We start from the raw sequence: 47,292 nt of genomic DNA, 5'->3' as shown, positions 1-47,292 counted from the left end.
GCCAGTCAGTCCGGCCTTCCACCTCGTGCCCCTCCCAGCCGGCCTAGATTCACGCTTTAATGCAGTTTTGCGCGGTGTTGCGGCGCATTAGCGCGTGAGTCTGCATTAGCGCGCAAATCTGGCGTCGCCTGGCTGCCGGCAGCCCCCCCCCCGGCAGCCGGCCCAGAGTTGCCAGTTAGTCCGGCTTTCCACCTCGTGCCCTGTCTCCGGCTTAGATTCACGCTTTAATGCAGTTTTGCGCTGTGTTGCAGCGCATTTGCGCGCAAGTTTGCATTACCGCGCAAATCTGGCGTCGCCTGGCTGCCGGCCTCGGCTTCCCGCAGCAACGTTGCGTCACTTGCTGACGAGGTGGAGCTCCGGTGTTCGCGTCTGTTTAGTTTGGTTGGGGTTGTGTTGGGTAGGGCTGCGGTGGCCAGCATCTTTTCGCCCTGCCACCGGCGCAGATTCACGCTTTAATGCAGAGTCACGCGTTGTTGCGGCGCATTAGCGCGTGAGTTTGCATTAAAGCGTAAGTCTGGAGTGGCCTGAGTACGGCGCATTTGCGCGTGAAACTGCATTAGCGCGCAAGTCTGCGCCGGCGACCTCAATCTTCGTGGGCGAGGATGGCGCAGCGCTGCGTACCGGCTCGGGTGAAGATGACAACAGCAGACTTGGCCGGCTGACCTTTCTTAGCCGGCCTCAGCTTCAGCTGGCGGCGGACCTGAGCAGGGTCGATGTCCATGCCGCGCTTCTTGATGACCACCTGATTGATCCCGCGATCCGCCAGCGCGCCCCGCACGGCTTTGATCCCGGCGGGCAGAACATCCTCCACCCGGTACTGTGAAACCGCCTGGGCAACAGGTCCTTCAGCAGGACGATCGCCGGACAGATACGCAATCGACTCATGAATTCTGTGCGCACCCAGTGGCCCGCACAGAGCCTGCACCAGGCCGGACCTAATGACAGCCCCGTCTGGCTCGAACAGGTAGTCGCCAACAGCGGCGACTGGCACCTCGTCCGTTGGCAGATCAGCTTCCGTCACCGTCAGAGAGCCTTCGTCACCCATGATGAGGGCAGCTCGTCCCTCACGTTCCTGGGCGCGGCCGTGGAACAGCGCAACCTCAACAACATCGCCCCGGTGCGAGACCCACTGCGCCTCCCAACCGTCCGGCACAAGACTGTGGTCCAAAGCGGGACCGAGTTTGACGCCGACACTCGGCACGCGCCGGGCAGCCGCAAACGCCCAGGACAGACTCGGCGAAAAAGCCTCCGGATCAGATAGACGGAACGCCGAACCATCAGCGTTCGTCCCACTGCGCCGCGCCGGATCCAACCACAGCGCATCAGCGCGAGCAAGATCAAAATCCTCCGCGCGGGCGTGCTCGGCAACCGCATCAAACGGCCGCAGGTTGTATGCGGCAAGCGCGGCGGTGACCTCGTCAGCATCACACGCATACACGGACGCCTCGCCCACACCGGCAAAAGCCAGAGCATCCGCCCCGATTCCGCAGCCGAGGTCCGCAATCAGCCCAGGCCCACCCCGGTGCATCCGCTTGGCGTGCATCGCAGCAACCGGCAGACGGGTGGCCTGTCCCAGCCCATCGCGGGTGAACAGCATCGAATCGGCAAACGGCCCGAACTTGGCACGCGCCTCAACCCGTAGCTGCGCCTGAGTCATGACAGCCGCCGCAACCTCCGGCGTGAGCCCCTGCTTGCGCAGCCTCTGCTGCGTCTGCATTTCCTCGGCACGGCTGTACTCAATCGAGTCGAGAACAGCCAGCACATCCGGGTTGAGCAGGGCAGCGGCAGTCTGAGGATCCATGCCCTCGAGCCTATAGGCTAGGAGCGTGACTACCCTCCTGACCGCCCGCACTGTGCGCGAGATCGCCGCGGAACTGGGCCTGCGCCCCACCAAACAGCGCGGCCAGAACTTCGTGATCGACCCCAACACGGTGCGCATGATCGTCGCCGAAGCACAGTTGGAACCCGGCATCACCGTTGCCGAGGTGGGGCCCGGCTTGGGCTCGCTCACTCTGGGGCTCTTGGAGGCGGGTCACCCGGTGGTCGCCGTCGAACTCGATGAGCTTTTGGCTTCGCGTCTGCCGCGGACAGTAGAAGAACTCCACGGTCCTGACGCCGCGTTTGACCTGGTGGTCGGCGACGCCCTGCACGTCACCGAACTGCCCGCCGAACCGCGGGCACTCGTGGCGAACCTGCCGTACAACGTGGCCGTTCCAGTGCTTCTGCACTTCCTGGCGCAGTTCCCTTCTATCGACAATGTGCTCGTCATGGTGCAGGCAGAAGTCGCGGACCGGCTGGCAGCCCGCCCGGGCAACAGGGTGTACGGCGTGCCCAGCCTCAAAGCCCAGTGGTACGGAACCGTAACCCGAGGCTCTGACATAGGGAAGAACATCTTCTGGCCCGCACCGAACATCGGATCGGGACTCGTGCGGATCGTCCGCCACACCCAGCCGCTGCCGGGAGCCGACCAGGTTGAACGGGACCGTGTCTTCACACTCATCGACGCGGCCTTCGCGCAACGGCGCAAAACCCTGCGCGCTGCCCTCAGCGGTGTATTCGGCGGGGGAGAAGCCTCACAGAAGGTTCTCGAAGCCGCCGGCATCAGCCCGCAGGCACGCGGCGAAACCCTCGCGATCGAAGACTTCATTGCGCTCGCCCGCGCCGAAGCAGCCGAAGCACAGGCTTGACAAAAACCCCGTCCCACCTGACAAATCCGCTTCAGCCGATAGTGTGGACTCAAGCAATCAGAGGAGCCACATGATCCGGGCCACCGCTCACGGCAAAGTCAATGCAATGCTCGGCGTCGGCGAGGCAGGCGACGATGGCTACCACGACCTCGTCACCGTCTTCCACGCCCTCAATGTGCGCGAAACCATCGCACTGACAGAAGCCGACGACCCCGCCAACCCGAAGGTGACAGTGGCAGGCCCCTACGCCTCGTCATCCATTCCCTGTGATGACCGGAACCTGGCCCGGAAGGCCGTGAGCGCTCTCGCGCAGGCGACCGACACCCATGTCCCCGTCGACATTGCCATCGACAAGAACGTGCCGGTTGCCGGCGGTATGGGCGGTGGTTCTGCCGACGCTGCAGCAGCGCTCGTGGCCTACGCCGCGTGGATCGGCCTGGACGACCCGCAGCTGCTCCACGACACAGCAGCGACTCTCGGAGCGGACGTCCCGTTTGCCCTCATGGGCGGCACCGCGATCGGCACCGGCCGAGGTGACGAGCTCGCCACCGTCATGTCCGATGCGCAGTTCCACTGGGTGCTGGCAACCTCGGCAAGCGAACTGTCAACACCCAAGGTCTACGGTCGGCTCGATCAGATGCGCGCCGAGGGTCGCGCACCGGGCCCGACTCTCGATGCGGAAGCCGCGGTCGCCGCTTTCGTCTCCGGGGATCCGCACCAGCTGGCCGAGGCACTCCACAACGACCTCGAAGCCGCCGCCTGCGACATGCTTCCCCAACTGCGCGAGGTGCTGGAAACCGGCCGTGAAGCCGAGGCTCTCGGGGGACTCGTGTCCGGTTCGGGGCCGACGGTCGCATTCCTCGTCGAAGACGACACTCACGCACTCGATCTTGCGGTCATGCTCGAAGCCAGCACGTCCGTGCGCAATGTTGTGCGCACATCGGGCCCTGCGCAGGGAGCCCACGTAGTTGAAGACTGAGAGCTGAGGATTACGGTTCGCGTGGGGCTGTGCCTCGCCTCAGACTGTGTCTGCTCGAACACTGAACCTGCCCGCTGAACAAAGCCCGCGACCAATAGACTGAGACGACGGCTGAAACGCCTCAGCCGCTGACTGCAGGAAGGACGCGCCGTGGCACATCTGATCGGAGCCGAAGACATTTCGCTGGACTATCCCACGAAAACTGTCTTCGATTCGCTCACCATCGGTGTCCACGAAGGCGACCGAATCGGCATCGTCGGCCGCAACGGCGACGGCAAATCAACGCTCATGGCGCTGCTGACCGGTCAGATGGAACCCGATTCCGGTCGCGTGACACAGCGCGGCGGTCTGCGCGTGGGAGTCCTCACCCAGACCGACAACCTCAACCCTGATGACACCGTCGGCACAGCAATCGTGGGCGACCGCCCGGAATACGAATGGGCCTCGGATGCCAACATCCGCGACATCATTGCAGGCCTCGTGGGCGACCTTGACTGGGACCGGAAAGTCTCTGCCCTCTCAGGCGGACAGCGCAGGCGCGTAGCGCTCGCCGCACTGTTGGTCGGCGACTGGGATGTTCTCGCACTCGACGAACCGACCAACCACCTCGACGTTGAGGGTATTGCCTGGCTGGCCGGGCACCTCAACAAACGCTGGCCCAAGAACTCAGGCGGACTCATGGTGGTCACCCACGACAGGTGGTTCCTCGATGAGGTCAGCACCGACACGTGGGAAGTCCACGACGGTACGGTCGACCAGTTTGAGGGCGGCTACGCGGCCTATGTCCTGCAGCGGGTCGAACGTGACCGTCTTGCCGCGGCGGCAGAAGCCAAGCGTCAAAACCTCATGCGCAAAGAACTCGCTTGGCTGCGCCGGGGTGCTCCCGCCCGCACCTCCAAACCGAAGTTCCGCGTTGAGGCAGCCAACCAGCTCATCGCAGACGTTCCGCCGGTGCGCGACTCACTCGAACTCAAACGCCTCGCGGTGTCCCGCCTGGGCAAGGACGTCGTCGACCTTGAAGACGTGGCCTTCGCCTACCCGGACGGCTACGTGCTCACGAATGTCACGTGGCGGATCGCCCCGGGTGAGCGCACGGGAATCCTGGGCCGCAACGGCTCTGGCAAATCAACGCTCCTGGGGCTGATAGCCGGCAGCCTGCAGCCAACCGACGGGCGAATCAAACGCGGCAAAACCGTCAAACTCGGCGTGCTCGACCAGCAGTTCTCCCAGCTTGCCGACATCGGCCGCGACCGTGTGCGCGAAGTGCTGGCGCGGACCAAGACGAGCTTCGAAATCGACGGCAAAGACCACACCCCGGCACAGCTTCTGGAGCGCCTGGGCTTCCAGCGGGCACACCTGTCCTCCTACGTTGAAGATCTCTCCGGCGGACAGAAGAAGCGCCTCCAGCTGCTGCTGTTGCTGCTGGACGAACCCAACGTCATCCTGCTGGACGAACCGACCAACGACGTCGATGCCGACATGCTCGCCGCCATGGAAGACCTCATGGACTCCTGGCCGGGCACGCTCATCGTCGTGTCCCACGACCGCTACCTCATTGAGCGCGTCACCGACCAGCAGTACGCCATCCTTGACGGCACACTGCGCCACGTGCCCGGCGGAATCGACGAATACCTGAAGCTGGCAGCTGAACTTGACGGTTCCGATGACGACGCAAACGGCAGCCGAACTTCCAAGAGCCAGGGGAGCGGCGCCTCGGGAGCTTCAGAAAGCAGCGGCCTGACCGGTGCCGAGAGGCACGCCAAGCGCAAAGAAGTCGGCGCGATCGAACGCCGGCTCGAACGGGTCAACGGCGAAATCGAGAAGGTGCTCGAACGGCTCGGCGAACACGACCAGACCGACTTCGAAGGCCTGCAGGCGCTCGGTGAAGAGCTGCGCGGACACCGCGAAGAAGCCGAACAGCTTGAAGAGCGCTGGCTCGAACTGTCTGACCTGCTCGAAAACAGCTGAACAGACCGCGCGGCCCCCAGCAAAGCGGGTCAGCCGCCCCCTGCCAAGCCGCCCCGCACCACACGAGTCAAAGCCAACCCCGTGTCAGCCGAAAGTATGACTCCGGTCTAGCCGAAGCACCGATGGAATCGCCCCGTGTTTTCGGTGAACTGGAAGCATGGAACGACACGGCTTTGCAGACAGAATCACATCCAAGAAGGGTTCGTGGCTCACGCTCATCATCGGGCTCGTGGTGATGGGAGTGCTGTTCGGCGTTTTCGGTTCGGCGAAAGCACCCGAAGCCAGCGAACAGGCCCCGCCCGAATCCGAATCCCAACGGGCCCAGGTCCTGCTCGACGAATTTCCCGGCGCGGACGAACAGTCCGTGCTCATTGTGGCCACCACGCGCGACGGCGGGGAAATCACCGACGGCCAGAAGAGTGCGCTGAAAGATCTCGCCGGCACGCTGAACGAAACCACCGCATCCAATGACGGTGAGGCCTCAGACCCTATCCTCAGCGAAGACGGCGAAGCGGCTGTGCTCCTCGTGCCGATCACGACCGGCGAATCCAACACCGCGAACGCCGAAGTCATCGGGGACTTGCGCAGCACAGTCGCCGAACACGGCCCGACTGACCTCAAACTGGAAGTCACCGGCGGACCGGCCTTCGGCGCGGATGTTGCAGCCGCCTTCGACGGTGCGGACTTCACGCTGCTGGCGGTGACGATTGCGATCGTCGCCGTTCTGCTGATCGTCACGTACCGTTCGCCCATCCTGTGGCTGGTGCCGCTGATCGCGGTCGGCCTGGCCGATGGTCTCGCGGGCCGTCTCACCGCGGCTGCCGGCCAAGCGTGGAACCTGCAGTTTGATGCCGGCATCATCAGCGTGCTCGTCTTCGGTGCGGGCACGAACTATGCGCTGCTGATCATTTCGCGCTACCGCGAAGAGCTGCTGCGCCACACCGATCACCGCGCAGCCCTGGCGGTCGCCTGGAAGCACACGGTCGGTGCGATTCTCGCCTCGAACCTCACGGTTGTGCTGTCCCTGTTGACCCTGGTGCTGGCCGTCATTCCCGGCACGCACGGCCTGGGCATCACCTCGGCAATCGGTCTGCTGACCGCTCTGGCCGGTGTTCTTCTTTTGCTGCCGCCGATGCTCGCCATCGTCGGACGAGGCGCCTTCTGGCCCTCGATCCCGCGCTCCGGGACCAAGGGGCGTCGGGATGGGGTGTGGCGCCGTGTAGCGACCGCTGTTGTGCGCCGTCCGCTGGTGTCAGCCGGTGCTGGCATCGCCCTGCTGGCCATCATGGCCTCCGGCCTGTTCGGTGTGAAGGTCGGGCTTGACCAGCTGGATCGCTTCCGCGTGCAGTCGGAGTCCGCCGCCGGTTTGGAAACACTGTCGGACCATTTCCCGCCGGGGGAGGCTCAGCCGATCCTCATCGTGGCAAACGAAGACAAAGCTGACGACGTCGTAGCAGCGGTGGAAGACCGCGATGGAATCGTCCGCGCCGGTGAAATCGACACGCACAATGGTCTGTCGAAGATCATGGTGACCAGCGACTACAGCCCGAGCACGGATAAGAGCCTCGCCCAGATTGATGATCTGCGTGACGCAGTCGGCGCGGTTGACGGGGCGGATGCCCTCGTCGGGGGACAGGTTGCAGCGGATGTGGATGCGCGTGCGGGCAACGCCCAGGACTTCGCACTCATCGTCCCGCTGATTCTCGGAGTGACGCTCATCGTGCTGTTCTTCGTGGCCCGCTCCGCGCTCGCCCCGTTCGTTCTGTTGGCGATCAACGCCGCCAGTGCGCTCGCCGCGATCGGTGCGGGTTGGGTTCTCAGCCGCGTGGTCCTCGGCAGCGAGGCGCTCGACCTGCAGGTTCCGCTTCTGTCGTTCCTGTTCCTTGTGGCACTCGGCATTGACTACACCATCTTCCTGGTGCACCGCGCCCGCCGCGAGGCCGCTGAGCACGGCACCGCGAAGGGGATGGTCGAAGCGGTCACTCACACCGGTGGGGTCATTACGAGCGCGGGCATTGTCCTCGCCGCTGTTTTCGCCGCTCTTGGCGTGCTGCCGCTGGTCACCCTGGGTCAGCTGGGCCTGATCGTGGGAATCGGCGTGCTGATCGACACGCTGCTGGTGCGCACTGTCATTGTCCCGGCCGTGTTCACCCTGATCGGCGACAAGATCTGGTGGCCCAGCAAACCGCACTCCCAAGCTGCCGAGGTGGAAGCTGCCGCTTGATCCTGTGCCTCCTGGTCCGCTGGGGCAAGGGATAGAACTGGGGTCCGCACCTGTTGGTGCGGACCCCCAGCTGTTGGATGAATATGAGCTGTCGGCTCCTTGGGATTGAGTCCCGGTGCCGGCAGTTGGTCAGAGGATGCGGTCGCGCAGAGATTCGTAGAGGGACCGGTTGGCGTCTTCGAGCTTCTGCGTCAGTTCGAGGGCCCCTTCTGTTTTGCCTTCGTCGGCGAAAGCTGCCGCGTAGATTTGACCGACCGAACTGTAGAAGTCTGTAACGAGCTGCGCGGCATCTGCCGTGTAGCTGACTGCGATCCGACGCTTGTCGGCCGTGTCGCGTTCGCGCACCAGCAGACGGCGGGAGACCAGACGCTCAAGAATAGAGGTCAGGGTTGAAGCCGAAAGCGCTAGGCGTTCGCTGATGAAGCCGGGAGTGACGGTGGTGCGTTCGTCTGTCGCGTGGATGATCTCGGTCAGGACGGTGAAGTCAACGAGGTTGAGGCCGTGACGACGCGCGAAATGCGCCTGCGCGGTGCGGATGAGATTGGTCTGCGCCATATTGGCGTGAACCAGATGCGCAAGTTCCGCATTGAAGTCAGAGTCCGATGGGAACTGCTCTTTTCCGGCAGTGTCGAACAGGCGGTTAAGGGATTCCGGAAGCATGGGCCTCATCCTAATTGGGGAAGCTCGGTGATTTCTGAAAGCTTGTCCGTCTTTTGGGATTCAAAGAGCCTTGGAATCGGTGTTGATCAGTGAAAACGCCGAGAACTCGGGGGGTGCTATTTCGGATAGCGAGATGCGAGTGTGCTGAAGATCACGCCCCGTTGACTCTTGCAATACCGGGCGTGCTGTGTCTCCGGCTAGGTGCTGAGCATCCCCTCACGAAATCCTGGGTGTTCTTCCAGTATTCTTGAAGGCGTAATATCACTGCATGCATCACGCGTGGGCTGTTCAGAAAGCTGTGCTTAGAGAGCTTCGATCGATCCCCCGCACGGTGCGTCGTTCTAAGGAAGTGACTGTGAAGCGCAAATTCCTCGCTCCTGCCGTCGCCGTTTTCGCGACCGCAGCTCTCGCTCTTTCCGCCTGTGGCGAAGCCCCCGAAGGCGGCGCCGACGCCGAGAAGTCTGACTTCAAGGCATGCATCATCTCTGACGAAGGCGGTTGGGATGACAAGTCGTTCAACCAGTCGTCGAAGGACGGCTTCGACCGCGCCGTGAAGGACTTCGGCCTGCAGGAAGCAGTCGCCGAATCCAAGGACAAGTCGGACTACTCGCAGAACGTCGACACCATGGTGCAGAACGGCTGCAACATCATCTACGGCGTGGGTTACAACCTCGCTGCTGAGCTCGGCAAATCGGCCGCACAGAACAGCGACATCGAATACGCGCTCGTCGACTCCTACTTCGCGGACGAAAACGGCGAAACCGTCGAATACGACAACGCCAAGCCGCTGGTGTTCAACACCGCTGAAGCCGCTTACCTCGCAGGCTACGTTGCCGCCGGCACCTCGAAGACCGGCAAGGTTGCAACCTTCGGCGGTATGCAGATTCCGTCCGTGTCGATCTTCATGGACGGCTTCGCTGACGGTGTGGACCGCTACAACAAGGACCACGACGGCAAGGTTGAGCTGCTCGGCTGGGACAAGGAGAAGCAGAAGGGCTCGTTCGTCGGAAACTTCTCGGACCAGGGTCAGGGTCAGGCTCTGACCGACCAGTTCATTTCGCAGGGCGCTGACATCGTCATGCCCGTGGCAGGCCCCGTCGGCCTCGGCGCTGCTGAGTCCGCCAAGAAGCACGGCGATGTTTCGCTTGTGTGGGTTGACGCTGACGGCTACGAAACCACCGAGTACGGCGACCTCATGCTGACTTCGGTGCTCAAGGAAATGTCGAACGCCGTCTACGACAGCGCCAAGGAAGCCTCCGAAGACAAGTTCACCGGCGAACCCTACGTGGGCGACCTCAAGAACGAAGGCGTGTCGATCGCTCCGTTCCACGACCACGAAGACAAGGTTTCGGACGAAGTCAAGCAGGGTGTCGAGAAGATCAAGCAGGAGATCATCGACGGCAAGACCAAGGTCGAAACCGAGAACGCTCCCAAGTGACCTTGCGCTGAGCGCAGGTCTCTGAAATGAGACACCGGTCCCGGCATGGAAGTGCGACTGCCGCCGTGCAGTTAGAATCTTCCTGCCGGGACCGTGCCTGTCCACACGTATTGAGGAGTAATCAGTGAAACTCACCCTCGAGGGAATCACGAAGAAGTTCGGTGAATTCACCGCCAACGATTCGATTGACCTCGTCGTCGAACCAGGTGAAATCCACGCACTTCTGGGCGAGAACGGTGCGGGCAAATCGACACTCATGAACGTCCTCTACGGACTGTATGAGCCCACGGCTGGCCGCATCCTCATCGACGATAAACCCGTGTCTTTTTCGGGTCCGGGTGACGCTGTTGCGGCAGGCATCGGCATGGTGCACCAGCACTTCATGCTTATTCCCGTCTTCACGGTCGCGGAATCTGTGGCCCTGGGCTACGAGCCGACCAAGTCGCTCGGCCTTCTGGACCTCAAGCAGGCCCGGGAGAAAGTCAAGGAGATCTCGGCTCGCTTCGGCTTTGACATCGACCCGGACGCCTACATCGAAGATCTCCCCGTCGGCGCTCAGCAGCGCGTCGAGATCATCAAAGCGCTGTCCCGCGACGCAAAGGTGCTCATCCTCGACGAACCAACAGCGGTGCTGACCCCGCACGAAACCGATGAGCTCATCGAAATCATGCGCCAGCTCAAAGAGCGTGGAACCTCGATCGTGTTCATCACCCACAAACTTCGCGAAGTCCGCGCCGTTGCGGACTCCATCACCGTCATCCGCCGCGGTAAGGTCGTTGGCGAAGTCAGCCCCGAATCCTCAGAAGCCGAGCTCGCCTCGGCCATGGTCGGCCGCGAAGTGAACCTCAAATCCGACAAGACTCCTGCCGAACCCGGTGACGTCGCACTCAAGGTCACGGACCTGACGGTGCTGGACAAGAACAACCTGCCCGCACTCAACAATGTGTCGCTTGACGTGCGCCGCGGCGAAATCCTGGCGATCGCCGGTGTCGACGGCAACGGCCAGACCGAACTTGCCGAAGCGATCATCGGCCTGGAAACTCCAGCGGCCGGAACGATCGAGCTCGACGGTGTAAACCTCGAATCCTCATCGATCAAAGCCAGGCTCAACAAGGGCATCGGCTTCGTTCCCGAAGATCGTTCGACCGACGGCATCGTGGCCGGGTTCTCGATTGAAGAGAACATGATTCTCGACTGGTACGACCAGAAACCCTACGCCAACGGACTGGCCCTCAACCCGGCTGCCATCCGCTCAGCCGCACTGGAAAAGGTTGAACAGTTCGACATCCGCTGCGGATCAGTCCAGGACCAGATATCCACTCTTTCCGGCGGTAACCAGCAGAAAGTTGTTCTGTCGCGCGAAATGGGGCGCGACCTGCGCCTGCTCGTGGCCAGCCAGCCCACCCGCGGTTTGGACGTCGGCTCCATCGAGTTCGTCCACAAGCGGATCATCGAAGAGCGTGACAACGGCACCCCGTGCGTCATCGTGTCAACAGAACTCGACGAAGTGCTCAACCTTGCCGACCGGATCGCCGTGATGTACCGCGGTCAGATCATCGGCACCGTGCCCGGCGACACATCGCGTGACGTTCTGGGCCTCATGATGGCCGGTGTGCCCGAAGAAGAAGCCAACGCCCGCGTTGCCGACGGTTCGGCTGTGACAGAGGTCGGCCAGGCAGCCCAGGAGGACATCGTATGAATCAGAAGACCACTGCCGGCAGCACTGCCCGGGGCAGTGCGCGTCAGAGCATCATCCGCGGACTGCTGTCGGGCAGCTGGCTGGTGTCGGTCCTGGCGATTGTCATCGCCCTGGTCGCCGGCGCCGTGCTCATCATCCTGGCCGATTCTGACGTTCAGCGGGCAGCCGGCTACATCTTCGCCCGCCCCAGCGACTTCTTCTACTACGCGTTCCACTCGGTTCTCGAAGCCTATTCGGCTCTCTTCCGAGGTGCCGTGTTCGACTGGAACGCGAACTCCTTTGTGCGCTCCGTGCGCCCGCTGACCGAATCGCTGGTGTCGGGAACCCCGCTGATCCTCACCGCGCTCGGCATTGCGTTGGCCTTCCGCTCCGGACTGTTCAACATCGGTGGTCAGGGTCAGGTGATCCTGGGTGCGGTCTTCGGCGGTTACCTGGGCTACGCGATGCACCTGCCGGTTGTTCTCCACATGATCGTGGCGCTCGTCGGCGGTATGCTCGCCGGCGCCATCTGGGCATCCATTGCCGGTGTGCTTAAGGCCAAGACCGGCGCGAACGAAGTGATCGTGACGATCATGCTCAACTCGATCGCGCTGTACCTCATGGCCTACCTGCTCAAACAGGAGTGGTACAAGCACAAAGAAGGGTCGATCCCGCTGACGGCGAACATCGATTCGACCGCGCACTTCTTCAAGATCCTGCCGGATCCGTTCCGCCTGCACATCGGCTTCATCATCGCGATCCTCGCCACTGTCATCATCTGGTGGCTGCTGGAGCGCTCCACCATCGGCTTCGAAATGCGCATGGTCGGACAGAACCCGGCCGCAGCTCGCACCGCGGGCATTTCAGTGTCGAAGGTGACGATCGTCGTCATGGCCATTGCCGGTGCGCTGGCCGGTGCCGGCGGCGCCAACCAGGTGCTGGCAACAGAAGGCAACGTCGGCGGCGGCATCGCCGGAACCATCGGCTTCGACGCCATCACGGTCGCTCTTCTGGGCCGTTCTCGCCCAATCGGCGTGTTCTTCGCCGGCATCCTCTTCGGCGGCTTCAAAGCCGGCGGCTACCTCATGCAGGCCCAGACCGGCACGCCGATTGACATCGTGCTCGTCGTGCAGTCGATCATCGTCCTGCTCATTGCGGCACCCCCGCTGGTCAGGGCCATCTTCCGCCTGCCGGAGCCCATTGAGAAGCGCCGTGAAGACACGAAGTCGAGCGGCACCTCGACAGGTGCAGCGGCGGCAGACTCGGCCGACGCGAAGGCCGAAAGCACAGAAGCGGCAAACGCCGCACAGACCACAGCAGCCGCTGCCAAGGGCGGGGAGGAACGATGAGCACACAGACCAGCGTTCACAGCACCCAGAAGCTAGCACCGCGGGACTGGAAGTTCCCGGTTGTCTACGGTGTCCTGGCCTTCATCGCCCTGGTGGCCTTCGGCTTCGCTGCCGAAAGCGGCCGCAAGGCCACGTTCCAGCTTGGCCAGCAGGGCGACTTCTTCCACATCCCGAACATCACCGTCGATGCCAAAACCACCGGCATTGTGCTGGGTCTGCTGCTTGTAATCCTGGCCGGAGTGTCGTTCTGGGGTCAGCTCAAGCGCATCACAATCGGCAACTGGCTTCCCGTTGCCGTCGGCGTGCTGTTCGTCATCGCGTTCCTCGCCTGGTCGGGTGCCGGATCCGGCGTGATCCCCGCAACCTCGCTGCTCGCTGGTGCACTCGCCCTGTCGGTTCCGCTGATCTTCGGTGCCATGTGCGGCCTGGTAGGCGAACGTGCCGGCATCATCAACATCGCAATTGAAGGCCAGCTGCTGGCCGGTGCGTTTGTTGCAGCAGTCGTCGCCTCGCTTGTCGGCAACCCCTACGTAGGTCTTATCGCCGCACCGATCGGCGGTGTGCTCGTGGCAATCGTCCTGGTGTTCTTCGCGGTGCGCTACTGGGTCGATCAGATCATCATCGGTGTTGTCCTCAACGTCCTCGTAGTCGGTCTGACCAGCTTCTTCTTTTCGACCGTCCTGTCGGACAATCCGGAACAGTGGAACCGCTCCATGCGCCTTCCAGCGTTGCCCGTGCCCGTGCTGTCGGACATTCCGATCATCGGGCCGGTGCTGTTCAACCAGAACATCCTCGTGTACCTCATGTACATCCTCGTGGCCGTTCTGCAGATCGCGCTGTTCAACTCCAAGTGGGGTCTGCGCCTGCGCGCTATCGGCGAACACCCGCGCGCAGCTGACACCGTCGGCATCAACGTCAACCGCGGCCGCGTGCTCAACACCATCATGGCCGGCGCAATCGCCGGCCTGGGCGGCGCGTTCTTCACCGTCGGCTCGGGCCTGGCATTCGGCAAGGAAATGACCGCCGGACAGGGCTACATCGCCCTGGCCGCCATGATCCTCGGCAAGTGGAACCCGCGCGGTGCGCTCATGGCCGCGCTGCTGTTCGGGTTCGCCAAGAACCTCGGCAATTCGCTGTCGGCCATCGGCTCGCCCATCCCGCCGGACCTGCTGCTCATGCTGCCGTACATCGTCACAATCTTCGCCGTGGCAGGATTCGTCGGCAAAGTCCGCGCACCGGCCGCCGAAGGCATTCCCTACTCCAAGCAGTGATGCACATGCCAGCACAGGCAAGCGGCACCTCGTCAGAAACCGGCGACAGCCGGCCCGGCACTATGCCGGGCGGTGTGGCCGAACACGTGTGGGAGGACCTGCGCGAACAGGCCCGCCAGGCCATGCGGAACGCCTACGCGCCGTACTCCGGCTACCCGGTCGGAGTGGCAGCGCTCGTGGACGACGGCCGCGTGATTACCGGATGCAATGTCGAGAACGCCTCGTACGGACTGGGCCTGTGTGCCGAATGCGGACTCGTGTCGCAGCTGGCAGCCACCGGGGGAGGGAAGCTCGTCGCGTTCAGCTGCTGTGACGGCGAAGGCAAAAAGCTTGTGCCGTGCGGTCGCTGCCGGCAGCTGCTGTACGAATTCGGCGGCCCCGACCTCCTGCTGGACATGCCCAGCGGCATCCAACCGCTGTCCGTCGTGCTGCCCGAAGCATTCGGGCCCGACCACCTGGAAACGACAACCACCCAACCGCAACCCTGAGGAGCGTGCGACGTGGAAAAGTTCGACGCCGTAGACATCATCATCGCCAAGCGCGACGGCAAATCCCTGACCGACGAACAGATCGACTGGACAATCGACGCCTACACCCGCGGTGTCATCGCTGACGAACAGATGTCGGCCCTCGGCATGGCGATCTTCCTCAACGGCATGGAATCCCGCGAAATCACGCACTGGACGCAGGCCATGATCAACTCCGGGCAGACGCTGGACTTCTCCAGCCTGTCAGTGCCCACCACGGACAAGCACTCCACCGGCGGTGTGGGCGACAAGATCACGCTGCCGCTGGCCCCGCTGGTTGCAGTGTTCGATGTAGCTGTGCCTCAGCTGTCCGGCCGCGGCCTCGGCCACACCGGCGGCACGCTGGATAAACTCGAAGCGATTCCCGGCTGGCACGGAGCGATTTCCACCGAGGGCATTGTGCAGCAGTTGGACGAGGTCGGCGCCATCATCTGCGAAACCACAGAAGGCCTGGCACCTGCAGACAAGAAGCTGTACGCGCTGCGTGACATCACCGGGATTGTCGACACGATTCCGCTCATTGCATCGTCGATCATGTCGAAGAAGATCGCGGAAGGCACAGAAGCTCTCGTCCTGGACGTCAAAACGGGTTCCGGTGCGTTCATGAAGGACCGCCAGAAGGCTGAAGAGCTTGCCCGCACCATGGTTGAACTCGGCAAGGTTGCCGGCACCGCAACATCCGCGTTCATCACCGACATGGACACTCCGCTGGGGCTCGCCGTTGGCAATGCGATCGAAGTTGAGGAAAGCGTCGAGGTGCTGGCCGGCGGCGGCCCGGCCGACGTCGTTGAACTCACTGTCGCACTGGCGCAGGAAATGCTGGCACTGGTCGGCAAGACAGACGTTGACGTTGCCGCAGCGCTCAAGGACGGACGCGCCATGGACAAGTGGCGCCAGATGATCAGCGCACAGGGCGGCGACCCGGACGCGAAGCTGCCGATGGGCCGCGAAAGCCACGTTGTCACGGCTGCCGAATCCGGTGTTCTCACCCGTCTTGACGCTCTTTCGGTCGGCCAGGCATCGTGGCGGCTGGGAGCAGGCCGCGCCCGTCCGGGTGACGCTGTTCAGGCCGGTGCGGGCATCCGCCTGCACGCCAAGCCCGGTGACGCCGTGGAAGCCGGCGCGCCGCTCATGACTCTCTACACCGATGAAGCTCAGCGCTTCGACCGAGCCCTCGAAAGCCTCGAGGGGGCAACTGTGATCGCCCCGGCAGGAAGCCCGGAAGCGACAGAGGCTGCCGAATCCACCTCGGTCATCTTCGACCACATCAAGTGAACTCAAGGAGCATTATGAAGAAGACCGATGTCGCAGCGATGATCGACCACACGCTGCTCAAGCCCGAATCCACCCCGGAAGACTTTGCCGCGCTCGTTGAGGAAGCCAAGAGCCTCGGCGTGCTTGCGGTGTGCGTGTCGCCGTCGGCTCTGCCGCTGAAGGACACGGGCGACCTTGTGATCGCCACTGTCTGCGGGTTCCCCTCCGGTGCTGTCGCACCCCAGATCAAGGCTGCCGAGGCGGCGCTGGCTGTCGAACAGGGCGCTCAGGAAGTCGACATGGTCATCAACATCGGTGCGGCCAAGGCCGGCCTGTGGGATGACGTGGAAGCTGACATCCGCGGTGTTGTTGAAGCAGTTGCAGATGCTGCCAAGAAGGCCGGGCGCGATGCTCTGGTCAAGGTCATCATCGAATCCGCAGCGCTTGAAGACGACGAAATCGTCGCCGCCTGCGAAGCCTCGGTGCGGGCCGGCGCCCATTTCGTGAAGACCTCCACCGGCTTCCACCCGGCTGGCGGAGCTTCGGCACACGCCGTGGCCATCATGCGCAAGACCGTCGGCGACGCCCTGGGCGTTAAAGCCTCCGGCGGCATCCGATCGGCAGAAGCTGCACGCGAAATGATCGAAGCCGGCGCATCCCGCCTGGGACTGTCCGGTTCCGCCGCAGTGCTGGAAGGCTTCGAAGACTGAGGTTTTGGCTTCGGTTCTAGATTGACTCGGCTGCGGGGTGTTTTGCCTGCAGACTGCACGGAAACACGCGTAAGCCTGAAAACACCCCTTAGCCGCAAAAACTCCCAATAGCAACAAATCCACCCGCTAGCCGCACGGCTAACGGGTGGATTTGCTCTTTCGCGGTGTCTTGGCCGGTGTGCCGAGGTTCGGCGGCCGGATCTGTGGTCTGCCAGCGAGCGCTTTTACAGCCCCAGGCATGCGCCGAGTGCGGCTGAGAGCGCGGACAGGCGCTGGCGGCATTCTGCAACCGCGGTACCCACGTCCTCGGGGGAATCGAAGCCATCAGCCGGTGCGACCGTCTCCAGGTAGCACTTGAGCTTCGGTTCGGTTCCCGACGGACGGATGATGATCCGGTCACCGCCTTCCAAGCGCAGTTTGATGCCGTTGGTGGGCGGCAGTTCATCGCTCCCGGCGGCAAGGTCGATGACCTCAACTACATCCAGCCCGGCAAGTTCAGCAGGCGGAGTGCCGCGGAGCGAATCAACGGCCGCGGCGATCTTGTCGACGTCCTCAAAGCGGAAGGTCAGCGGGGCGGTGAGGAAAACACCGTCGCGCTGGCGAATGTCATCCAGCTGATCTTCAACGGTCAGTCCCGTGCTCTTGAGCTTGGAGACCAGACCGGCGAAGACGACGGCCGCACTGATGCCGTCCTTGTCGCGCACAGCCTCAGGGTCGACGCAGTAGCCGAGCGCTTCCTCGTAGCCGTACACCAGGCCGGGTACGCGGGTGATCCACTTGAAACCGGTCAGCGTTTCCCGGTGCGCAATGCCGCGGTTGGCCGCCAACTGGGCAACAGCGGTTGAGGACACGATCGAGTTCGCCATGACGCACGTTTCGCCCATTGCCTGGCGTGAGCGCACGGTTCCGGCCATGAATTCGGCCAGCAGGAGCCCCACCTCGTCACCGGAAAGCTGGCGGTAGCCGCTTTCCTCCCGGGGATCCGGGATTGCGGCCGATACGCGGTCGGCATCCGGGTCATTCGCGATGATGAGGTCTGCCCCGACCTCGCGCGCCTTGGCGAAGGCGAGGTCGAGCGCACCGGGTTCTTCCGGGTTGGGGAATGCGACGGTGGGGAAATCGGGGTCGGGCTGGTGCTGCTGGTCGACTACGTGAACATCCGTGAAGCCGGCCTGTTCAAGAACACGCAGCGCTGTCTGGCCGCCCACACCGTGCATGGCGGTGTAGACGATTGTCAGCGGTTCAGTTTGGCGGGCACCGGCCATGTCGGTGAATTCGGCAAGCCGGTCGGTGTAGGCCTCGAGCACCTCGTCGCCCAGTTCCGTCCAGCCGGTGTCCGGCAGGTCCATGCCGCCGACAGACGGCACCTCGGCGATTTTGCCGGCAATGAACGCGTCGAAAGGTTCGACGATCTGCGCGCCGGCACCTGCCGTGAGCGCTTCGAGCTCAGCGTCGGTGAGTTCGCGTCCGTCGGCGTCTGCGGCAGCGCGAGCCGAACCGATGAGGGGCCGCTCGCCAAGGTAGACCTTGTAGCCGTTGTCTTGGGGCGGGTTGTGGCTGGCGGTAACCATGACGCCGGCGTCGGTGCCCAGGTGCTTGACTGCGAAGGCCAACAGCGGTGTGGGCAGCTGTGCCGGTAAGAGCATGGCGTGGCCGCCGGCCTGGGTGACGACGGCGGCGGTGATGCGGGCGAAGTCAGCCGATCCGTGGCGGGCATCGCAGCCGATGGCCACGGTGAAGCCCTCACCGACAACATCGCGCAGAGCCGCCGCGAGTCCTGCGGCCGCGCGGGTGACGACGGCGGCGTTCATGCGGCTGGGGCCGGGCCCGATTTCGCCGCGCAGGCCGGCCGTGCCGAACTGCAGGAGGCCCTGGAAGCCTTCGGTGATGTCGGCGATTGCGCGGTCGGCAGCTTCGCCAGGTTCGCCCGTGGCTGCATCCAGCTGCTTCTGCAGGGCTTTCGCGGTGACGGGGTTGGGGTCGTCAGCGATCCAAGCTTTGACGATTTCGGGGTCGAAGCCATCTGTGAAGCGGTCGGCGATCATGGCTCAGCGCTCCTGTCGGGGCAGTTCGGCCATCGTGCTGACAGCTTCGGCCAGCAGGGCTGAGATGCGCGGTCCTGCGGCCTGGCCGGCTTCGATGACTTCGGCGTGCGACAGGGGAGTGGCGGATACTCCGGCACCGAGGTTGGTCACCAGCGAAATGCCCACGACTTCCAGCCCGGCGGCACGGGCTGCGATTGCTTCGAGGGCGGTCGACATGCCGACGAGGTCAGCTCCGAGAGTGCGGGCCATGCGGACTTCCGCCGGGGTTTCGTAGTGCGGTCCGGGGAACTGTGCGTAGACGCCGTCTTTGAGTTCGGGGTCGACAGCGCGCAGAACGTCGCGCAGGCGCGGGGAGTAGAGGTCCGTCAGGTCAACGAAGTTTGCACCTTCGAGCGGGCTGACGGCGGTGAGGTTGAGGTGGTCGCTGATGATGACCGGGGTGCCGGGGGCGAACTCTTCTGAGGTTGAGCCGCAGCCGTTGGTCAGCACGAGCTTGTCGGCGCCGGCAGCCGCTGCGGTGCGGACTCCGTGGGCGACTGCGCGTACGCCGCGGCCTTCGTAGTAGTGGGTGCGCGCACCCAGGACGAGGGCGACTTTGTCGCTGTTCTTCAGGCGGATGGAGCGCAGGGTGCCGCCGTGGCCGGCAACGACCGAGGCGTGGAATCCGGGGACTTCTGCCGCCGGGGTTTCGGCGATCGTGTCGCCCAGCAGGTCCGCTGCGCTTCCCCAGCCGGAGCCGAGAACCAGTGCGATGTCGTGTTTGTCGACACCGGCTGCCGAGTTGATGACCGCTGCGGCCTTTTCGGCCGTTTCCATGGGGTTGTCCGTCATCTGAGCCTCCGTGGGCGAGGTATTCGAAGTCATGTCATAACGGTATCGGAATGCGCTTCCGTCAGGCACTGCGAGACACCGCGGGGCTGGTCACATCTGCCGGGGCCGGGCGTTGGGGTGGGCGGGCCTAAAATGGTGGGGTCAGCTGCCTTGGAAGGACTTTGTATGCGCATCCGCCCTTTTGTCGACGGTGACGATCTCAAGCTCAACACGATCCTTGGTGATCCGCAGAACCCTGCCGCCCACATGGCGCGTTCGCTTTTCCGCGCGGATGCTGATGTTCCTGTCAGCCGGGCTGTTGTTGCCGAAGCGGCCGATGATGTGCTGGTCGGTGCTGCTGCGGTGGCACAGTCGCCGGCCCACCCTACGCGTGCGTGGGCACATGTTGAGGTCGCCTCAACTGATGAACGACGAGGTGTCGGTTCGGCTCTGTTGAGCGCCGCACGCGAGGCCGTTGTTGGCACGGATCTGGAGGGGCTGCCGTTGCGGGCTCGGGTGGAGCCGGGCACGCCGGGAGCGCAGGCCGCCGCAGCCTGGGGCTTTTCGCCGCTGTTTCGCACCAGGGTGGTACGCATTGAGGCTGCCGGTTTGGGTGGTTTGGGTGCTGACCGGTTGGAGGATTTCGAGGTGACCGCCACCGGTTCTGTCGCGCTGACTCAGGCGTTCGGCAGTTGGTATGCGGGCGTTAATCGCGCTGACCGTCCGGCTGAAATGACGATTGGTCAGGTCAATCAGCGTTTTCTGTCTGAGGCAACCGGCGCACACGGGGCTGCGCTTATGCGCCGCGATGGTCAGATCACGGCTTTTGCAGTGTCGTTCCCCGCGATTGACGACGGTGAGGACGGGGCGACCGAGCTGACCGTCGGCGCTGTTTATGACGGCGATGCTGGCGAGGCGGGGTCGGCTGATTCTCCTGAATTCCAGGCTGCCCTGGAGGACACGGGCGCTCTCATTGCGCGTCTGTCGACTGACACCCCGGTTGTGGTCGAGGTAACGGACGAAATGCCGGTGCTCTCAACGCTCATTGATGGTCTGGTGGAGGCCGGCAAAGCACGCGTGCTCTACGAGTACGACACGGTTGCCACCAGCTGACTGTCATAGCGATGGTCCTTCCTGCAGCTGTATCGGTATTGCGGCAGTCCGCGTGATGAACCATGCTATCCCCGGTGGGGCGACGGGCAGGTGTCGCAGACCGAGGTTTTCCAGTTCGGCTCGAGCTCTGGCGCCCACGATGATTCTGGGGCCCAAAGCGCTCGCTTGGGCGGCGGGCGATCCATAGGGCAGCTGTTCATGCAGACCCCACCCAAGCACTGCCCTTTCTGCCGTCATTGCCGGCGCGATGTCACCCGGGAGTGCATCGGCCGCACTGAGCTGTGTGAAGACTTCAGGCTGTCCGGCGGCAGTAAGACGCGCGGCAGTGTTCTGCCGCACTTCTGCTGGACCGATGATGCTCAGCACGTGGCCGTGCTCTTCTGCGTCCCACACAACAGGCTCGCCGCAAGGACCGTAGCCGAGAGCACCAGGAGTCGGGGTGCGCCCGATACCCCACGGCAGCGGGGGAGCGGGGGCAGCAAAAGCACCCGCAGACTCCGCAGTGCTCGCGCCGTCAGCACCACCCGTCCCCTCCGTGTAGGCGACCTGCACATCGACCCCGTCAGGCCCAATGACATCGGCGTCCCACTGAGACAAGCCCTCATCTGCACGCGCTTTTCCGCAGTCGGTGTGTGGGGCAATGAGAACAGCCCGTCCCGAGGCAGGGAAGCCGTCGAAACGGTGATTGCTGAGTCCCAGAAACACCGTGTCCCCATCGGAGGCCGGTGGGAAGAAAAGCCGTCGGCTGATCGATGCGCCGACTTTTGAGCTCAGTGTCCTGCGGTCACACACGATGACGGCCGAGGTGTCACTCAGCAGCGCTTCGAGACGCATGAGAATGTGCGGCTGAGACGTCAGGTGTTCGAAGTCGTCAATGAACACTCGCGGACGTCCACCAGACGCAACCGTCTGCTCTACCCTGCCGAGCGCATATTCCACCAGCCACGCATCAGCGTGATTGACCACCAACAGTCCTGACCGACAGCACGAAGGCCCATCCCGCGTGAACAGAACACTGTCCGGAGACTGAGCTCTCGCATTGCCCCGAGCCTCCTTGCTGACCTCAGAAAACACGCGGGCAAGCAGCCACAGCAAAGATGACTTACCCGTGCGCGGCCCGCCGACGATCGCTGTGCTGAGGTCCGCCTGGGGCATCCAGTCCACAACGGTCTGCCGGTCGGGCAGATCAATGAGTCCCACCGGCCCCGATCCGTTCAGCGGCAAAACCTCAGGCAGAGTTTCTGGGGTGATTCGCCGGGTGTTCCTCGGCCGTGCTGTCTGCAGCAATTGCTGCAGGATCGGCACCGGCGGTGCCTCGACCTCAATACTGCACGCACCCGAGGCGGAACCGGGTTCGCGCTCGCCAGTGTCGAGCCGGCGCCAGCTCACCTGGGCAGACGCGTCAGCGGGAATGTCCAGACTGGCCGCGCGGAACATATCGCTGCGGTGACCGGTGGATATGCAGCCCATCCCGGGCCGGTCCGGAGGGAAGTCAGCAGCAACAGGAGAATCGAGCACTTCGAGCGAGTCAGAAGCATCCCGTACGCGCATGCAGATGCGCAGAGCGATGTTTGTGCGCATGCGCGATGTGATGACTCCGGAAGGCTTCTGCGTGGCCAGCACTATGTGGATGCCAAGCGACCGTCCCAAGGCCGTGAGGGATTCCAGCGCTTCAACACCGGGTGGAAAGTCAGCCGTCAGCACCTGGAACTCGTCAATCACAACAACGATCCGCGGAAGCAGCGGCCCGGCTTCAGTCTGATTGTGGGCGTCAATGTCGGGGCATCCGGAGGCTTTGAGCACGCCTTCGCGATAGCGGACCTCCGCCTGAACGCTGCGCAGAGTGCGCAGGGCTGAACGCAGGTCCAGATTGTCCGAACTCGATTCAACGTGCGGCAGCCCAGCCAGGGACGAGAACGCCGCTCCGCCCTTGAAGTCCATGAGGATCAACCGCAGCTCATCCGGCCGTCGGCTGCGGCACAGAGCGGCAATCCACGTCTGCAGGAGGACTGACTTTCCGCTTCCCGTGGTGCCGGCAACAAGCGCGTGGGGACCATCAGTGAACAGATCAGCGGAAACCGGGCCGTCCGGGCCCAGGCCGATGGGCACCTCGGCCCGCGTGCACTGGGAGGCCAAGTCGTCGAAACTGACCGGTTCCGACCATGCCTCGTCCGTGCCAGACGTGTGCGGGCACAAGCTGAGGAACCTTCCGGTGGACATGCGCGCGGGATTGATCGCGCCGGGCTCCGGCATCGTCGCAGGTGATGAGGCAGCTTGCACGATCCGCGCATTGCGGGCAGACGCTTCAACCACAACCGACTTCTTGGCGTCAGCGCCGGCTACGGCAATCCGGTCGTGGTCAACCGTGATGGCTACAGCCGCCTCGCTGTCGACACAGTTGTCTCCATACACGCAGGGGCAGACGGGCAAAACAGTCAGCAGTTCCGGGGTGCGTCGGGCTGCGGCACGGCCGTGGACAACAATCGCGGCAGCACTGAGTGGGGCGCACAGAGCCCGGACAATCGGCACGGCCTCAGCACCGCAGAGGACAACCGAGTGTTCCCGAAGGTCGATGTTGATGGGCGCCTGGGCCTGAATTCTGCGTGTGGCAGCATCGATCGGCAGCACGGTTCTGCCCTCGAGTGTCTGGCACGCGGCACGGTAGTCGTCATCCCACGATTCATCCGGTTCGGGTGGTTCGGCGACCGTCGCGGGAAGGAGAACTGTCCCGTAGCCGATGCACACCGTCAGCCGGTCACGACTGGGCGGAATCTTCGCTTCGGCCGCTCGCTGCTCTACCGTTTCTGCAAGCGTGTGCAGACTGGCGGCATAGGAACGCAGACCTTCGGCTGACTGCCTGCGGATGCGCCGCCGCTCTGTCAGCAGCTGCAGTCCCGCGCTCAGCGGGCCGGACAGGCTGAAGGCAAGAAACCACCACACTTGCATGGCCATTGCCAGGGCAATCCCTATGACCAGTGGAATGACCAGATGCAGAATCGACGGGCGGTTCAGCTGTGCGACCCGTGGCGGTTTCGGCCAAGGAATGACGGCGTTGTTGACGGTTTCGAGCTGCCCGTCATCAACAACCACGACACTGCTGCCGACAGTGTTCGTGCCGAACCGCAGCTGCTGCGGAGTGCGCGATGCAAAAGGGTCCTGCAGGCAGAAATCAGCGCGTTCGCTGCGACCGACCGTGACAGTGTGCGGCGGCAGTGCGAAAGAGAAACCAGCGTCCGGTCCTGCCACGATCGTGGCGGCAGGCTGGACTCCGGTGAGCCTCGCACGCACGTCGAGCTGGGTGGGACGACTGACGACGGTCGCCGGATGTTGGGAACACCACTGCCGCCAGGTTTCCGAGGTGGGGCGAGAGTGTTCGCCATCGGACCGGACTGCCCACGCCCCGACAGAATCACCCGCGGTGTGGCGGGTGAAGGCGGCTAGAACATCAGCGGCGCTCGCACGGTCAGGAGCACTGAGCGAAAACGACGCGTGCCCCTGTCCGGTGACGTGAACGGTTGTCTGAGCCATGCTTGGAACATAGGCGAGCTGAGCATCGCCGCACACCCCAATGTGAACCCCTGTGGATTGCACGTGTCCTGTCCACAGAGCGCGGAACAGAAGTCGGCGACCCACAAGCCCCACAGAAGCCGACCCTAAAAGACCATGCCGGGCGGCACCTCGTGATTCACCGGGATTCGGGATCGAGCAGAGCCCCTTCAACTGTGACGGCGGCGCGCAAGGGGAGTCCTTTGGGTACAAAAGGGCTGATGAGGACCGGTTTGTAGCCGGCGGTGAGTTCAACGGACACGTGATTGGCGTCGGTGGTGTGCGCTCGCACGCGCATGCTTGTCCACCGGGAATCGTCGGCGGACTGCCGGATGTAGCGGCTGGCGGCGCTTTCGATGTCGGCGTTGGTGAAGAACAGGGACGGCTGTTCGGTCAGCCCTGGTGTGTAGGAGTCCGCGGCGGCCAGTGCTGCGGAATCTGCCATGGCGAACAGCTTGCGGTGGGCCATGTAGATGTCGGTGATGACGACCGCAATGATGAGCAGGGCCAGGGCGATGCTCATAAACCCAATGGACAGAGGCATGATCGAGCCGCGATCCCTGCGCCTGCTCATGGCCTGACCTCACCGAATGCCGCGACAATGTCAGCGTGTTCCGACTGGACGGTGATCCCGGCTTTCCCACCGGACGTCAGCCAGCGCGGGATTCCGGGCAGCGGAACAGTAGATTCCACAGTCGCCGTCACACGAGTCCCGTCTTTCTGGCAGTCTCCGGCGCAGTCAAAGCGGATGGTGTATTCGGCAGAGCCCAGGCCGAAATCGGCGAAGTGCAGCTGGGCGGACTGGTGTGCGCGCTCCTCGGCTGACTGCGGATAGCGGGCTGCTGCGCGTGCGGCATCGACCGCGGAAGCCTGGGCCGCGTAGGCGGCTGACTGCACCTGTGAAAACGCGAGTGCCCCGTACACCAGGGGAATGATGAGGACGACCGAGGCGAAGATGAACTCGATCGGGGCCCGCCCGGAATCCGCTTTTCTCACGACGGATCCTCCATCAGGGCACGCCCGCGCAGCTCCCACACACCGCCGGGACCCAGGAACCCGACCACGGGAACAGGGGTGCGGATTGTGACGGTGACGAGCCCCGCCTCGTGGTCTTCTTCGACAGTGATGTCTTCGGCGTAGCTCGGTGAAATCGCGGTGGTGATGAGTTCGCGGGCGACCTCTGCACCTTGGTCTGGAGTGTGTCCGACCAGGCTGGCATGTCGGGCGCCGGCAAGAGCTGAATCTGTGACCGTGTTGCGCACGTGGATTGCCAGCACAATCTGCAGGACAGCCGCAAACACCAAACTCAGCAGTGCTGCCACGAGGACGAATTCGGCAACCGCATTGCCCGCATCGGCTCTGCGTGCGGGTGTTCTTCGCGGGCGCACTGTAAGGGCCGGCAAGGTGTGGGCAGGTGCCCTGCGGGAGGGCACTGTGCGGGTGGTCATCAGCCCGCGTTGCGGACCTTGTTCATGGAATCTTGGAAGAAGCCGGTGAATGCTTCGCCGGCCAATGCCCACAAGCCGACCACGAGGGCCGCTGTCATGACTGTGATGAGCACCCAGCCCGGCACGTCACCTCGGTCAGAACGGCTGCGTCGCCCAGTGGCGGGTGGAAAGACGGCGGCTGCGAATGCCAGCAGGTGTGCGGTGAATCGGTCAAACATGGGTTCTCCTTTGAACTTGTGTTGGAGCAAGCAGTTACGGTCCCAGCTGCAGGACCGCAAGCGATGGATAGACGGCGAAGATGACGGTGATTGGCAGGACGAAGGCGACTACGGGAACGAGCATTCCGACTTCTTTGCGGCCTGCCAGTTCCATGAGTGAACGGCGGCCTTCAGCACGGACATCCGCGGCTTGGGCACGCAGAACCTCTGACAGGGGAGTACCGCGAGCGATGGCGACGGCAATCCCATCGACGAACTGGCTCAGGCTGCGCACACCGGAGCGCTGCGCCATGGTGTCCAGGGCTTCCACCAGGGGTGTTCCGGTGCGTGCCTCGGCCAGGGCGGTCTGCAGTTCGCGGCTGAGTTCCCCCGTTGTTGTGCGGCAGATGCGCTCAAGGGCATCGACGGTTGATTCGCCGGCGGTGATGGACAGTGCAAGCAGTTCGGCAATCGTGGGGAATTCCGCAAGGATCCGCTGTTCGCGGCGGCGGACGGCGCGGGTGAGCAGCCAATCGTTGAAGAAGTGTCCGGCAACGCCGAACAGGACGAGCATGGCGATGACCAACACGGGATGGAAGCCCCGCGCGGCAGAAAGGCCGACTGCTGCCGCAATGCCGAGCACAATTCCGGCGGCGGTCCAAGCAATCTGCTGGGCACGGAAACGCTCAACCGTGGCGTGAGGGCCCAGGCGTTCGAGTCGGCTGCGCACTCCGGCATCCGTTGTCAGCCGTTCACCCAGCCAGCTGGCGGCCTTGCCGATGACTGTGCCGATGAACCCGCGCAGTCCTCCGGTGTCAGGTGCAGAAAGCGAGTACATGCGGCCGACAGTTTTCGATTCCCGCATGTAGGGCGCCAGACGATCCTCAAGGCTGGGGCGGCGCATAATCGGCAGGGCCATAACGAGGTTGGCGGCGGCAATTCCGATGAGCACGCCCAGAGCAATGACAACAATGGGTGACATCAGGACCTCAGAACTCGTGGTTCTTCCGGCAGTCGGCCGATGCGCTTCATGGCTGAATAAGCGGTGAGTGACACCACCAGGCCGACGGCCAGCAGCACTGCGCCGCGCGGTGAACTGTAGGCAGCAGCGGCTTCCGGGCGGGTGGCGAGCATGCCCAGAACAACCCACGGGGCGGCCACTGCCAGACGCGCACCCGTGACGGTCCACGATTGGCGTGCCGTGAGTTCTGCCCGGGTGCGTGAGTCTTCGCGCAGGAAGTGGCTGAGGGTTTTCAGCAGGGTGCCCAGATCAGATCCGCCGACATCGCGTGTGACTCGCAGTGCTGCCACAATCCGGTCGGCAACGGGGTCGGCCGCTGCGTCTTTCAAACGGTCCAAAGCCACTGAGAAAACGCCTGTTGCTCGGTATTCGCGGGCGAACACGGCGAAGATGGGCCGCAGCCCTTCGGGTCCGCGTTCAGCAAGAGCGGCAACGGCTTCAGGCAGCGAGAGTCCGGCGCGCACCCCCGAACTCAAATGATCGACTGCCTGCGGCCACAGGTCACGGCGGCTGAAAGCGGTTTTGCGAGCTTTCGCCTTCAAAGCAGCAAAAGGCGCAGCTGCGGCAAAGATGCCAAAGCACACGGCAATCGGCAGGGCGTTTGTCACGACCCATACCGTGAACATCGTCAGCACGGTGGCAAGGACAGCGGCGACGAAAACATGTGCCGGTTTCAACCGGTGGAACCCGGCCGTCTTGAGCTGGTCTTCGAGGTTCTGTATAAAGCCGAACGTGTGTTTGCGCTTCGGCGGACCTTCCCACATGGCCAACCACAGCAGGGCCAGCCCGGTGCCGATTCCCACACCGCACATGACGGCGGTTGCTGAGGCGCTCATGCGTTCTCCAGAATCTGGTGGATGTTCAGCCCCATGCGGGAGAAGCGCTCGCCCAGGTGCGTAAACCCGGTGCCGCGGACCAAGGTGCCGTTCACGGTGTGGAAAACGCTTTCGAGTTCGACGACGCCGTTTTCCATTCCACCGGGGACGGCTGCGATTTCTACGATCCGGCGGGAACCGTCGGCGTTCAGAGCCAGGTGTACGACCAGGTCGAGAGCCGCCGCAACAGTGGGTGTGACGAATTCGGAGCCGATATTCGGCCCGGCCAGCAGCGGCAGGGTGCACAGCTTCGTTACGGCGGTGCGAGCCGAGTTCGCGTGGATGGTGCCCATCCCGGGCAAACCGGAGTTGAGAGCAATGAGCAGGTCGAAGCTTTCTGCTTGACGGACTTCGCCGACGACTATCCGGGTGGGCCTCATGCGCAGGGCTTCTTTGACGAGGTCGCGCAGTGTGACTTCACCGGTGCCCTCAAGGGATGCTTGCCGGCACTGCATGGGCACCCAGTCGCGGGTGGGAATGGCCAGTTCGAAGACTTCTTCACAGGAGATCACCCGTTCGCGTGCCGGGATGGAGCCGGCAAGCGCGTTGAGCATTGTTGTTTTGCCGGCTTGGGTTGCTCCGGAGACCACGATGTTGGCGCCCGCCTTGACTGCCGCATCGAGGAATCGTGCCGCTGACGAGGTGAGGGAACCTGTTCTGACCAGGTCGTCTAGGCTGCGGGTTTTCTTGATGAACTTGCGGATGTTCACCGAAGGGTGGCGGCGTGTGATGTCGGGCAGGACCACGTGCAGGCGGGAACCGTCTGGGAGGCTCGCGTCGACGAAGGGCTGTGAGAGGTCGACGCGACGGCCGCTGGTGCGCAGCATCTTTTCGATCAGTTCGTAGACGTCGGTGTCGCTGAGGACGAGTGTGGTGAGTTCGCTGATGCCGTCGCGGCTGATGAACACTTTGTCGGGACTGTTGATCCAGATTTCCTCGACTTCTGGGTCGTCAAGGAATCGCTGAAGGGGTCCGAAGCCGGTGAGGTCGTCGACTATCCGCTGGAATGCCTGTTCGGGGTCATCCAGCAGAGGGAGTGATCCGCTGAGCGTGTGTTCGTCGTAGGCGGCGATGACATCGCGGATGAGTGCTCGCGTGGGCTCGGGTTCCATACGAGGGTCGAGTCCGCGAAGCCTGACAGCATCGCGGACCTGTTCGGCGATGATGTCTGTGGCATCCATGCCGGCTCAGCCTCTTCCTGTCCTCTGCATAGCCGTGCTCCTTTGCACGGCAAGTTCGCTATTTCGAAATATAGAGGACGTTTCACCTGATAGCTACGGGTTGCGCCGAATCTGTGGATAACTTGTCGGACTCAGGTGGTTTTGCGGCGGAAGATCATGTGCGCCCGCACTTCGTTGTACAGGAGTGTGGCGCCGCCGAAATCTGCTTGTACCGGAACAAGCGGAATGTGCTCAACGAATGTGAGGGTCCAGCCGATCCTTTCGATCGCGTCGATCAGCGGGCCGATGTCGTACGCGTAGGTCTTTCCGTAGTTCTTGCGTTTCAGCGCGAAGAGATTGCCGTCAGTGGTCGTGGTAGGAGCTGAACAGGTGAACGTTCCGCGGCCCTGGCCATGTGCCTCTCGTGCAACGTCGATGATGGGGACGGCAATCTCAGCCTCAAGGAGATCGAAGTTTTTCTTCTTCTTTTTGTCCTCGGCGGTGTCCATGCTTGGATTTTATCTGAATTTCGCACCGTTACATGGGGGCAGCCACCGGGCACATTCCAGGGAACAACCACCCGCCACCTCGCCCACCCCGCAGCCACCCCTGACATACAGTGAACGCATGGCGAGCCTCAAAGACGATGCGAACTACATCCGGAACCTGTGCGAGCAGCTGGGCATCCCCGGTCTGACCGATATCCACACGCATTTCATGCCGCACAATGTGCTGCGCAAAGTGTGGGCCTACTTCGAACAGGCAGAAGACGTCCTCGGCTACGACTGGCCCATCACCTACCGCACTGACGAAGCCGAGCGCATCGACACGCTGCGCACGCTCGGGGTCAAGCAGTTCACGTCTCTGCTCTACCCGCACAAGCCGGACATGGCCGCCTGGCTCAACTCTTGGGCAGTCGACTTCGCCGCACGCACTCCCGACTGCGCTCACAGCAGCACCTTCTACCCGGAACCCGAAGCGGCAGACTACGTCCGCACCGCCATCGAATCCGGCACGAGGGTTTTCAAGGCGCACGTGCAGGTGGGCGGCTACGACCCGACCGACCCCCACCTCGACCCCGTGTGGGGCATGATTGCCGAGGCGGAGCTCCCCATCGTCATTCATGCCGGCCATGCTCCCCAAAGGGGAGCGCACACGGGTATCGAGCCGATCCGGGATGTGCTGCGGCGGTTCCCGAACCTCACCTTGGTCATGGCCCACCTGGGCATGCCGGATTACGAGGCGTTCCTTGACTTGGCCGATGAACACCCGAACTTCCATCTGGACACCTGTATGGCACTGACTGATTTCACGGAGCGGTTTGCGCCAACGTCCCCTGACTGTCGCCGCCGTCTGGGTGATTACGGAGATCGGATTGTGTTCGCCTCAGACTTCCCCAACATCCCCTACAGCTACGCTCACCAGGTTGAAGCGCTTGAGCTGCTGGAGCTGGGGGAGGAGTGGCTGCGGGCCGTGCTGTGGGACAACGGTCAGCGTCTTCTGAACACGGTGCCGTAGACTAGCAGGACTATGGCCTTTGACTTTGCGAGCGAAATCGCCGACCTCAAGCAGACCTTCGCCTCGATCCGCGAGGTGTCCAACATCGATCAGCTGCGCTCAGAAGTCGCTGAGCTCACCGAGCAGGCGGCAGCACCTGACCTGTGGGACAACCCGGACGAAGCCCAGCAGGTCACTTCGAAGCTGTCGCACCGCCAGTCCAGGCTCGAAAAGCTCGAAAAGTTTGACGAGCGCATTGAAGACGTCGAACTGCTGGTCTCCATGGCCGAAGACGAAGACGACGATGACGCCCTGCAGGAAGCACAGGACGAAGTCAGCAAGCTTGCGCGCGAACTGTCGGACATGGAAATCGCCACGCTCCTGTCCGGTGAATACGACGAACGCTCCGCAGTGATCACCGTCCGCGCAGGTGCCGGCGGTGACGACGCCACGGACTTCGCACAGACGCTCACCCGCATGTACGTGCGCTGGGCCGAAAACAACGAATACAACGTGCAGGAGCTCGACACCTCGTATGCGGAAGGTGCGGGCGTGAAGTCCGCAACCGTCCAGATCAACGCGCCCTACGCCTACGGCACCCTGTCCGTTGAAGCCGGCACGCACCGCCTGGTGCGCATCAGCCCGTTCGACAACCAGGGCCGCCGCCAGACATCGTTCGCAGCAGTCGAAGTCATTCCGCTCATCGAGCAGACCGACCACGTCGACATTGACGAAAACGACCTGCGCATCGACGTGTACCGTTCGTCTGGTCCCGGTGGTCAGTCGGTCAACACGACTGACTCGGCTGTGCGCATCACGCACATCCCCACGGGTGTTGTCGTGTCGATGCAGAACGAAAAGTCGCAGATCCAGAACCGTGCAGCGGCCATGCGCGTGCTCCAGTCGCGACTGCTGCAGCTGAAGCACGAAGAAGAAGAGGCACAGAAGAAGAGCCTCGCCGGTGACATCAAAGCATCGTGGGGTGACCAGATGCGCTCCTACGTCACCCACCCGTACCAGATGGTCAAGGACCTGCGCACCGGCTACGAAGTCAACAACCCCTCAGCTGTTTTCGATGGCGACATCGACGGCTTCCTTGAAGCGGGTATCCGCTGGCGCAAGGAAGAACAGCAGAAGGCAGAAGAAGAAAACGCGCTTCCCTGATCAAGCGCGTCCCAAATCGAAAGACCCCACCAGAACATGTCTAAGAAGAACGGCGAAACCATCAAAAACGACGGCAAAAAGGTCGTCGCGCGCAATCGCCGTGCCTCTTTTGACTACCACCTGGAAGAGGAATTCGAAGCGGGCCTGGTGCTCACCGGCACGGAAGTGAAATCGCTGCGCGAAGGTCGTGCTTCCATCACTGACGGCTACGCCCACATTGACCGCGGTGAAGCGTGGATCGAGAACATCTACATTCCCGAATACCTGCAGGGAACGTGGACGAACCACGCCGCCAGGCGCAAGCGCAAGATGCTTCTGCACAAGGCCGAGATCATCAAGATCAACCAGAAGCTCAAAGAATCCGGCCGCACGCTGGTGCCGCTGGAACTGTACTTCTCTGGTTCGCGCGTCAAAATCTCCTTCGCCCTGGCCAAGGGTAAGAAGGACTGGGACAAGCGCCAGGCGCTGCGCGAAAAGCAGGACAAACGCGAAGCCGAGCGCGCCATGTCGCTGCGCCAGAACAGGTGAGCGGCACCTCGGCCTTCCTGTAGTCGGCACTCAGCCGGCACATGACCGGGAGTCGGGCCGGCACCTCGGCCCCATGCGCTGGGACGCGCCGGCACCTCGGCAGGGGTTTCGGCCGGTGCGCTGTGCAGTGTGAGTCGTTAGACTCGGGATATGCAGCGAGTAGATTTTTATTACGATCCCTCTTGCCCTTTCTGCTGGGTTACCAGCCGTTGGCTTGTGCAGGTCAGCGCGAAGCGCGACATCGACGTCACCTGGCGTCCGTTCAGCCTGGCAATTAAGAACGATGAACTGCCCGGCGGCGCCAACGAAAACTCTGGCCACTCCAAGGGTCACAACGCCGGTCACCGCGTGCTGCGTGTGATTGCGGCGGCTGAGAAAGAAGGCGCCGACGCCGGCGGCCTGTATACGGTGTTCGGTGCGGCTCGGCACGTTGACGGCACAGACTTCACTGACGAGCTCATCAGCGAAATCCTTGCTGATTCTGGCTTGTCTGCTGATCTCCTGAAGGCCGCTGACGATGACGGCTGGGACGAGCACCTCAACGCTGAGCTGAAGTCGGCTCTCGACCTGGTCGGTGACGACGTCGGTGTGCCGATCATCGCCTTTGAACGCGAAGACGGCACCAAGCAGGGTTACTTCGGCCCGGTCATCCTCACGCTTCCGGAGGAAGAAGAAGGCCTCGCCATGTGGGACGGTCTGAGCCGCCTGGCCACGGTTGAAACCTTCTACGAACTTAAGCGCACCCGTCCGGCCGGAGGGCCTGACACGCAGAGCACCAAGGGCCTCTGAGGTATCCGAGGCCTGCGCTGATTTCTGAGCGCCTTCGGGTGGTCTCTGCTTTTCTCCCTCTGACGAGGTGGAGCTCACCTGAAGTCTGCTGAGTCCCGCTGTCGCTCCCCTTGGGGAGGGCAGCGGGACTTCTGTTTTCGGGTGGTGTGCTGGGTCGATTAGGGCTGGTTTTGTGCGGTTTTCGCCCGGATTTTCGGGGATGTGGGCAGTTTTCAGGTGCGGTTGTGGACAACTTGGGGATAAGTTGCTGGAAAATTTTTTTCAGAGCGCGGTCTGAGGTGGCGGTTTTGCTGATTTTGGGTCTTTGACCTGCGCAAATGCCGGAGTGTGGATTTCTGTCACGCCGCAGGGTGCACTGTGGGTGGGTTTGTGGAATAAGACTGCGGCAAGGTTCCCTTAACCGTGAATCAACGGGGTTTTTGCTTGTTGAGCGATGCTTTTCCACCGTTGTGGACAAAGCTGTGGGATATGCGCTTTTCAGTTTGCAAACTGAGCGTCTCTGAGTTAGCCAGTGGTGGTGCTGTGAGGCTGGTGGAAGTGCCGGTTCTGGTGCTGCTGTTGTTCCGCCTCAGGCCCTCGGCATCGTTGTGGTGCACCCCGGTTGGTGTTGTTGGCCGCTGGGGTGGAATAATCTTCTGAGTCCGCAGCGTTACGGCTGTGTGTTAGACAAATGAATATGGGGATGATCGGTTTCGACGTTGACGTGTGTGTCGAGTGAAGCGGGTCGAGGATGCAGGGTCATCTCGTTAACGATCCTTGCAAAACAATAGGTGCTAAATCTAACGACCGCACCGAGTTCGCCCTCGCCGCCTGATAAAGGCCTTCAACTAGCGAGCTGCGACTCTGCCGGCCTAGGTCTGCTTTCGGCCTAGCTCCCGGTATCAGTTTAGAAAGCCACTGCTGACGATGTTTGTTGGGGACATCGTTGGGACTTCTACCCAACTCCGTCTGTTGAGCACGGTGTTCGTGCCAAGCTCAGGACCTAAGAAACATTCTTCACGAACTGCACCCGGAGAAGCCTCGGTGCATCGTCGACGGACGCGGGTTCGATTCCCGCCATCTCCACTCAGTTAAGTCTCGGGACATCGCTTATGCGGTGTCCCGGGACTTTTTATTTGGCGCTTTTCGACAGCCGTCAGCTTGCGTTCCAGTGCGCCGAAGCTCTGCCGCGGCTTGCGTTCAAAGCCGGTACAGGTGGCCTTGTTCATGGTCTACCGTCTGCAGGTGCAAACCGAGCTTTTCAGCCAACCGGGCAGACGGAGCGTTGTTCGGATCAATAATCGCCACGACCGAGTACTCGGGGTGCGTCTGGCGTGCCCATCCGATGGCGGCCGCCGCGGCTTCGGCGGCATAGCCCTTTCCCTGGGCTTCGGGTGCAAAACGGTAGTAGAGGTTGAGCACCTGTTCGCCCTGTTCTTCTGAAAAGCGCAGGCCTGTAAAGCCGATGATGTCGGCTGGTTCTCGGACGACAACAAAATAGCCGATTCCGTCCTCCGCCCAGTTGTGCTGCCATGCGGCCAGCAGGTCGAAGGCTTCTTCGCGGTTCTTCATCGCCAGTTCAGGGCGATGCTGGTAGGTCCGTGGGTCCGAGTGGATTGTGAAGACAGCATCTTCATCGCCATCCTGTGGAGGGCGAAGTATCAGTCGCTCAGTCGTGAGTGCAGTCATTGTTCCCTTCGAGCAAAGAGCTTCAAAGTGTGCTTCCGCGGCTTTTCGTTCAGCGCCTGTAGATTTTGTCGCGCCGGCCGATGGAAAACACCAAGATGGTTGGGGTGTGCTTAGAGGTCCCCTAGGGCCTCGTCGATGCTGAATCGTTCGCCATTGTCCTTTGCGATTGTTTCGCGGAGTTCTTGTAGGTCGCAGGAGTCTTCTATTTTCTCCAGGATTGCTGTCCGGGTGAAGTCGGAAATCGTGACGCCTTCAAAGTCGGCGTACTTGCGAACAAGGGCTGCGTCTTCGTCAGACAGTTCGACAGTTATCGTGGTCATGCCGTGCTCCTCTCGCGGTTTGAAGCAAGTGTATTCAGGAGCTCTGACACGACCCTTCGAAAGCCGCCCACCTACGCCCCAATGAGGCTTGCTGCAAGCCCAGTCGCCGCGCCGATCAACACGACGGCCCACGCTGGCCACTTGGCCAGCATGAGCAGTGCCAGGCACGCCAGGGCAATCAGCAGGGGAGCGAGCCCCGTAATAGCTGAAGTGACAACCGGGGTGATGAGGGCAGCTGCGAGGATCCCGACAACAGCGGCATTCGCTCCCGCCACACCAGAGCGGGCCAGTGGGCTTGTCTGCACCGCAGCCCAGAACGGCAACGCGGCGATCACCAGCAGTACTCCGGGGAGGAAAACGGCAGCCAGAGCAAGTGCGGAGCTGAGCCACGCCTCGGCCCCGGTTTCCATGGTGAACCCCAAGAACGCCGCGAATGTGAACAGGGGGCCGGGAACAGTCTGAGCCGCCCCGTAACCCGCCAGGAACTGGTCCTGGCTCACCGCCTCGGCAATCGCGGGCTCTCCCTGCAGCAGCGGCAGCACAACATGCCCGCCCCCGAACACCAGCGCACCAGACCTGTAGAACGCATCGGCAGTGGCGACCCACGGGTTCGCAACCAGGCCGGCCAACAGCGGAAGCCCCATTAAGAGGACCGCGAACAGACCAGCGCTGACCAGACCCGCGGTCTTCGAGACGGGCACACGCAGGGGATGGTCAGCGCCACCAGCCATTCCACGGCAGAAGAGCAGCCCCGCCACAAGCCCCACACCGATAGCGGTTACCTGACCGAGGTTTCCCGGTATCAGCAGAGCCAAAGCAACCCCTGCCGCAGCAATGAGCCCGCGCCGGAGATCAGGTGCGAGTGTCGACGCCATGCCCACTACCGCGTGCGCCACAACAGCAACGGCAACAGCTTTCAACCCCATGAGGAGGCCATCACCCACTGGACCGCCGAGGTGGACAGCACCAAGCGCGAACAACACCAGAAGGAGAGCCGAGGGGAGGGTGAAGGCTGCCCAGGCGGCAAGGGCTCCAAGAGTTCCGCCTCTGAGAAGGCCCAGAGCAAAGCCCACTTGCGAGGATGCCGGGCCCGGCAAGAACTGGCACAGCGCAACCAGCTGTCCGTAGTGGTCATCGCTGATCCACTTGCGGCGCTGCACAAACTCAGTGCGGAAATAGCCCAGGTGGGCGACTGGCCCGCCAAACGAAGTTAGCCCCAGTTTGAGGAAGGCTTGAAACACCTCGAAAGGGTTTCCGGCTGGTTTGGGTGCGTGTGTTTCAGCTGTCGGTGCCATACGCCCATTAGGCCATGAGCGGAGTGAACGGCGAGTGAACACGTGGATGTTGCAAGCCGTGGATGCTCCGCGGCCTGCGGAGTGCAGCCGCCGCGGCCCGTGTCCTGCTGCTCGCACTCACTGTCGCAGCTTTGCACGCCTCCTGCGACTGCAACCTTGCGCGTTAATGCAGATTCACGCGTTAATGCGGCGCATTTAAGCGCAAATCTGCATTAACGCGTGAATCTGGTGTTGAAATCGCCCCTAGTAAAAATCTTAATATGAAGTGATAATGATAGTCCGCTGTGCTTGTTCGGCACGCGGAGTATCCAGCAGCTGAGTATGAGTGGTGTTGCCACCTGGCCGAGCGCCAGCCGGCGCCAGCAGACAGATGGGGAAGAGAACGAAATGACAGGGTTGACAACCGTCCGCGGCAGTGCGCAGCGCCGGGCCATGATGCTGCTTGCCATGCTCGTTACGCTGCTTATGGTGCTGGCACCGCAATCGGTGTACGCCGCCGGAACTGCGGAAAGCACAGGGGGCACGAAGGCCTATGAGCTCGAAGGCGAATGGAAGAACCAGCCTGAGGAAGTCACCTCTGGTCTCGACGTTCTTTCCATGGTGTGGCACATGGATATCAACGACTCCGCGCCGGCGCCGGGCAACGACCCCACAACGGACAACCTGCTCACGGTCACAGTCGAGAACGCTCATTTCGGTGAGATTCCCAGTGAATGTCTCAGCGTGGACAAGGGAGCTTCAAAGCTTTCTGAGGATAAGCGCACCCTGACGTGCGACATCGGTGAGCGTGACGAAGGCACCGCCCAGATGGTGCTGTCGGGCGTCAAGGTCGATGGTCCCGCGAAGTCGAAGGTCACTGCAAAGGCAACATTCCGGGGTCTCGAAGCCACCCTGCCTGAGATTCCGATCGTGGCTCCGTTCCTCATGGATGCCAAGTTCGACGCCGGTGCACCGAGCTCGCTGACAGGTCAGCCGGATACGGACCAGTTCATGAACTTCCCGTTCTCCCTGTCGCACGCATCGGGCTCACCCGAAGGACCGGGCAGCGTCAGCTACGACATAACGATCAACGGGGTGCGCGGCGAGAAGATCACGCCCCAGGAAGTAGCCTGCGCACCCATTGACCGAGTGCACCCCGGCTACCCGTTCTCAGCGCCCGGCAAGCCGCAGGAGCAGACTGCGAAGTTCCCAACGTGTGAGTTCACACTGATTGACCCGGATACGAACACATTCCGTCTGACTCTGTCCGACCTGGACTACAAGTCGAAGCGCGCAGAGTTCGACTCCAACGGCATCCGTCTGCCGCAGGTGCAGCCGAAGTATCCCCGTGAAGTGATCGCCGCTGGTGAGCTGCGGGTCAAAGTTCCCTACAGAGCTTCTGGCCCTGACTCGAACCGCAACACCAACGTGAAGTTGAAAGCATCTGCGCCGACCTACACCGCCGTAGATGGCTCGACCAGTGATGACGATCCGTCAAACAACGAGAACCGTGCACCGATGATCCGCGGCAACTGGACGGGCGCATGGGTGGTTGGATCGCAGTCACCAAAGGCCTACCCGGGTATCGGATGGTCTGATACCTCTCGCGCACCGGTGGGTGCAACTGTGATGTCCGTTTCCGGTATTGCGCCTCCCCGGGTTGAGGGCTTTTCTGACAACTGGATCTGCAACACCCTCGATACTCAGCGTGTTGATTTCGTCAACGCTCGTGTCGTGGCTGACCCTGACGCGAAGCCGAACGTCTATTACGGCAAGAACATAGAGGATCTCAAGATTCTCTACTACACCGGCGAAGTCGAGGATCCCAACCTTTTCAAATGCGGAACCGAAGAAACTCCGTTTGACGAAGGCAAAGACGAAAAGGACGGCTGGAGCTACACCAAGCCCGACGACCTTTCCAAGGTCAAAGCTGTGAAGGTTCGCGTACCTCGCGACAAGGGCCACCTGTCTAAGCTGCCACAGTCGTACTTCTACTTGACCATCGAACAGAAGATTCATGACGATGTAGAGGTCGGCGCAGACGTCTGGACGTGGACCTCCGTGCTCAATGAAACACACACCAAATGGGACATGGGAATCAACGCGAAGATTGCCTATGATCGCGTCACGAACGAACGGGAAATCACTCCCGGCTTCGCTTCCCCCGGTGTGATCACCGAGGGCGTTCGCTACCCGTATGCCGGTCCAGGCCGTGACCTTCTGCGCGTCGTGCCCTCACTGCCGGTCGTTGTCAAGGATGTTGCTCAGCCCGAATACGGTCCGGGCGAAGAAGCGGACTACACGATCCGCTACGGCCTGGAATCCGAGGTGGCGAACATGCCTAAGGATCAGGTGGTCATCAAAGACACCTTGCCGAAGGGTATGGAATACGTTGCCGGCAGTGCCGATGTTGAGCCCGATGTGACAACCAACGACCAGGGCCAGCAGATTCTGACGTGGACGAAGGACGGCGTAGAACCCAACGTTCGTGTTTTCGACGACAACCCCGGAATCATCAACTACAAGGCCACCCTGCCCAAGGACGCCGAACCGGGTGATGTTTACGTCAACGAGGTCAGTGCCACCAGCCAGGGACAGACTCGGAAAGCACAAGCCAAAGTCACAGTGCCGGAGGCCGGCTACACCTCGCTGAAGAAGAGCGTGAAGACGCCCGTTGTCGATGAAAACCCGAACGGTGTCGCCGCCAACGAATGGACCATTGACCTGACCTCGAAGGATCCGACTAAGTCCAACCTGACGGACGTCATCGACGTGCTCCCGGCAAATGGAGACCCACAGGGCTCGAAGTTCGATGGCACGCTCAAGGTGACGGGTGTTGAAGGTGCCGAAGGCGCCAAGGTCTACAGCACCACGGAAACGGACGTCGATGAAGACCCCAATGCCAAGACCAACGGCAAAACGGGTGAGCCTTCAGACATCTGGGAGGAAGGCCTCCAAGAGGACGCAACTGCGGTGCGCGTCATAACCAGGGCTCCTTTGGCCTATGGCGATAAGCAGACCATCAACGTCAAGACCGAGCTTCACGATGCTGATAACGGCGATGTTGTCGTCAACAAGGCTGTCGGCCGTGCCGAAAACACGAGGCTGCGCATGCGCACCTCTGCCCAGTTCACTGTCCGCACACCCATCGACGTCAATGTTGAAAAGGTGTGGAAGAACGAACAGGGTGAAAACCTCACGGAGACTCCGAACGCGGTGAAGGTCCAGCTGATCCGCAAGAGGGGTGAAGAAAGCACTCCGGTGGGCGACAAGGTCGAACTGTCTGCTGCGGGCGGTTGGAAGCACACGTTCGAAAAGCTGCCCACCGCGATCGACGGGGACCCGGTCACCTACACGGTGAAGGAAGATTCGGTTGAGGGCTACAACTCCGCTGTCGAGGTGGAAGAGGCCGGTAACGCTTACGAGGTAACGGTTACGAACACCCGTAAGCCGGAACCAACTCCTGAACCGACTCCGGATCCGAGCGATGAACCAACGCCGGAACCGAGCGACGAGCCGACCCCCGGTCCGTCCGGTACCCCGACGCCGGAGCCGAGTGCGGATCCGACACCAGGGCCGGCGCCTCGTGAACCAGGAAGTCCTGGGCCAGGAATGCCGCGGACTGGTGCCGAAATCGCGGGGCTGCTCACAGGGGCGGCCGCAGCCATCGGCGCAGGAACGCTTCTAATGCTCCGCACCCGCAGGAGTTGAGCCGACAGTCGCGGCAGCAGACTTGCGCTTAAATGCAGATTCACGCGTTAATGCAGCGCATTGGCGCGTGAATCTGCATTAACGCGTGAATCTGGTGTGAAAGCGCCCCAGCATCGCCAAGCCGCCCCAGCACCGCCAAGCCGCCGCAGCCGCCCTCAAGCCAAAGCGGGGCTTTCCCACAGGTTGAGCGTGGTGCCGATGCCCTTGTCCAGGGCGGTGCGGTACAGCTCGGTGGCCCAAGCAACGTCCTCGACTGGCATGCCGCCCACGGAGTACAGGAAGATCTGGTCGTCATTCTGCCGGCCGGGTGCGGCACCTTCGATTATGTCGGCCATGTCGACAATCGAATCGCGTTCCAGAAGGCCTGCCCGCATGAGGTCGTGCCAGTGTGTGCCGATGATGCCCAGCTTCTGGTAGGCGCCGACACCGTATTCATCAGCCCACGCGTCGTATAGGCGCCAGGAATCGACAACCTTCGTCACGCGGTCCGACGCAATGAACGTGTCATCGAATCGAACGGCCGTGGGCAGCAGAAGAATCGCTCCAGGTTTGATCCACTCTTCGTCAATGAAGGGGAAAGCGGACGAACCTTCTTCGCCGGTCGTCACGGTCACGGTGACAACATCGGCCTGCCGGACCACCGCCTCGACATCGGCAGCCGCACGCACCGACCGGATGTGGGGGAAGTTCTCTTCAATGAATGCCCGGTAGCGGTCCACGTCCGGCTGGTCGATGCCGTTGACCACGATCTCCTCAATGCCCTTGCACTGTGACAGCACCGCCTGTGTGACGGACCGGCCGATGACGCCGGGGCCCACAATGCCGAACGTCCGCGCATCCGAACGGGCCAGGTGCTTAACGGCGACACCGGGAATCGCTCCGGTCCTGTATGCCGAAATCAGGTTTGCGGACATGTACGCCAGCGGCGCTCCCGTGTCGGCGTCGCTGAGGGCAAAAGTGTGGATTGACCGGGGCAGACCCTTCTTGCGGTTCTCCACGTTCGAGCCGTACCACTTCATACCGGATGTGTGGAAGCGTCCGCCAAGGTAGGCCGGCATCGCCATGAAACGGCGGTCTGGGCCGTCGGCCGGCATAGAGTCGAATTCGGGTTCTTTCGGGAAGCTGACCATCGCACCGTGCGACATGGCGTTCGAACCGGCCATCCGGAAATCGCCGCGGCGCAGAAGCACGAGGGTTTCCTCCATGACGTCCACACAGCGAGCCATGTCGGTCACGCCGGCGGCAATCATGTCGGGTTCGCTCAGGTATAGGAAGTCAATACGGGTGTCGGACATGGTTTTTTCTCTCCAACAAGCTTGTGGGTGTCATTTCCCGTACCCACCGCCGCCCGCGGTCTGGATGGATACGGTCTGTCCTGCGCGGACCGTGAGCTTTGACATCGATTCGAGTTCGCGCAGCTCATCACCTTCGGCAAGGGTGATGCGGGCGCTGATCCCATCGCCGCCGTCTTCCAGGCCCCACGGAGCCGTCGTGACGCGCGATGTACCAGCAACCACCGTCGCCTGACCGCGGGTGAGCGTCAGGCTTCGGCGCAGTCCGCTGCCGCCGCTCGCAGCACCGTCACCGCCGGTGTCACGAGCGATTTCGTAGCTGTCTACGCGCAGCGGGTATTCACGTTCAATCACTTCGCACGGGGTGTTGCGAGTGTTGGTCATGTGGGTATGGGTGGCGGAAGCACCATCGAATTCGGGGCCGGCGCCCTGACCGCCGCCATAGGTTTCCACATAGGAGTAGTACTCCCCGTTGAGTGGATCCACGCCGCCGATCGTGATGATGCTCATGCTGCCGCTCGAGGCGGCCGGCACCAGGCCCTCGGTGAACGTATCGAGCGCTCCGAGGATCGTGTCGACGATCCTCTGCGAGGTCTGCGTATTTCCGTGCGCAACGGGGGCGGGGAACTGGGCGTGCGCGAGGCTGCCGGGCCGGGTCTTGACGTTGATCGGCGCGGTCAGGCCCGCGTTCGAGGGCAGGGTCGGGTCGGCAATCATCTTCACCACGTACGAGGCGCAGGCCAGCGCCACCGCGTATGAACAGTTGACAGCCCCGGCAACCTGGTCTGCGGTTTCGGTCATGTCGATGGTGATTTCCTCACCGCGAATTTCAACCTCAGCGTGGATGGGGATCATCTCCGGTTCCACACCGTTGTGTTCGAGATAGTCGACGAAGCTGCCCTTGCCATCAGGCAGGGAGGCGATTGCCGCGCGTGCCCGGCGCTCGCTGTAGGCCACAAGCGCATCGCAGGAATCGTAGAAGTGCTGCACACCCCATTCTTCGATGAGCTCCAGCACACGGCGTGAACCCAGTTTGTTGGCCGAAACCTGCGCCATGAGGTCACCGCGGGTTTTGTCTGCCGTGCGGATGTTCATGAGCATGAGCGCCATGATTTCGGTCTGCAGCTGACCTTCCGCGAACAGGCGGATGGGCGGAACCCGGATGCCCTCCTGGAAGATCTCTGTGGCGTCAGTTGCCATGGACCCCGGCGTGGAACCGCCGACATCGACGTGGTGGGCCATTGTCGCCACGTGCGCAACAAGCTCCTCACCGGCGAACACGGGGGTGATGACGCACATGTCAGGCAGGTGCGAACCGCCCAGGTAGGGATTGTTGGTGATGAGAACGTCACCGGGTTTGATGTTGTCGAGCCCGTATTCTGCGATTGCGTTCTCAATGAGCGTGGGCATGAGCCCCAGGTGCAGCGGAATGTGCTCTGCCTGCGTGATCAGGTGGCCTTCCGCATCGTAGATGCCAGCTGAACAGTCACGCCTGTCTTTGATGTTGGGGGAGTACGAGGTGCGGATCAGTGCCGTACCCACCTCCTCTGACACCGAGGTCAGGCGATTGCGCGCAATCTCAAGTTCAACGGCGTTGAGCTGTGTGGATTCACTTGTCATCGTCATCACTCTTTCGGGTGCGCAGGTGCAGGAAGCCGCGGTCGTCGCAGAAGCACGTCAGGCTGGGGTGGACAAAGGTTGTCGTGTCGAACTGGTCGATGATGATGGGCCCGGGGATCGAGGTGCCTGCCGGGATCGCATCACGGTCGTAGATGTCGACTTCGGTCCAGCTGCCGTCGATGTAGACCTGGCGGGTGGTTTTGGGCTCAGGAGCGCCGGTGCCCGCTTTCGCCTGGGCTTCGCGGGTCCGTTCGGATTCGATGGTGGCCCGCAGGCGCACCACGATGATCTCCATGGCCGCGTCGTCATCGCTGTAGCCGTAGCGTTCAGCGTGAGCTTCGTCGAAAGCTCGGCGCTGTTCGTGCCAGCTGTTTTCCAGCGGCAGCGTCAGTTCATAGCTTTGGCCCACATAGCGGGCATCGACCAGCCATTCGCGGTCGAACTCGTCGGTTTCCATTTCCCGGCGAGCCTGATCCTGCAGGTCACCGAAGGCAGCTTCCAGCGGTTCGAGCCTGGTCCATTCGTTTGCCTGCACGGGGTGGGCGAAGTCGTGGCGGATGGGAGCATCGAGCATGCCCACAGCCGACGCAATGCCAGGGTGCGGCGGAATGACCGCCGATTCCATGCCCAGTTCAACCGCGAGGTCAGCACCGTGCAGCGGACCGGCACCTCCAAACGACATGAGGTTGCACGACCGGATATCTACACCGCGCTCAACCGACACCTTGCGCACACCGCGTGCCATGGTCGCCGTAATGACCTTGATGATGCCTTCAGCACACTCTTCGGCTGTCAGTCCCAACGTTTTGCCGAACTCCTCCATGCGGGCACGTGCGGCATCAATGTCGAGCTCAAAACGACCGCCGAGCAGCTCACCACCCAGCCGACCCAAGACCGCGTGAGCGTCCGTCACGGTCAGCTCAGTTCCACCTCGGCGGTAGCTGATGGGGCCGGGGACGGCCCCGGCGCTGTGCGGTCCCACGCGCAGGCTCCCTCCGGAGTCGAGCCAGGCGATCGAACCTCCGCCGGCGCCGATTGTGTGCACGTCGACACTCGGCAGGCGCAGCGGCATCGAGTCGATTTCGGTGAAGTTCGTTTCATCCGGCACGCCGTCGCGAATGAGCGCAATGTCGGTGCTCGTACCGCCGATGTCGAAGCTGACGACGTTCTTCAAGCCCAGCGAACGCGCCCAGTTGGCTGCCCCGACAACCCCGCCGGCAAGGCCGGAAAGGACGGTCTTCGCGCTTTGGGCGCTGGCCATCTTCGGGTTGAGCAGACCGCCGTTGGACTGCATGACCCACAGGCGCGACGGGATCTTGAGGTCCTCGATGCCGGATTCCAGCTTCTCCATGTACGTCGACACCTTCGGGCGGACGTAGGCGTTGATCGCAGCGGTCGAGGTGCGGTCGTATTCGCGCATCTCGGTGGCAACCTCGGTCGCGGCCGACACAACGGGGGCCGCGTTCAGTTCGGTCAGGCGCTTCACGGCTGCACGTTCGTGCTGGCCGTTGGTGTAGGCGTTGATGAACGACACGATGAGCACATCGAGGTCCGCGCTCGCGATGGTTTCGGCCAACTGGTCCAACGCTGCTTCGTCCAGTTCGGTCAGAACTTCGCCGTCAGCGTCGATCCTTTCGTCAACCTCGAAGATCGTGTCATCGGAAATGAGAGGTGCCGGTCGGGTCTGTCGGTAGTCGTAGATCGCCGGGCGGTCCTGGTGGGCGATCGCCAGAACGTCACGGAAACCACGGGTTGTCAGAAGACCCACGCGTCCGCCCTCACGGGTCAGGACGGTGTTCGTGGCCACCGTCGTACCGTGCACCAGCCGGGTGATCTCCTCGGGGCTGCGGTCAATCTGCTCAAGCCCACCGACGATCCCGTCAATCACGGCTTCATTCGGTGCTTCCGGTGTCGAGGGGACCTTCCACACGAACAGTTCGCCGTCATCCTTGCGAATGCCGATGTCGGTGAAAGTGCCGCCGGTGTCAACGGCAACGTGCAGTCCTGCAGACATGTGCTCTCCTTGACTCACAGTTCGACGATTTCCTTGTTCTTGGTTTCCGGCAGCAGCGACAGGGCGATGATTCCCGTGACAGCGCCGATGATGGCGATGAGCATGATCGAATTGCCCCAGCCGATGGTCTCGGCGGCCAGGCCCACCGTCAGCGGGCCGAAGGCTGCCAGGCCGCGGCCCAGGTTGTAGGCGAAGCCCTGTCCGGTAGCGCGGATGTCAGTGGGGAACAGTTCCGCCAGGTACGCGCCGGTGCCTCCCGCCTGGCCGGATGCGAAGAAGCCCAGCAGGAAGATGACGGGAATGCCCAGCTCTGGTTTAGCGGCGGGGGTGAAGACGAACAGCGACACGCTCAGAGCCGAGCCGACGAAGAACATGAGGAATGTGGGGCGGCGGCCGATCCAGTCGAGGAAGAAACCGGAGGACACGTATCCGATGAACGAACCGACGATTGCCACCCAGGTGAAGCCGGCGGTGCCGACAATGCTCAGGCCGCGCTCTTCCTGCAGGTAGGTGGGAAGGAAGATGAACACCGAGTAGTAGATGCCCTGGACGCCGATGCCCAGGAGAGTGGCGGCAATCGTGATCTTCGCCAGGCCGTCGCGGAACAGATTGCCGAAGCTCTTATCAGGCTGTTGGCTGGGTTTGGCGGCTGGCTGTTGGTCTCCGTGGAGCTCCGTAGCGTCTTTTGTGCCGCGGCGAATGAAGAAGGCGGCCAGCGCCGGCAGAATGCCCACGAGGAACAGGTAGCGCCACGCCACCTCTTCGGGGAAGATCGAGTACACCGTCAGGTAGGCAAGGGCTGAAACGGCCCAGCCGATGGCGTAGCAGCTCTGGATGAACGCCAGGACGCGTCCGCGCTTCTCCGGCTGAGCGTATTCGGCAACAAGTGCCGCACCGACAGCCCATTCACCGCCGAAGAACAGACCTTCCAGCGTGCGCCACAGGAGGAAGTCATAAAGCCCCTGCGAGGTCGCAGTCAGACCGGTGAAAATGCTGTAGCCGAGGATGACGACCGTGAGCATGCGCACACGGCCGTAGCGGTCGGCGAGGTTTCCGAAGATCATGCCGCCGATTGCGGAGGCGACGATGCTGATGGCGCTGACCCAGCCGGTAGCGCCGGAGCTCATGCCCAGGGTGCTGGCGGCGGCGACGAGCGCAAAGCCGTACATCGACCAGGTGAAGCCGTCGAGCCCCCAGCCGATTCCGGAGGCGGCAATGGCTCGCCGCCGGTATTTGGCGGTGAGCGCTTCAATATCTGATGCGTTCGGGTTCATGTGCTTTCCTTCCGATCGGGAAGCGTTCAGCTTGTATACGGAATAAATACAGGCTGTCATGATTAGCCCGCTTTGTGAAGCGCGTTACGTTTTTGCGGGCGCGGGATTGCAGTTGTCTGATAATGAGGAGCATGACTACGCGGAAGACAAGTGCGAGGGAAACCGCCTACGTCGAAATGCGCCGGCGCATTCTCACTCTGGAGCTGCGCGGCGCGCAGAAGATCGACGAAGGTGCACTGGTGGCGAGCATTGGGCTCAGCCGCACTCCCGTGCGCGAGGCACTGCACCGACTGGCAGCGGAAGGTCTTGTCGAAGCCGATGCCAGGGGCGGCTACCGTGTCAGCTCGATTTCACTGCGTCAGTGTCGGGAGCTCATCGAAGCGCAGCACGTGCTTGTCCGCGCTGTCACTCAGCTGTTGGTCGAGCGGATAGACGATGAGGGGCTGGAGAGGCTGTCCGAGGCTGTTCGAGCGGTTGAACGTGCCGCTGCGGACCGGGACGTTGCGGCGGTGACCCGCACAAATGCGGAACTGCACATTTTGGAAACCGAGCTGACCAGAAACTCCTACCTGCTGGCGATGGCCGAAAGGGTCTATACGAACCTGCAGCGGCTGGCTTTTCTCAGCTTCGGCGGTGATCAGGGTGGGGCGGCCCAGCTGGGCGACATCGATGAGCACTACGACAAGGTCCACGATGACCACTGGGAGTACATCGATGCGCTCAAACAGCGCGACCGCGAACGCGCCGAAGAGGTTGCGGTGCGCCACGTCAAGCTGTTTCAGGCAAGGCTGACACGGTATCTAAGCGAAGCAGGCGGTGCTGGCTTGGACTTTTCGTCGCTTGCCGCAGACGCGCAGGTGGGCTGAGGGGCTGTCCCGCTGCCCGTTGCCACGGTAGGTGCGCCGCGGGCTGTGGGCAGCGCGCGGTCTAGTTTTGCGCAGCGCGCCGCCTGGTGCCTGCAGTTTCTTGTCCCGCCGCCGCAGCTTTGCACGCGTCCTGCGGCTGCAACCTTGCGCTTTAATGCAGATTCACGCGTTAATGCAGCGCATTTAGGCGCAAAACTGCATTAACGCGTGAGTCTGGGTTGATGGACGAGGCTGCGCCGGGCTGGGTTGGTGGGCGAGGCTGCGCCGGGATCGCGAGGTGGAGCCGGGTTGGTGCCGGGCCGTCGCCCGCGGGCT

The 47,292-nt window shown here is 62.5% G+C and carries 38 protein-coding genes and 1 other RNA gene; 19 read left to right on the top strand and 20 right to left on the bottom strand.

All coding sequences use genetic code 11. The annotated features are described in order from the left end of the window. Positions 1-583: 583 nt before the first annotated feature. Positions 584-1,801, bottom strand: coding sequence for a class I SAM-dependent methyltransferase (locus tag HMPREF3087_RS07385; protein WP_070428649.1), 1,218 nt, complete (start codon positions 1,799-1,801; stop codon positions 584-586). A 25-nt stretch (positions 1,802-1,826) separates the two neighbouring features. Here HMPREF3087_RS07385 and rsmA point away from each other — a divergent pair, with 25 nt between their 5' ends. From rsmA to HMPREF3087_RS07365, 4 genes are all read left to right on the top strand, one after another. Next, positions 1,827-2,687 (top strand): 16S rRNA (adenine(1518)-N(6)/adenine(1519)-N(6))-dimethyltransferase RsmA, encoded by an 861-nt coding sequence (gene rsmA, locus HMPREF3087_RS07380; RefSeq protein ID WP_070428648.1) that lies wholly within the window; start codon positions 1,827-1,829, stop codon positions 2,685-2,687. 43 nt (positions 2,688-2,730) lie between these two features. After that, the gene (locus tag HMPREF3087_RS07375; protein WP_256173065.1) at positions 2,731-3,666 is read left to right on the top strand and encodes a 4-(cytidine 5'-diphospho)-2-C-methyl-D-erythritol kinase; all 936 of its coding nucleotides are present in this window, start codon (positions 2,731-2,733) and stop codon (positions 3,664-3,666) included. Between the two features lie 150 nt (positions 3,667-3,816). Beyond that, positions 3,817-5,634 carry an ABC-F family ATP-binding cassette domain-containing protein gene (locus HMPREF3087_RS07370; protein WP_070428646.1) on the top strand — a complete coding sequence of 606 codons (1,818 nt, stop codon included), beginning with the start codon at positions 3,817-3,819 and terminating at the stop codon, positions 5,632-5,634. 157 nt (positions 5,635-5,791) lie between these two features. Next, the gene (locus HMPREF3087_RS07365) at positions 5,792-7,858 is read left to right on the top strand and encodes an MMPL family transporter (protein ID WP_070428645.1); all 2,067 of its coding nucleotides are present in this window, start codon (positions 5,792-5,794) and stop codon (positions 7,856-7,858) included. A gap of 129 nt (positions 7,859-7,987) precedes the next feature. Here HMPREF3087_RS07365 and HMPREF3087_RS07360 read toward each other — a convergent pair whose 3' ends face one another. Then, the gene (locus HMPREF3087_RS07360; protein WP_070428644.1) at positions 7,988-8,518 is read right to left on the bottom strand and encodes a MarR family winged helix-turn-helix transcriptional regulator; all 531 of its coding nucleotides are present in this window, start codon (positions 8,516-8,518) and stop codon (positions 7,988-7,990) included. A 355-nt stretch (positions 8,519-8,873) separates the two neighbouring features. On the opposite strand from HMPREF3087_RS07360, the gene HMPREF3087_RS07355 reads away from it, so the two are divergent. The 7 genes from HMPREF3087_RS07355 (at position 8,874) to deoC (ending at position 16,745) form a co-directional block, all read left to right on the top strand. After that, entirely contained in the window at positions 8,874-9,956 is a 1,083-nt protein-coding gene (locus HMPREF3087_RS07355; RefSeq protein WP_070428643.1) for a BMP family lipoprotein, read from the top strand. A 124-nt stretch (positions 9,957-10,080) separates the two neighbouring features. Then, positions 10,081-11,655: an ABC transporter ATP-binding protein gene (locus HMPREF3087_RS07350; RefSeq protein WP_070428642.1), complete on the top strand. Its 1,575-nt coding sequence runs from the start codon at positions 10,081-10,083 to the stop codon at positions 11,653-11,655. Continuing rightward, the gene (locus HMPREF3087_RS07345; protein ID WP_070428641.1) at positions 11,652-12,983 is read left to right on the top strand and encodes an ABC transporter permease; all 1,332 of its coding nucleotides are present in this window, start codon (positions 11,652-11,654) and stop codon (positions 12,981-12,983) included. The genes HMPREF3087_RS07350 and HMPREF3087_RS07345 overlap by 4 nt, the downstream gene beginning before the upstream one ends. Beyond that, entirely contained in the window at positions 12,980-14,254 is a 1,275-nt protein-coding gene (locus HMPREF3087_RS07340; RefSeq protein ID WP_062020316.1) for an ABC transporter permease, read from the top strand. Before HMPREF3087_RS07345 ends, HMPREF3087_RS07340 begins: the two co-directional genes overlap by 4 nt. 62 nt (positions 14,255-14,316) lie before the next feature. Then, positions 14,317-14,742, top strand: coding sequence for a cytidine deaminase (locus HMPREF3087_RS07335; RefSeq protein WP_070428673.1), 426 nt, complete (start codon positions 14,317-14,319; stop codon positions 14,740-14,742). 12 nt (positions 14,743-14,754) lie between these two features. Next, positions 14,755-16,056, top strand: coding sequence for a thymidine phosphorylase (locus HMPREF3087_RS07330; protein ID WP_070428640.1), 1,302 nt, complete (start codon positions 14,755-14,757; stop codon positions 16,054-16,056). Positions 16,057-16,070: 14 nt separating this feature from the next. After that, the gene (deoC, locus tag HMPREF3087_RS07325) at positions 16,071-16,745 is read left to right on the top strand and encodes a deoxyribose-phosphate aldolase (protein ID WP_070428639.1); all 675 of its coding nucleotides are present in this window, start codon (positions 16,071-16,073) and stop codon (positions 16,743-16,745) included. 224 nt (positions 16,746-16,969) lie between these two features. Here the strand turns inward: deoC and HMPREF3087_RS07320 are convergent, their stop codons facing one another. Together HMPREF3087_RS07320 and HMPREF3087_RS07315 are read right to left on the bottom strand one after the other, a co-directional pair. Beyond that, positions 16,970-18,790, bottom strand: coding sequence for a phospho-sugar mutase (locus tag HMPREF3087_RS07320; RefSeq protein WP_070428638.1), 1,821 nt, complete (start codon positions 18,788-18,790; stop codon positions 16,970-16,972). Positions 18,791-18,793: 3 nt separating this feature from the next. Further along, positions 18,794-19,621, bottom strand: a complete 828-nt coding sequence (locus HMPREF3087_RS07315; protein ID WP_070428637.1) for a purine-nucleoside phosphorylase — start codon at positions 19,619-19,621, stop codon at positions 18,794-18,796. 165 nt (positions 19,622-19,786) lie between these two features. On the opposite strand from HMPREF3087_RS07315, the gene HMPREF3087_RS07310 reads away from it, so the two are divergent. Continuing rightward, positions 19,787-20,713, top strand: coding sequence for a histone acetyltransferase (locus HMPREF3087_RS07310; RefSeq protein ID WP_070428636.1), 927 nt, complete (start codon positions 19,787-19,789; stop codon positions 20,711-20,713). A 3-nt stretch (positions 20,714-20,716) separates the two neighbouring features. On the opposite strand, the gene HMPREF3087_RS07305 is transcribed toward HMPREF3087_RS07310, so the two are convergent. From HMPREF3087_RS07305 to HMPREF3087_RS07265, 9 genes are all read right to left on the bottom strand, one after another. Beyond that, positions 20,717-24,241 (bottom strand): FtsK/SpoIIIE domain-containing protein, encoded by a 3,525-nt coding sequence (locus HMPREF3087_RS07305; RefSeq protein WP_141738904.1) that lies wholly within the window; start codon positions 24,239-24,241, stop codon positions 20,717-20,719. 157 nt (positions 24,242-24,398) lie between these two features. After that, positions 24,399-24,833, bottom strand: coding sequence for a pilus assembly protein TadG-related protein (locus tag HMPREF3087_RS07300; RefSeq protein WP_019175997.1), 435 nt, complete (start codon positions 24,831-24,833; stop codon positions 24,399-24,401). Continuing rightward, complete coding sequence (locus HMPREF3087_RS07295; RefSeq protein WP_061942217.1) at positions 24,830-25,255, bottom strand: hypothetical protein; 426 nt, start codon at positions 25,253-25,255, stop codon at positions 24,830-24,832. The genes HMPREF3087_RS07300 and HMPREF3087_RS07295 overlap by 4 nt, the downstream gene beginning before the upstream one ends. Next, positions 25,252-25,707 carry a TadE family protein gene (locus tag HMPREF3087_RS07290; protein WP_256173064.1) on the bottom strand — a complete coding sequence of 152 codons (456 nt, stop codon included), beginning with the start codon at positions 25,705-25,707 and terminating at the stop codon, positions 25,252-25,254. The genes HMPREF3087_RS07295 and HMPREF3087_RS07290 overlap by 4 nt, the downstream gene beginning before the upstream one ends. Next, a complete protein-coding gene (locus HMPREF3087_RS07285; RefSeq protein WP_062020295.1) occupies positions 25,707-25,925 on the bottom strand; it encodes a hypothetical protein in 219 nt (72 codons plus the stop codon). The genes HMPREF3087_RS07290 and HMPREF3087_RS07285 overlap by 1 nt, the downstream gene beginning before the upstream one ends. 34 nt (positions 25,926-25,959) lie before the next feature. After that, entirely contained in the window at positions 25,960-26,886 is a 927-nt protein-coding gene (locus tag HMPREF3087_RS07280) for a type II secretion system F family protein (protein ID WP_070428634.1), read from the bottom strand. Then, positions 26,886-27,761 (bottom strand): type II secretion system F family protein, encoded by an 876-nt coding sequence (locus HMPREF3087_RS07275; RefSeq protein ID WP_070428633.1) that lies wholly within the window; start codon positions 27,759-27,761, stop codon positions 26,886-26,888. The genes HMPREF3087_RS07280 and HMPREF3087_RS07275 overlap by 1 nt, the downstream gene beginning before the upstream one ends. Continuing rightward, positions 27,758-28,981 (bottom strand): TadA family conjugal transfer-associated ATPase, encoded by a 1,224-nt coding sequence (locus tag HMPREF3087_RS07270; protein ID WP_070428632.1) that lies wholly within the window; start codon positions 28,979-28,981, stop codon positions 27,758-27,760. Before HMPREF3087_RS07270 ends, HMPREF3087_RS07275 begins: the two co-directional genes overlap by 4 nt. 131 nt (positions 28,982-29,112) lie before the next feature. Next, positions 29,113-29,469, bottom strand: coding sequence for a hypothetical protein (locus tag HMPREF3087_RS07265; protein ID WP_070428631.1), 357 nt, complete (start codon positions 29,467-29,469; stop codon positions 29,113-29,115). Positions 29,470-29,587: 118 nt separating this feature from the next. On the opposite strand from HMPREF3087_RS07265, the gene HMPREF3087_RS07260 reads away from it, so the two are divergent. The 5 genes from HMPREF3087_RS07260 (at position 29,588) to ssrA (ending at position 34,006) form a co-directional block, all read left to right on the top strand. Next, positions 29,588-30,478, top strand: a complete 891-nt coding sequence (locus tag HMPREF3087_RS07260) for an amidohydrolase family protein (RefSeq protein ID WP_070428630.1) — start codon at positions 29,588-29,590, stop codon at positions 30,476-30,478. Positions 30,479-30,490: 12 nt separating this feature from the next. Then, a complete protein-coding gene (prfB, locus tag HMPREF3087_RS07255) occupies positions 30,491-31,621 on the top strand; it encodes a peptide chain release factor 2 (RefSeq protein ID WP_070428629.1) in 1,131 nt (376 codons plus the stop codon). Between the two features lie 36 nt (positions 31,622-31,657). Then, positions 31,658-32,149 carry an SsrA-binding protein SmpB gene (smpB, locus tag HMPREF3087_RS07250; protein WP_061942232.1) on the top strand — a complete coding sequence of 164 codons (492 nt, stop codon included), beginning with the start codon at positions 31,658-31,660 and terminating at the stop codon, positions 32,147-32,149. A gap of 150 nt (positions 32,150-32,299) precedes the next feature. Beyond that, positions 32,300-32,938, top strand: coding sequence for a mycothiol-dependent nitroreductase Rv2466c family protein (locus tag HMPREF3087_RS07245; RefSeq protein ID WP_070428628.1), 639 nt, complete (start codon positions 32,300-32,302; stop codon positions 32,936-32,938). A gap of 678 nt (positions 32,939-33,616) precedes the next feature. Continuing rightward, positions 33,617-34,006: a transfer-messenger RNA gene (ssrA, locus tag HMPREF3087_RS07240) on the top strand. 111 nt (positions 34,007-34,117) lie between these two features. Here ssrA and HMPREF3087_RS07235 read toward each other — a convergent pair. The 3 genes from HMPREF3087_RS07235 to chrA all read right to left on the bottom strand — a co-directional run bounded on the left by HMPREF3087_RS07235 (position 34,118) and on the right by chrA (position 36,221). Beyond that, a complete protein-coding gene (locus HMPREF3087_RS07235) occupies positions 34,118-34,606 on the bottom strand; it encodes a GNAT family N-acetyltransferase (protein WP_070428627.1) in 489 nt (162 codons plus the stop codon). Positions 34,607-34,716: 110 nt separating this feature from the next. Continuing rightward, complete coding sequence (relB, locus tag HMPREF3087_RS07230; protein ID WP_070428626.1) at positions 34,717-34,926, bottom strand: type II toxin-antitoxin system RelB family antitoxin; 210 nt, start codon at positions 34,924-34,926, stop codon at positions 34,717-34,719. Positions 34,927-34,997: 71 nt separating this feature from the next. Further along, complete coding sequence (gene chrA, locus HMPREF3087_RS07225; protein ID WP_070428625.1) at positions 34,998-36,221, bottom strand: chromate efflux transporter; 1,224 nt, start codon at positions 36,219-36,221, stop codon at positions 34,998-35,000. A gap of 387 nt (positions 36,222-36,608) precedes the next feature. Between chrA and HMPREF3087_RS07220 the strand changes: the two genes are divergently transcribed. After that, complete coding sequence (locus HMPREF3087_RS07220; protein ID WP_070428671.1) at positions 36,609-39,911, top strand: Cna B-type domain-containing protein; 3,303 nt, start codon at positions 36,609-36,611, stop codon at positions 39,909-39,911. Positions 39,912-40,066: 155 nt separating this feature from the next. Here the strand turns inward: HMPREF3087_RS07220 and HMPREF3087_RS07215 are convergent, their stop codons facing one another. The 4 genes from HMPREF3087_RS07215 to HMPREF3087_RS07200 are packed head-to-tail and all read right to left on the bottom strand — an operon-like array spanning position 40,067 to position 46,111. Continuing rightward, positions 40,067-41,206, bottom strand: coding sequence for a tyramine oxidase subunit B (locus HMPREF3087_RS07215; RefSeq protein ID WP_070428624.1), 1,140 nt, complete (start codon positions 41,204-41,206; stop codon positions 40,067-40,069). A 30-nt stretch (positions 41,207-41,236) separates the two neighbouring features. Then, positions 41,237-42,823, bottom strand: a complete 1,587-nt coding sequence (locus HMPREF3087_RS07210; protein ID WP_070428670.1) for a hydantoinase B/oxoprolinase family protein — start codon at positions 42,821-42,823, stop codon at positions 41,237-41,239. Further along, entirely contained in the window at positions 42,813-44,837 is a 2,025-nt protein-coding gene (locus tag HMPREF3087_RS07205) for a hydantoinase/oxoprolinase family protein (RefSeq protein ID WP_070428623.1), read from the bottom strand. The genes HMPREF3087_RS07210 and HMPREF3087_RS07205 overlap by 11 nt, the downstream gene beginning before the upstream one ends. 14 nt (positions 44,838-44,851) lie before the next feature. Then, a complete protein-coding gene (locus HMPREF3087_RS07200; RefSeq protein ID WP_083272091.1) occupies positions 44,852-46,111 on the bottom strand; it encodes an MFS transporter in 1,260 nt (419 codons plus the stop codon). A 131-nt stretch (positions 46,112-46,242) separates the two neighbouring features. On the opposite strand from HMPREF3087_RS07200, the gene HMPREF3087_RS07195 reads away from it, so the two are divergent. Then, complete coding sequence (locus HMPREF3087_RS07195) at positions 46,243-46,977, top strand: GntR family transcriptional regulator (RefSeq protein ID WP_070428622.1); 735 nt, start codon at positions 46,243-46,245, stop codon at positions 46,975-46,977. The last annotated feature ends 315 nt before the right edge of the window (positions 46,978-47,292 follow it).

Source organism: Brevibacterium sp. HMSC22B09 (assembly GCF_001806795.1).
Classification (GTDB): Bacteria; Actinomycetota; Actinomycetes; order Actinomycetales; family Brevibacteriaceae; genus Brevibacterium; species Brevibacterium ravenspurgense.
This window is presented reverse-complemented; position numbering and strand designations above follow the sequence as displayed.

What these genes read in the sequence shown, in the direction of transcription:
- deoC (WP_070428639.1), top strand. Translation starts at nt 16,071, where the DNA reads ATGAAGAAGACCGATGTCGCAGCGATGATCGACCACACGCTGCTCAAG.
- HMPREF3087_RS07215 (WP_070428624.1), bottom strand. Translation starts at nt 41,206, where the DNA reads ATGTCCGACACCCGTATTGACTTCCTATACCTGAGCGAACCCGACATG.
- HMPREF3087_RS07310 (WP_070428636.1), top strand. Translation starts at nt 19,787, where the DNA reads ATGCGCATCCGCCCTTTTGTCGACGGTGACGATCTCAAGCTCAACACG.
- HMPREF3087_RS07340 (WP_062020316.1), top strand. Translation starts at nt 12,980, where the DNA reads ATGAGCACACAGACCAGCGTTCACAGCACCCAGAAGCTAGCACCGCGG.
- HMPREF3087_RS07260 (WP_070428630.1), top strand. Translation starts at nt 29,588, where the DNA reads ATGGCGAGCCTCAAAGACGATGCGAACTACATCCGGAACCTGTGCGAG.
- smpB (WP_061942232.1), top strand. Translation starts at nt 31,658, where the DNA reads ATGTCTAAGAAGAACGGCGAAACCATCAAAAACGACGGCAAAAAGGTC.
- HMPREF3087_RS07280 (WP_070428634.1), bottom strand. Translation starts at nt 26,886, where the DNA reads ATGTCACCCATTGTTGTCATTGCTCTGGGCGTGCTCATCGGAATTGCC.
- HMPREF3087_RS07285 (WP_062020295.1), bottom strand. Translation starts at nt 25,925, where the DNA reads ATGTTTGACCGATTCACCGCACACCTGCTGGCATTCGCAGCCGCCGTC.
- HMPREF3087_RS07385 (WP_070428649.1), bottom strand. Translation starts at nt 1,801, where the DNA reads ATGGATCCTCAGACTGCCGCTGCCCTGCTCAACCCGGATGTGCTGGCT.
- HMPREF3087_RS07205 (WP_070428623.1), bottom strand. Translation starts at nt 44,837, where the DNA reads ATGTCTGCAGGACTGCACGTTGCCGTTGACACCGGCGGCACTTTCACC.
- HMPREF3087_RS07275 (WP_070428633.1), bottom strand. Translation starts at nt 27,761, where the DNA reads ATGAGCGCCTCAGCAACCGCCGTCATGTGCGGTGTGGGAATCGGCACC.
- chrA (WP_070428625.1), bottom strand. Translation starts at nt 36,221, where the DNA reads ATGGCACCGACAGCTGAAACACACGCACCCAAACCAGCCGGAAACCCT.
- HMPREF3087_RS07220 (WP_070428671.1), top strand. Translation starts at nt 36,609, where the DNA reads ATGACAGGGTTGACAACCGTCCGCGGCAGTGCGCAGCGCCGGGCCATG.
- HMPREF3087_RS07345 (WP_070428641.1), top strand. Translation starts at nt 11,652, where the DNA reads ATGAATCAGAAGACCACTGCCGGCAGCACTGCCCGGGGCAGTGCGCGT.
- HMPREF3087_RS07300 (WP_019175997.1), bottom strand. Translation starts at nt 24,833, where the DNA reads ATGAGCAGGCGCAGGGATCGCGGCTCGATCATGCCTCTGTCCATTGGG.
- HMPREF3087_RS07270 (WP_070428632.1), bottom strand. Translation starts at nt 28,981, where the DNA reads ATGGATGCCACAGACATCATCGCCGAACAGGTCCGCGATGCTGTCAGG.
- HMPREF3087_RS07200 (WP_083272091.1), bottom strand. Translation starts at nt 46,111, where the DNA reads ATGAACCCGAACGCATCAGATATTGAAGCGCTCACCGCCAAATACCGG.
- HMPREF3087_RS07290 (WP_256173064.1), bottom strand. Translation starts at nt 25,707, where the DNA reads ATGACCACCCGCACAGTGCCCTCCCGCAGGGCACCTGCCCACACCTTG.
- HMPREF3087_RS07360 (WP_070428644.1), bottom strand. Translation starts at nt 8,518, where the DNA reads ATGCTTCCGGAATCCCTTAACCGCCTGTTCGACACTGCCGGAAAAGAG.
- HMPREF3087_RS07195 (WP_070428622.1), top strand. Translation starts at nt 46,243, where the DNA reads ATGACTACGCGGAAGACAAGTGCGAGGGAAACCGCCTACGTCGAAATG.
- HMPREF3087_RS07235 (WP_070428627.1), bottom strand. Translation starts at nt 34,606, where the DNA reads ATGACTGCACTCACGACTGAGCGACTGATACTTCGCCCTCCACAGGAT.
- HMPREF3087_RS07265 (WP_070428631.1), bottom strand. Translation starts at nt 29,469, where the DNA reads ATGGACACCGCCGAGGACAAAAAGAAGAAGAAAAACTTCGATCTCCTT.
- HMPREF3087_RS07365 (WP_070428645.1), top strand. Translation starts at nt 5,792, where the DNA reads ATGGAACGACACGGCTTTGCAGACAGAATCACATCCAAGAAGGGTTCG.
- HMPREF3087_RS07305 (WP_141738904.1), bottom strand. Translation starts at nt 24,241, where the DNA reads ATGGCTCAGACAACCGTTCACGTCACCGGACAGGGGCACGCGTCGTTT.
- prfB (WP_070428629.1), top strand. Translation starts at nt 30,491, where the DNA reads ATGGCCTTTGACTTTGCGAGCGAAATCGCCGACCTCAAGCAGACCTTC.
- HMPREF3087_RS07210 (WP_070428670.1), bottom strand. Translation starts at nt 42,823, where the DNA reads ATGACAAGTGAATCCACACAGCTCAACGCCGTTGAACTTGAGATTGCG.
- HMPREF3087_RS07245 (WP_070428628.1), top strand. Translation starts at nt 32,300, where the DNA reads ATGCAGCGAGTAGATTTTTATTACGATCCCTCTTGCCCTTTCTGCTGG.
- relB (WP_070428626.1), bottom strand. Translation starts at nt 34,926, where the DNA reads ATGACCACGATAACTGTCGAACTGTCTGACGAAGACGCAGCCCTTGTT.
- HMPREF3087_RS07320 (WP_070428638.1), bottom strand. Translation starts at nt 18,790, where the DNA reads ATGATCGCCGACCGCTTCACAGATGGCTTCGACCCCGAAATCGTCAAA.
- HMPREF3087_RS07315 (WP_070428637.1), bottom strand. Translation starts at nt 19,621, where the DNA reads ATGACGGACAACCCCATGGAAACGGCCGAAAAGGCCGCAGCGGTCATC.
- HMPREF3087_RS07335 (WP_070428673.1), top strand. Translation starts at nt 14,317, where the DNA reads ATGCCGGGCGGTGTGGCCGAACACGTGTGGGAGGACCTGCGCGAACAG.